Annotated in this window: 49 protein-coding genes and 6 pseudogenes (1 of these 55 running past the window's edge); 18 read left to right on the top strand and 37 right to left on the bottom strand. The window is 59.2% G+C overall.

Translation table 11 applies throughout. From position 1 onward, the window contains the following. The 12 genes and pseudogenes from HB376_RS30885 to HB376_RS30835 form a co-directional block, all read right to left on the bottom strand. Positions 1-815, bottom strand: the 5' portion of a protein-coding gene (locus tag HB376_RS30885) for an MFS transporter (protein WP_213767466.1). Its footprint begins 418 nt before the window's first position; the window shows 815 of its 1,233 coding nt (coding positions 1-815); it begins with the start codon at positions 813-815; its stop codon lies off the left edge, out of view. 518 nt (positions 816-1,333) lie between these two features. Beyond that, positions 1,334-1,879, bottom strand: a complete 546-nt coding sequence (gene citX / locus HB376_RS30880) for a citrate lyase holo-[acyl-carrier protein] synthase (RefSeq protein ID WP_213767465.1) — start codon at positions 1,877-1,879, stop codon at positions 1,334-1,336. Beyond that, positions 1,879-3,399: a citrate lyase subunit alpha gene (gene citF / locus HB376_RS30875; protein WP_213767464.1), complete on the bottom strand. Its 1,521-nt coding sequence runs from the start codon at positions 3,397-3,399 to the stop codon at positions 1,879-1,881. Before citF ends, citX begins: the two co-directional genes overlap by 1 nt. A 26-nt stretch (positions 3,400-3,425) precedes the next feature. Further along, positions 3,426-4,292, bottom strand: a complete 867-nt coding sequence (locus HB376_RS30870) for an aldolase/citrate lyase family protein (protein ID WP_213767463.1) — start codon at positions 4,290-4,292, stop codon at positions 3,426-3,428. After that, positions 4,289-4,579, bottom strand: coding sequence for a citrate lyase acyl carrier protein (gene citD, locus HB376_RS30865; protein ID WP_213767462.1), 291 nt, complete (start codon positions 4,577-4,579; stop codon positions 4,289-4,291). Before citD ends, HB376_RS30870 begins: the two co-directional genes overlap by 4 nt. Positions 4,580-4,581: 2 nt before the next feature. Then, positions 4,582-5,634: a [citrate (pro-3S)-lyase] ligase gene (gene citC / locus HB376_RS30860; protein WP_213767461.1), complete on the bottom strand. Its 1,053-nt coding sequence runs from the start codon at positions 5,632-5,634 to the stop codon at positions 4,582-4,584. 359 nt (positions 5,635-5,993) lie between these two features. Then, entirely contained in the window at positions 5,994-7,646 is a 1,653-nt protein-coding gene (locus tag HB376_RS30855; protein ID WP_213767460.1) for an NAD-dependent malic enzyme, read from the bottom strand. Positions 7,647-7,851: 205 nt separating this feature from the next. Beyond that, a complete protein-coding gene (locus HB376_RS30850; RefSeq protein ID WP_213767459.1) occupies positions 7,852-8,748 on the bottom strand; it encodes an oxaloacetate decarboxylase in 897 nt (298 codons plus the stop codon). Between the two features lie 114 nt (positions 8,749-8,862). Next, positions 8,863-10,278, bottom strand: coding sequence for an MFS transporter (locus HB376_RS30845; protein ID WP_213767458.1), 1,416 nt, complete (start codon positions 10,276-10,278; stop codon positions 8,863-8,865). A gap of 84 nt (positions 10,279-10,362) precedes the next feature. Continuing rightward, positions 10,363-10,662, bottom strand: a complete 300-nt coding sequence (locus HB376_RS30840) for a hypothetical protein (protein ID WP_213767457.1) — start codon at positions 10,660-10,662, stop codon at positions 10,363-10,365. A gap of 2 nt (positions 10,663-10,664) precedes the next feature. Beyond that, positions 10,665-10,859 (bottom strand): annotated as a pseudogene (locus HB376_RS41330) (IS30 family transposase); the annotation flags it as partial. A gap of 259 nt (positions 10,860-11,118) precedes the next feature. Continuing rightward, positions 11,119-11,610 carry a DUF302 domain-containing protein gene (locus tag HB376_RS30835; protein WP_213767456.1) on the bottom strand — a complete coding sequence of 164 codons (492 nt, stop codon included), beginning with the start codon at positions 11,608-11,610 and terminating at the stop codon, positions 11,119-11,121. 861 nt (positions 11,611-12,471) lie between these two features. Here HB376_RS30835 and HB376_RS30830 point away from each other — a divergent pair. The 3 genes from HB376_RS30830 (at position 12,472) to HB376_RS41325 (ending at position 13,788) form a co-directional block, all read left to right on the top strand. Beyond that, positions 12,472-12,864, top strand: a complete 393-nt coding sequence (locus HB376_RS30830; RefSeq protein WP_213767455.1) for an alcohol dehydrogenase catalytic domain-containing protein — start codon at positions 12,472-12,474, stop codon at positions 12,862-12,864. Then, positions 12,861-13,490: a zinc-binding dehydrogenase gene (locus tag HB376_RS30825; RefSeq protein WP_213767454.1), complete on the top strand. Its 630-nt coding sequence runs from the start codon at positions 12,861-12,863 to the stop codon at positions 13,488-13,490. Before HB376_RS30830 ends, HB376_RS30825 begins: the two co-directional genes overlap by 4 nt. 169 nt (positions 13,491-13,659) lie before the next feature. Next, a complete protein-coding gene (locus HB376_RS41325) occupies positions 13,660-13,788 on the top strand; it encodes a hypothetical protein (protein ID WP_255631647.1) in 129 nt (42 codons plus the stop codon). Between the two features lie 329 nt (positions 13,789-14,117). Here the strand turns inward: HB376_RS41325 and HB376_RS30820 are convergent, their stop codons facing one another. The 9 genes and pseudogenes from HB376_RS30820 to HB376_RS41310 all read right to left on the bottom strand — a co-directional run bounded on the left by HB376_RS30820 (position 14,118) and on the right by HB376_RS41310 (position 25,502). Next, a complete protein-coding gene (locus HB376_RS30820) occupies positions 14,118-15,863 on the bottom strand; it encodes a Na+/H+ antiporter (protein WP_213767453.1) in 1,746 nt (581 codons plus the stop codon). A gap of 610 nt (positions 15,864-16,473) precedes the next feature. Next, positions 16,474-19,149, bottom strand: a complete 2,676-nt coding sequence (gene mgtA / locus HB376_RS30815; RefSeq protein ID WP_213767452.1) for a magnesium-translocating P-type ATPase — start codon at positions 19,147-19,149, stop codon at positions 16,474-16,476. A gap of 846 nt (positions 19,150-19,995) precedes the next feature. Beyond that, positions 19,996-20,804, bottom strand: a pseudogene (locus HB376_RS30810) (IS630 family transposase). 453 nt (positions 20,805-21,257) lie between these two features. After that, entirely contained in the window at positions 21,258-22,319 is a 1,062-nt protein-coding gene (locus tag HB376_RS30805; protein WP_213767451.1) for a carbon-nitrogen hydrolase family protein, read from the bottom strand. Positions 22,320-22,379: 60 nt separating this feature from the next. Then, the gene (locus HB376_RS30800; RefSeq protein WP_218627433.1) at positions 22,380-23,945 is read right to left on the bottom strand and encodes a cation acetate symporter; all 1,566 of its coding nucleotides are present in this window, start codon (positions 23,943-23,945) and stop codon (positions 22,380-22,382) included. Next, a complete protein-coding gene (locus HB376_RS30795) occupies positions 23,942-24,241 on the bottom strand; it encodes a DUF485 domain-containing protein (protein ID WP_213767450.1) in 300 nt (99 codons plus the stop codon). Before HB376_RS30795 ends, HB376_RS30800 begins: the two co-directional genes overlap by 4 nt. Before the next feature lie 146 nt (positions 24,242-24,387). Then, the gene (locus HB376_RS41320; RefSeq protein ID WP_255631646.1) at positions 24,388-24,669 is read right to left on the bottom strand and encodes an enolase C-terminal domain-like protein; all 282 of its coding nucleotides are present in this window, start codon (positions 24,667-24,669) and stop codon (positions 24,388-24,390) included. A 79-nt stretch (positions 24,670-24,748) separates the two neighbouring features. Continuing rightward, a pseudogene (locus HB376_RS41315) lies at positions 24,749-25,048 on the bottom strand (enolase C-terminal domain-like protein); the annotation flags it as partial. Further along, complete coding sequence (locus HB376_RS41310; RefSeq protein WP_255631645.1) at positions 25,035-25,502, bottom strand: hypothetical protein; 468 nt, start codon at positions 25,500-25,502, stop codon at positions 25,035-25,037. The pseudogene HB376_RS41315 and the gene HB376_RS41310, both read right to left, overlap by 14 nt. A gap of 197 nt (positions 25,503-25,699) precedes the next feature. On the opposite strand from HB376_RS41310, the gene HB376_RS30785 reads away from it, so the two are divergent. Continuing rightward, positions 25,700-26,611 (top strand): LysR substrate-binding domain-containing protein, encoded by a 912-nt coding sequence (locus tag HB376_RS30785; protein ID WP_213767449.1) that lies wholly within the window; start codon positions 25,700-25,702, stop codon positions 26,609-26,611. A gap of 573 nt (positions 26,612-27,184) precedes the next feature. On the opposite strand, the gene HB376_RS30780 is transcribed toward HB376_RS30785, so the two are convergent. The 7 genes from HB376_RS30780 to HB376_RS30750 form a co-directional block, all read right to left on the bottom strand. Then, entirely contained in the window at positions 27,185-28,402 is a 1,218-nt protein-coding gene (locus HB376_RS30780; protein ID WP_213767448.1) for a glycoside hydrolase family 88 protein, read from the bottom strand. Between the two features lie 71 nt (positions 28,403-28,473). Then, complete coding sequence (locus tag HB376_RS30775; protein WP_213767447.1) at positions 28,474-29,364, bottom strand: helix-turn-helix domain-containing protein; 891 nt, start codon at positions 29,362-29,364, stop codon at positions 28,474-28,476. 148 nt (positions 29,365-29,512) lie between these two features. Next, a complete protein-coding gene (locus tag HB376_RS30770) occupies positions 29,513-29,956 on the bottom strand; it encodes a MaoC family dehydratase (RefSeq protein WP_213767446.1) in 444 nt (147 codons plus the stop codon). Further along, the gene (locus HB376_RS30765) at positions 29,953-31,146 is read right to left on the bottom strand and encodes a CoA transferase (protein ID WP_213767445.1); all 1,194 of its coding nucleotides are present in this window, start codon (positions 31,144-31,146) and stop codon (positions 29,953-29,955) included. The genes HB376_RS30770 and HB376_RS30765 overlap by 4 nt, the downstream gene beginning before the upstream one ends. A gap of 31 nt (positions 31,147-31,177) precedes the next feature. Continuing rightward, a complete protein-coding gene (locus tag HB376_RS30760) occupies positions 31,178-32,323 on the bottom strand; it encodes an acyl-CoA dehydrogenase family protein (RefSeq protein WP_213767444.1) in 1,146 nt (381 codons plus the stop codon). A 2-nt stretch (positions 32,324-32,325) separates the two neighbouring features. Beyond that, on the bottom strand, positions 32,326-33,090 hold the full coding sequence (locus HB376_RS30755) for an enoyl-CoA hydratase/isomerase family protein (protein WP_213767443.1): 765 nt from the start codon (positions 33,088-33,090) through the stop codon (positions 32,326-32,328). Positions 33,091-33,145: 55 nt separating this feature from the next. Further along, positions 33,146-33,571: a MaoC family dehydratase gene (locus tag HB376_RS30750; protein WP_213767442.1), complete on the bottom strand. Its 426-nt coding sequence runs from the start codon at positions 33,569-33,571 to the stop codon at positions 33,146-33,148. 398 nt (positions 33,572-33,969) lie between these two features. On the opposite strand from HB376_RS30750, the gene HB376_RS30745 reads away from it, so the two are divergent. Genes HB376_RS30745 through HB376_RS30735 form a run of 3 tightly spaced genes read left to right on the top strand, consistent with a single transcriptional unit; the run spans position 33,970 to position 36,829 of the window. Next, positions 33,970-34,998 carry a TRAP transporter substrate-binding protein gene (locus HB376_RS30745; RefSeq protein ID WP_213767441.1) on the top strand — a complete coding sequence of 343 codons (1,029 nt, stop codon included), beginning with the start codon at positions 33,970-33,972 and terminating at the stop codon, positions 34,996-34,998. Between the two features lie 14 nt (positions 34,999-35,012). Continuing rightward, positions 35,013-35,546, top strand: a complete 534-nt coding sequence (locus HB376_RS30740; RefSeq protein ID WP_213767440.1) for a TRAP transporter small permease — start codon at positions 35,013-35,015, stop codon at positions 35,544-35,546. An 11-nt stretch (positions 35,547-35,557) separates the two neighbouring features. Then, the gene (locus tag HB376_RS30735) at positions 35,558-36,829 is read left to right on the top strand and encodes a TRAP transporter large permease (protein ID WP_213767439.1); all 1,272 of its coding nucleotides are present in this window, start codon (positions 35,558-35,560) and stop codon (positions 36,827-36,829) included. Between the two features lie 15 nt (positions 36,830-36,844). On the opposite strand, the gene HB376_RS30730 is transcribed toward HB376_RS30735, so the two are convergent. Continuing rightward, complete coding sequence (locus tag HB376_RS30730; RefSeq protein ID WP_213767438.1) at positions 36,845-37,291, bottom strand: MaoC/PaaZ C-terminal domain-containing protein; 447 nt, start codon at positions 37,289-37,291, stop codon at positions 36,845-36,847. A gap of 247 nt (positions 37,292-37,538) precedes the next feature. Between HB376_RS30730 and HB376_RS30725 the strand changes: the two genes are divergently transcribed. After that, positions 37,539-39,068, top strand: coding sequence for a CoA-transferase (locus HB376_RS30725; protein WP_213767437.1), 1,530 nt, complete (start codon positions 37,539-37,541; stop codon positions 39,066-39,068). A gap of 14 nt (positions 39,069-39,082) precedes the next feature. Beyond that, complete coding sequence (locus tag HB376_RS30720) at positions 39,083-40,813, top strand: FAD-binding protein (protein WP_213767436.1); 1,731 nt, start codon at positions 39,083-39,085, stop codon at positions 40,811-40,813. Here HB376_RS30720 and HB376_RS30715 read toward each other — a convergent pair. Next, the gene (locus HB376_RS30715; RefSeq protein ID WP_213767435.1) at positions 40,810-41,859 is read right to left on the bottom strand and encodes a LacI family DNA-binding transcriptional regulator; all 1,050 of its coding nucleotides are present in this window, start codon (positions 41,857-41,859) and stop codon (positions 40,810-40,812) included. The genes HB376_RS30720 and HB376_RS30715 overlap by 4 nt on opposite strands. 96 nt (positions 41,860-41,955) lie before the next feature. On the opposite strand from HB376_RS30715, the gene HB376_RS30710 reads away from it, so the two are divergent. From HB376_RS30710 to HB376_RS30670, 9 genes are all read left to right on the top strand, one after another. Then, entirely contained in the window at positions 41,956-43,260 is a 1,305-nt protein-coding gene (locus HB376_RS30710) for an MFS transporter (RefSeq protein WP_213767434.1), read from the top strand. A gap of 193 nt (positions 43,261-43,453) precedes the next feature. Continuing rightward, positions 43,454-44,512 (top strand): ABC transporter ATP-binding protein, encoded by a 1,059-nt coding sequence (locus tag HB376_RS30705; RefSeq protein WP_213767433.1) that lies wholly within the window; start codon positions 43,454-43,456, stop codon positions 44,510-44,512. Positions 44,513-44,530: 18 nt separating this feature from the next. Further along, a complete protein-coding gene (locus HB376_RS30700; RefSeq protein ID WP_213767432.1) occupies positions 44,531-45,568 on the top strand; it encodes a LacI family DNA-binding transcriptional regulator in 1,038 nt (345 codons plus the stop codon). Positions 45,569-45,666: 98 nt separating this feature from the next. After that, positions 45,667-46,740 (top strand): extracellular solute-binding protein, encoded by a 1,074-nt coding sequence (locus HB376_RS30695; protein ID WP_213767493.1) that lies wholly within the window; start codon positions 45,667-45,669, stop codon positions 46,738-46,740. A 54-nt stretch (positions 46,741-46,794) separates the two neighbouring features. Beyond that, positions 46,795-47,865 carry an extracellular solute-binding protein gene (locus HB376_RS30690; protein WP_213767431.1) on the top strand — a complete coding sequence of 357 codons (1,071 nt, stop codon included), beginning with the start codon at positions 46,795-46,797 and terminating at the stop codon, positions 47,863-47,865. A 44-nt stretch (positions 47,866-47,909) separates the two neighbouring features. Further along, positions 47,910-49,652 (top strand): iron ABC transporter permease, encoded by a 1,743-nt coding sequence (locus tag HB376_RS30685; RefSeq protein ID WP_213767430.1) that lies wholly within the window; start codon positions 47,910-47,912, stop codon positions 49,650-49,652. 9 nt (positions 49,653-49,661) lie between these two features. After that, the gene (locus tag HB376_RS30680) at positions 49,662-50,801 is read left to right on the top strand and encodes a CoA transferase (RefSeq protein ID WP_213767429.1); all 1,140 of its coding nucleotides are present in this window, start codon (positions 49,662-49,664) and stop codon (positions 50,799-50,801) included. Then, complete coding sequence (locus tag HB376_RS30675) at positions 50,785-51,597, top strand: enoyl-CoA hydratase-related protein (protein WP_213767428.1); 813 nt, start codon at positions 50,785-50,787, stop codon at positions 51,595-51,597. Before HB376_RS30680 ends, HB376_RS30675 begins: the two co-directional genes overlap by 17 nt. A 2-nt stretch (positions 51,598-51,599) precedes the next feature. Further along, positions 51,600-52,010: a hotdog domain-containing protein gene (locus tag HB376_RS30670; protein ID WP_213767427.1), complete on the top strand. Its 411-nt coding sequence runs from the start codon at positions 51,600-51,602 to the stop codon at positions 52,008-52,010. 8 nt (positions 52,011-52,018) lie between these two features. On the opposite strand, the gene HB376_RS30665 is transcribed toward HB376_RS30670, so the two are convergent. From HB376_RS30665 to HB376_RS30630, 7 genes and pseudogenes are all read right to left on the bottom strand, one after another. Then, on the bottom strand, positions 52,019-52,789 hold the full coding sequence (locus tag HB376_RS30665; protein ID WP_255631644.1) for an enoyl-CoA hydratase-related protein: 771 nt from the start codon (positions 52,787-52,789) through the stop codon (positions 52,019-52,021). A gap of 148 nt (positions 52,790-52,937) precedes the next feature. Further along, positions 52,938-53,174 (bottom strand): hypothetical protein, encoded by a 237-nt coding sequence (locus HB376_RS30660; RefSeq protein ID WP_213767425.1) that lies wholly within the window; start codon positions 53,172-53,174, stop codon positions 52,938-52,940. A 79-nt stretch (positions 53,175-53,253) separates the two neighbouring features. Next, a pseudogene (locus HB376_RS30655) lies at positions 53,254-53,475 on the bottom strand (DDE-type integrase/transposase/recombinase); the annotation flags it as partial. Positions 53,476-53,550: 75 nt separating this feature from the next. Further along, a complete protein-coding gene (locus HB376_RS30650) occupies positions 53,551-54,450 on the bottom strand; it encodes a group II intron maturase-specific domain-containing protein (RefSeq protein WP_213767424.1) in 900 nt (299 codons plus the stop codon). Beyond that, positions 54,447-54,785 carry a group II intron maturase-specific domain-containing protein gene (locus HB376_RS41810; protein ID WP_213767423.1) on the bottom strand — a complete coding sequence of 113 codons (339 nt, stop codon included), beginning with the start codon at positions 54,783-54,785 and terminating at the stop codon, positions 54,447-54,449. The genes HB376_RS30650 and HB376_RS41810 overlap by 4 nt, the downstream gene beginning before the upstream one ends. A gap of 39 nt (positions 54,786-54,824) precedes the next feature. Further along, positions 54,825-55,532: pseudogene (ltrA, locus tag HB376_RS41305) on the bottom strand (group II intron reverse transcriptase/maturase). 728 nt (positions 55,533-56,260) lie between these two features. After that, a pseudogene (locus HB376_RS30630) lies at positions 56,261-57,079 on the bottom strand (reverse transcriptase N-terminal domain-containing protein); the annotation flags it as partial. Between the last annotated feature and the right edge of the window lie 592 nt (positions 57,080-57,671).

Raw genomic sequence — 57,671 nt, 5'->3', positions numbered from 1 at the left:
GACGAATAGATGCCCATGTCGTGCAAATTGAAATGGCGCGAGCGTTCCAGATAGGTCGGCAGCCAGCTGTTCAAGCCCCAGAGATACATCAGCAGACCGCATCCATATAGGGTGACGAGCCAGAAGCGATAGTTCCCCAGGAACAGGCTCAAGTCCACTTTCTGCTTGGGCGCGGCCACCGTTTCGATCGGCATGGCCTCCTTGCGGTCCCTGGTAACCGCGAAGATCAGCGGAGACATGAAGAAGAAGCTGAGCGCGCCGAACACGAAGAAGAGCGCGCGCCAGCCATAGCTGTGCACGAGCCACAGGGAGAGGGGAAATCCAATGGCCGAGCCTATCGGGCTCCCCACCATCCACACCGAATTGGCGCGGCCGCGTTCGCCTTCCGGAAACCAGCGGTGGACGACCTTCGAGATCAACGAGAACTGCGGACCTTCCGTGATGCCCAGTGCAATGCGCAGGAACATCATGGCGGCATAAGAACTCGATGCGCCCATCGCCGCCATGAACACGCCCCACAGCGCGGCGATGGCAGCGAGGGTGCGGCTCTGGCCGAAGATGTCGCCGACCACGCTGAGCGCGAGGGACGAGAAACCGTAGGCAAGCAGAAAGCCGGACATCAGAAAACCGAGCTTCGCGGGATTGAAGCCCGTGCCGATGCTCGTATAGAAATCGGCGTTGGTAAACAGGACGGCCACGCTGATGCGATCGAAAAACCCCACCACGACCGCACCGAAGAGCACGATCACGACGGCCCACCGCCAGCGCACGGTAACTCTGGCCCGAGTGGCCAGGGTCTCAACGATATTCGACATTTACCACTTCCTTTTTGGGCGACGGGACCGGGCGTGCCCGGTCGTGTGGGCGGATTCATTTCATGAATATATGATCGTCACACAATCTGAACAAGTAAACAAAAAAATTCCACGCCTTATGCCCTGAAAAAGCGGACTGCCTGAACGATCTGGCTTAAATTCATTTCAAAAAGAAATGAAAACGACCACCGAAATAGTTTTCCGGTGATCGCGCGGGCATCTCGCCCCGACGCTGATCTTCTCGGCTCTCATTGTGGTTACTGTGGCGCTCCGCGGTTGAAGCTTCCGGTTCTGTCGCGACAGAACCTTGGCAGACGGAGCACTGGCGTTTCTTCTCTAACGAGTGTCTTCGGATCGGACGTGTATTGGATGAGTCGATGCCTATCGTGTGCGAGACGTTCGACATACTTCATGTTGGTATGTAATACGGTTCGCATACCAAATCGTAATAAATTTGTGAAATGGTGCGATATTTTCGCAGACCTTTCTTATCAAGTGAACAGTATTGGGACCAAGCGCTATGAGCGCGAGTCATACTTGGTCACCATAGCCTCTATTAAAGCCAATAACTCATACGTCGGATGCCGCTGTGATCGTCCGCAATCGCGTGCCGGTCGATCGCACACCAGGCACCGTCGCGGCGAATATCCAAAGGCTTTGCGTGATAGACCGCCTTCCAGGACTCCGATCACGTCCAAATCCCACAGTCTGCCTATCGAGTGATGGTCCTCCAGTTCAATCAGTACTGACTTCAGGGTTTTCGGATCCGCATCAACGACATACAGTGCTTCCGGACCCGTGCCGGCCCACAAGGTTTCGCGCGATTGGACAAGCCACCTCCTGGCATCAAACAAAGCGTCTAACGTCTCGAGCGCAACCTCCATTGCACGTCGCGCCAACCGGCCTCCCTTTACGGGGCCGGGCATGACGATGGTAACGGACACAACAGACATCCCGAATTTAGCAAGGGCGGCGGCCTGCCTGGCGACGCGATGTTCTCGTGCAGCCAGGATTTTCTCGAGGCTGACCATGCTCTCTATCGCGTCGCATTTAATCGGGTCCATCAGCTCTTAACTTTGCGAACAACATCGATCACGCTGCCGTCGCGATACCGGATTACGCCGACGATACGGTCCTCAAACTCAAGAGGCTCCGGTTCGCCAGTCAGGGCTATTGCCCTTTTTTGCAGTTCCTGAATGGTTACAACGGGCAAGCCAGCATCGCGCAGACGTTTTTCCACTTCTGGACGCTTTGGGTTGACGGCGATACCGTGATCAGTCACCAGCACACCGACGGACTCGCCGGGGGTGACTAGCGTCGTGACGTTTCGGACAACTGAAGGAATACGTCCGCGCACCAATGGAACTACGATGATTGTCAAATTGGCTCCTGCCGCGACGTCGCAATGTCCGCCAGATGCGCCACGCATAAGACCGTCTGAGCCGGTAATGACATTGACGTTGAAATCGATGTCAATCTCAAGCGCGGCAAGTATCACGACGTCTACCCGATCGACGTATGCGGCTTTCGAAGCCGAATTTGCATATTCGTTCGCCGTAATTTCGATATGGTTTGTATCCGTACGCAGTGATTCCGCAGCGTCGCTGTCGAAGGACTGTACATCGACGATCGTTGCTATCAGATTTTTCTTGTGGAGGTCCACCATCCCACTCGTGATCCCACCCAATGCGAAACTGGCGGTGATTCCCTTGCGCGACATGCGGTCTTCCAGGAAGCGCGTTGCTGCAATCGACGCTCCGCCCGTGCCCGTTTGCAGCGAGAAGTCCTGGTTGAAGTAGCCCGAATGCTCGATCACGTCGACCGCAAGGCCGGCGATCAAGAGGTCCCTGGGATCCTTCGTGTCGCGTGTCGCGCCCGAGCTGATAAGGGAGGGGTCCCCGACCTGAGCCAACGTTACAACGAAGTCGACCCGGTCTTGCGAGATACTTGCCGGATGGCTTGGGAACGCCTGGATTTCCTCGGTCAGCAGGACCACTTTTCGGGCGTACTGTGCGTCGATCATCGCATAACCAAGCGACCCGCAAATAAGTTTTCCATGGGAACCGCTTGCGTTGCCGAACTCATCGCAACAAGACACTCCAAGGAAAGCGACATCGATGGCGAGCTCGCCCGTTTGAAGCAGATTCACCCGTCCACCGTGCGAATGTATCTGCACCGGATGCGGCAGCAATCCATTCGAGATTGCTTCGCCCAGCTTGCCACGCAAGCCGGATGTGTAGATCCGGGTGATTACCCCGGTCTTGATGTGTTCGATAAGTGGGTCGTGGCAACTTAGCAGCGAGCTGGCCGCAAGGGTCATGTCTTTGAACCCGAGCTTTGCCAGGGCGTCGACGACAGTATTGATCACCTTATCGCCTTCGCGAAACGCATGATGGAACGATATTGTCATTCCATTTTTGAGTTCCGACTTACTGATCGCCTCCTCTAGGGATGCGCAAATCTTTCGATGAAGTTTTAGCTCGGCCGTCGCCAGAAAATGAGTTTGTGCGTTAGCACCGGCGAACACCCGGAGTCGACCCAGATCGGGCTCCTGTTTCTTTAGGACTTCAAGAGCATCAGTCATAGTCTAACCTTCCGGGTCAAATGGGTCTAAGCCGCTTCGGCACGCTTTATTATCATTTCCGCATTCAGGATCACGGGCCGATCAACCATTTTTCCGTCCAGCGAGATCACCCCCAACCCAGCTCGCTTGGCATCTTCCGACGCCGCCACGATACGTTTCGCGTAATCCAGCTCTTTTGCCGATGGCGCGTAGGCTTTGTGTAAAAGCGAGACTTGTCTCGGATGTATCAATGACTTGCCGTTGAAGCCAAGGTTCTTCGCAATCGACACCTCACGCAAAAATCCCTGGTCGTCCTCCACGTCGCCGTATGCTACGTCGAAGGCGTCGATGTGGGCCGCTCGCGCCGCGTTGAGCACGGCTGCCCGCGCATAGAACAGCTCGGGCTCCAATCCATCGCTGCGTTGCGTTCCCATATCGACGAGATAGTCAAAACCAGCGATGGCGATCCCTATCATGCGCGGCGAAGCCACCGCAATGGCGACAGCATTGACAACGCCCGAGGCCGATTCGATGGCAGCCATGAGTTTGGTTTCACCGAGTGGGCGGCCGCACTCTTTTTCGATACGTGCCACCTCCGATTCGAGTTTATGGATGTCGTCAGCGGTTTCCGTTTTGGGCAGACGCACCACATCTGCGCCGCCCCGAACTGCAACTTCCAGATCCTTTAGGCCATATTCCGTGTTGAGCTCGTTGATCCGGACGACGGTCTCAATGTCCTGCCAAGATGGATGGCGTAGGGCCTGAAACACCATGAGCCGAGCTGAATCCTTTTCACGTGGTGAGACCGCATCTTCCAGGTCGAACATGACTGAGTCAGGTTTATACACAAACGCGGTGCTCACCCCGCCGGCGTTGTCACCAGGAACAAAGAGCATGCTTCGACGCAATTTCATAATAGTTTTTCCCAATTCAACTCGTCACAGGCGGCACCACGCAACACGGCAGCTTGAACGCGCGCCTTGATCACACAATCCAGGGCACCTTTGTCTTCAATCACAATTGAACCTTCGCCAACCGAGAGTTGACTCAGCGTCTCAATGACAACCCGTCTGATCTGCTTGCCAAACTGCTTGATGACCGTGCTTCGAATGACGATATCGAGCGTGTCATTTGGCGCGACTTTTACCAGCAGATCGCTGGACTCTAATGTTCCGGCTAATGCTTCTTTAATAACTTTCATTCTCACGGACCTCCTACTGGGCGGCCGTCGCGGTTTCCGGTCATACCAGACGCGAGGAAGGTAAGCGTTGAAGGAGGAACGAGCTGGGCTAACGTTGCAAAATCGTGTTGCAACAGCAGCTTTCTCACCGCAGATGCAGAGACTGGTCTGCCATCAACACACTTGCGTGGGACGACCACTGTCTCGACCGGTCCTGCCTGGGAATCTGCCCGTCGGAGCCAGAATTCCATGGCTGTGTTGTACTTGCTTGTTGCCGCATCCAGCGGCTCGGTGCCGACGTAACGACGAGTGACCCCAAGAGCTGGAGCAATATAATTGCGGAACACCAGAAGATCTATCCCAGCCCAACTACTATCGATGACCGCCTTCTCCTTAAGAAAATAGCCGGGGAATGTCGCGCGGGAGATAATATAGTCGGAACCTTGGTGTATCGTAAGTTTTCCCAGTTCTTTGAGACCCTGCCGCACTAGGGCGAGCCTATCCAAGTACGAGAATTGCGAGGCGTTTTCTTTCACCACGAAAACATGGAGCCAATCGCATTGGGCATTCGCAACCTCAACCAAATAAGCATGGCCTAGTGTGAACGGGTTGGCATTCAACACTATGCAGCCAATATTAGTACCAGGTTTTCTTTCGGCACCAAGTAGGTCGCAGTACTTCCTGATAGCAACTGGACTGTTTTCCATCAGGACGATCTGGTCAGGCACTTCAGCGAGCGGGTAAAACCCCCAGCCGCGAAACAAGTTGACCTTGGCCGGCTGGCAGCACAAAAAGAGATGCGTATGACCATTGTCCGCGGCCAGTCTGGTAAGCGCGGTAGCCAATGTGAGACTCAACGAAATACCTTGGTAATCCGAGGCAACGGCGACGTCTTTAATCAAATTTTTATCGAGGCCGCCACATGCAATGATGTCGCCACCCCGGCGGCATACCACGAAGCTGCTCACTTGACGATCAAGCTCAAGATTATTGGCGTTTAATAGAGCCTTGATTCCTTCCATCTCCGTGGAAGAACCGCTCGCGTCAACCGTAAACAACTCGATTTCGTTGCGCATGGTACGGCCCTCTCTTCTAAGTAAGCCTTAGTGAAGGTGCCGGCGACTGGTTGTGTTTAGAGTTAGGGCGAACGGGTGAGCCACCATCGTGAGACGTTGGCTCATGAAGAGTCTCATTCCTTTGCGCTAGACTTTCAACCGCTGCAGGCATCCGGCAGAACGCTCTGCAACGCACCATTGCCAACGAATTCGATGGGAACGTTAGCGTCCGTCTCCAAGTCATCTGGCGGCACGTCGTGGTCGACGAAGAATCGGACCGTCGCGGCACTGTGGTTCCTCTACAGCGTGACACTCTGCCGCCCTGATCTGCTTGAGCGGATCCCGGCTGCATGACGAGCGATCCTCGTCGCCGATCGACATCAGCCAAGCGATGGGTAATTCGGCACATAAGCCTTCTCCGCGATGAACGACTCGACGTCGCTGGGTCGTTCCACGCCTGCCAATCCGCGGTCAAAGACGTGGCTGGCGATAGCAGTTGCAACTTTGAGCGAGACCTTCAGAATATCGCCCTGCGGCGGGTAGATCAGTCCGACGTCCAGATTGGCTTGCGTCACCTGTTCCGCAAGCGCTTTCGCCGCGACGATGAACATCTCGTCAGTAACGCGCATGGCCTGTGTCGCGTAGATGGCCATGCCCATGGCCGGAAAGATATAGACGTTGTTCCCTTGTCCCGGGACGAAGGTTTTATCACCGACGTGGACGGGGCCGAACGCGCTGCCACTAGCGAACACCGCCCGCCCTTCCGACCATTTGTACGCCTCCTCCGCAGTGCACTCCGAACGCGAGGTTGGGTTCGAATACGGGAAGATAATCGGTCGCCCGTTGATTCTTGCCATCCCTTCTATTACGGTTTGGTTGAAAGCCTTTGCTACGGTCGAGACGCCAATGATCACTGTTGGCTTGAGCGTCTCAATCGCTACAGTAAACTCGTCGATTGCATCGTGCTCGTGAGCGAACGGTTGCTGAAAGTCGGCAAGGTCCTGCCGTTTCGACTGGATTAGGCCCTTGATATCGAACAGCCAGCAGCACTGGCCCGCGGCCTCCTTCTCCACCCCGTCCATCACCATTGCCTGAACGAGCAGCCCGGCGATCCCCGTAGCGGCGGTGCCGGCGCCCAGGAACAGAAAGCGCTGCTCGGAGAGCGATCCACCGACGATCTTCAGCGCTGCAATCAACCCTCCGAGTGCTACGGACGCTGTCCCCTGGATATCATCGTTGAAGCAGCAGATCCGTTCGCGGTAACGGGCAAGGATGGGGGACGCGTGGGCGAAGCCAAAGTCCTCGAACTGAATGCACGCGCGCGGGTAAACTGTCGCGACTGCGTTCACGAAGGCCTCGATGAATTCGTCATAGGCCTGGCCCGTGATGCGTGGCGCGCGCAGGCCGAGATAGAGCGGATCGGCTATCAGGCCCTCGTTATTGGTGCCAACGTCGAGTGTTATCGGCAGGGTGAGGTTTGGCGGCACACCGGCACAGGCGGTGTAGAGTGAGAGCTTGCCGATTGGGATCCCCATCCCGCCGACGCCGAGGTCGCCTAAGCCGAGGATGCGCTCGCCGTCGGTCACGACGATGAAGCGCACGTCTTTCTCTGGCCAGTTGCGCAGGATCTCGACGAGGTGGTCCTTCCGGTTGATAGCGAGATACAGGCCGCGCGGCTGACGGAGGATACGGTCGAATTTCTGGCAGGCTTCGCCGACGGTTGGCGTATAGACGAGTGGCATGAACCGTGCGGGGTCCGACATCAGGGTCCGATAGTAAAGCGTCTCGTTGCTATCGTGTAGTGACGACAGGAATATGTAGCGCTCCAGATCATTCGGTTTGATGTCTATCTGCTCGAGCACCCGCTGCAGTTGCAACTCCTCGGTCTCGACCTGCTCCGGCAGAAAGCCAAGCAAGCCGTAGCGTTCGCGTTCGGCCTGAGAGAACGCCGTCGATCGATTCAGTCGCGGATCGTGGAACAGTGCTATCCCGCCTATGGCATCTTCAGACGTGGGCTCGGATCGGTTTGGCATGATGGTTTACTCAGCTTCGTATCTGGATACAGATGCAATCGAAAACCGTGTCGCCTGTGTCACGGCGGCGGATGGATTACCCTCCAGTTGCACGGGCAGGAGCGGGTAATTGCTACAAGTCGGTCGCCCGTGTAAGGTCGAAACCGGCCACGAGAATGAAACCACGTGCAAGAATTCCGCTCGTGCACGACGATCGGTGCGCAACTCAGTCAGTGTCCGCAGTCCGGTCGCCTTCAACCCCGGCGTAGTACTTCACTTCATTGCCGCGAATCGCAGGCAAACCGACCAATGCATTGAACTCTTCAAACTCGATCATGCGGTTTGCGAATCCAGCGGTGGTGCCTGTCCGAAGCAGTTCGCTGAGGATGTCTGTTGCGGTGCGCGCATAAGCATATGTCACCGCGTTCGGGTAGATAGCGATTGCAAATCCCATCTCCTGAAGCTCGCTGGCTGCGATGATTGGCGTGGCCCCGCCTGGGATCATGTTCGCCAGCATCGGAGCCTTAATCTCCTTCGTGAGTCGGCGCATCTGCTCGATTGTCCGCGGCGCTTCGACGAAAGCGTAGTCGGCGCCGGCCTCGATGTATCGATGCATGCGTTCTATTGCATCTTCTATGCCGTGCACGCCGAGCGCATCAGTCCGCGCCATGATCATGAGATCTTCGTCCACCCTCGTGTCAACCGCAGCCTTGATCTTCGCGACGAACTCGTTGGTTGGAATCACGTTCTTGCCCGACATATGACCGCATCGCTTGGGGGAGACCTGATCCTCAAAAAAGATCGACGCTATCCCGGCTTTCTCGAACTGCTTCATCGATCGGATCACGTTGGTAATGTTGCCGTGACCTGTATCGCCGTCGCACAGAACGGGAAGGTCGGTTGCATCCGCAATACGCCAAGCGCAGTCCACCATCTCCGTCAAGGTCAGGAGTTCGACATCCGGGGCCGCGATCAATGCTGCGGAATTCGCATAACCCATGGCACCGATTGCCTTGAACCCGACCCGTTGTGCGATCTTTGCAGACAGCGGATCATGCGCCACGGGGCAAAGCAGGATCTCTGGAGCCAGCAGGTACTGCTTGAATTCGGTCGTTCGCTTCATGGTTAGATATCCTTCTCATTAGGCGTCGTGCACACCACAAAAAGAAATGCTGCTCCGAGCCGCGGCGGATCGCATTGATCCATATCAATCGCTGAGAGACCAGGGCTCCGGCCCTCAGTGTGAGATCTGCTCCAGCGTGAGGCCCCGCGTCAAGGGACCGAACACGCCGATCGAAATCATGACCATCACCATACTGAAGGCAATAAACAGAAAGACTGCAGTGACACCAAAGCTCTGCAGAAAGAAACCGATCATTAGCCCAGATAACGCCCCTGATAGTCTGCTCCATGAGTAGACGAACCCCACTGCCCGCGATCTAATCTGGGTTGGGAACAGTTCCGACTGGTAACCGTGGTAGGCGAATGACATCCAATTGTTAGACAGGGTCACTAATACCCCGAATGCAATCAGCAAGATGGCGGTACTCTGCTGAGAGAACAACAGCCCAAAGATGCCGACAAGACTGGCGGCTGTGACAATCTCCCACTTCCTCTCCATCCGATCGGCGATGAGCGTGCCCACCAGTGGGCTCAAGGGGTTCGCCACCGCGATGATAAAAGAGTACTCAAGGCTCGTGGTGATGTGAATGCCCTTGGCGATCAGCAAAGTTGGCACCCAGGAAGCAAAACCGTAGAAACCGATCGTTTGAAAGAAGTTGAACACCGACAGCATGATGGTTCGGCGCCGATAGGGCGTCCGCCAGATTGCGCCTATGTCATCGCTCGTGGCGGCCGCTTCGACAGCAACGGGACCGGGAGCAGGTAGATCGCGTCCCAACTCAGCCGCGACCGCTGCTTCTATTTTGGCGGTTATCAATTCAGCCTCTGCCTCTCGTCCTCTGCGTGCCAGCCAGCGAGGAGATTCGGGCAATCGCCGTTGGATCAACCACACGATTACGGCCCCTGTCGAACCCACTAGAACAACCCATCGCCAGCCATCAAATCCAAATGGTCTGCGAGGGACGAGTTGCCACGCCAGCAGTGCTACGATGGGCACGGCACAAAATTGGACGAACTGATTGACTGCGATCGCACGTCCGCGTTCGGCGGCTGGTATGAGTTCGGAGATATAGGTGTCGATCGTCACGGACTCCACGCCGAGAGCCACCCCAACGAAAAAGCTCAACAGGTCGGCGCCGAAGCCGGTCGCCTGAAAAGCCAGGATGAATGCCGCAATCGAATACGTGACCATCGACCACACGAACACGGATCGTCTACCGAATCGATCTGCAGCCGAACCAAATACAATAGTGCCTACGAAGAGGCCAAAGAAGGTGGCGAAGACGAATGTACCGGCACCGGAGATACCCAGATGCGAGAGAACGCCAAATATGCCGAGGGATTGGGGAGTGAACAGCCCCGAAGCCGCCATCCCAGGGACTGCATAGGCTGCAAGGAATTGGTTATAGAATTCGAACATACCGCCAAACGACAGCAGCAGAACCAATTTCCAGACATATCGCGATGGCGGCAATCGGTCTAGCCGCGCTGAAATCTCCGCCGTCTTGGCCGGCGACCACATAGGTTTCATTTCAATTCCCAGCAGGTTGCAATCATCCGGTTGATCGGCTGAAGCACGGGCGGAACTGCAAATCCACGCGTATAGCGGTTACGATCATGCTGTCGCGGAAATCTTCACATCATGACTCAGATCAATGTTCGGTGAGCTTTCGGTAGTGGCGCCTTCTTGTGCGAGCTTTTGCTGGCTCTTTTTAAAACGGAATGGGTAACGGGGCTTAGCGGGCGCGTTCATTGAAGCGTGAGAAGTCGAGTTTTCCAGCGATGAGAAACAGGACAGGGCGGTTTCAAGGGTGAAGTGCGACAGGGGGTAATGTTTAGAGCCTGGAGATTGGCTTGCTGAAGCAAGGGTTGCAGCAAGACCTCGAATGGCGAATGGAACGCGTGAGCGGCGCACGACCGGCTGTCCAAGCTGTCGGCGATAGCGTCGAGTTCGCCTTGACTGTAGACCGATACGTCCATGCCTTTAGGCAAATACTGGTACAGGAACCCGTTGGTGTTTGCGCAGGTACCGCGTTGCCGGGGACTGTGCGGGTCACAGAAGTACACCTTCACGCCGGTCGCGGCGGCAAGCTCTTGATGGCTCGACATTTGTTCGTCGGATGATCTTCCAGCATCCCAAATGGTTATCCAAGTCACCGATCCGTTGGAGGGCATGCAGGACAAGCGGTGCGGTCAAGATTCGGACGCCGACGTACGATAGCGTCGCTGGACAATCGATCAATCTAAGCACTTGCTGTGATGTGATTGTCCGCGGCTCAACCGCTCGAAGCGCGGTTTGTGTCCATCTTTATGCAGTGGGACTTTTTTCAGATCGCAAGCGTACAAACCAGCCCGAATCTTGACGGTACTCCTAGCTGGCGGCACCGAGCAGGGCAGCCCTTAGCTCATCGTCGAGATCGCGCCCGATTTCCGTGATCTGCTCGTCCCCGAACTGGCCAAAGAACGATGATGGCCTGTCGTATTCAAAGACTCCGCGTCCCTGTTCGTCCTCGTAGAGGGCGACGCGCAACGGTGCGTAGAGTGCCGCAGCGAGTTGGTGACGGGTCATTTTGGAAGCAGTCAGAGGATTGCCGATCTCGTATTGAAGCGCCTTGCGGGCCGCGCCGGCAATCTGCAACAGCGCGCCGTGATCGCGCACGAGGAAGATCGAGAGCTTCGGACCGCGGTCTCCATAGTCTTGGGCGCGCGCCTGATCGCCTTCGTTCAACGCCGCCATGATGGCTCGGTCGAGTTGCGGAACGGTCTCCTCAAGTTTTCGGCGGACCTCATCGAACGGCCGCGCTGAGCGGATTTGTATGTGGTCAATCGAGATCATATGCGACGAAATAATCGGTTCGGACATGGTGGCCTCCAGAGGCGTTGTTGCATGAGTTACCGGCTGCATCTGCTGGGAAGTCTGTCAAAGATGATCTGCTATAACTCGATCAAGGGAGCGTTGCTCTTTTTGACGCGCATCCGTATCAATTCCCTATCCTAACTATTCAGCACGAAGCGCCCCCGCATGGCCGCCAAAATCCTGCCGCTGACGGCTCCCTGTTCCCGCGCCTTGGCTATGCAATTCTCTCAGAAATGGCTCCAGGTGGTGCGCGACGATTGGGAGGTACTTGACTAAGCGCCCCATACGGGCGGGGCTATGGCCAGCCACCTCCGCGCTGAAATTTCCGAGCGGGCATCCCTTTGCGTATCGCGGCACGGTACCCAAACATCAACCCGAATTCACGCGGTAGAAAACACTCCAAGTAAGGTCGCAAGCCAGAGCGAATAGTGTACTTTTTCGACCCCGCAGGGAATCATCGCTAGAAGTGATCGTACTCGGAAATCATTAGTCTGCCGGAATACAGTTGTGAAACCGGGTGTCGCAAGATGCCTTTGTAGAGGCTTGAGCCGGGTGGATCGAAAGACCCATGCACTGTTCTGAGGGGCTGAACGCGGGTGATCGCGCCCAGCTATCCAATAGAACCTGACGGGGTCACGACCTTCGCTCGGGTAGCCCGAATCGTTTGCAAGAAAACGTCAGGGTTGTAGTCCTTGTCTGCAGCGCGAAGAACAGGATGTAAACACATTTCAGCAAATGCAAACAGCCCCTGGGGCTCATGTGATAAATGCGTATATGCCCGTATCTGGATATCATGGCCATTCGATACAAGCGCTTGGACAGGAAAATTGTTCTGGCACAGATAGCAACCTCAGTCGGGAGCACTACGTGAAAGCATTCGTATTTACGAAAACGGGCGAACCCAAAGAAGTACTTACACTTGAAGACACGCCGCAAAGGACACCTGGCCCGGACGAGGTTGTCGTTCGTATGCGGCTGTCGCCGGTTCATCCAAGCGATTTGCATGTTCTTCGGGGAAGATTTGGCCGACAACCCACGTTGCCTGCGACGCCTGGATTAGAGGGTATGGGTATCGTCGAAGCGGTTGGGTCAAACATCAAAGGGCTGTCTATCGGAATTCGGGGCGTTCTTCTGGATGTATTTGGCACATGGCGTACTCATGTATTAGTCCCCGCCGAACGCGTGGTGCGGGTTCCAGACGAGGTAACAGATGAAGATGCAGCACAAGCGCTGGTTACCCCGTCACTGCGGTTGCAATGACATTGAGTGTGCATAAGCTGGCGGCGGGAGACGCACTTTTGCAGACAGCTGCAGGATCAACGATTGGACGTTTGGTTTTGCAAATTGCCAAACTCAAAGGCTTCCGTACTATCAATCTTGTACGCCGTCCGGAGCAGGTTTCAGAGATCCAAAAGCTGGGGGGAGACGTCGTCATTTGCACGGCGGACGAAGACTGGCAGCAGCAGGTTACAGCCGCGGCGGGTGAGAAGGGTATTTTGCACGCCATCGACTGCGTTGGGGGTACGGTTGGAGCAGGAGTGGTTCGATGTCTAGCCCCTGGCGGTCGTGTTCTCGTCTACGGCGCGCTGTCGTCGCATCGACAAACAGACGTCAGCGGGTTTCAGATGCCTGTATTTGTGCCACAGCTAATTTACAAATCATCCATAATTCAAGGTTGGTTTTTATTTCATTGGATGGCAGGGCTGCCTCTCGACGAGTCTCGCGAGGCGGTTGAGACCGTGCTCAGTTACCTTGCTAGCGGAGCACTTCGTTTGCCGTTGGCGAAGCGTTATCCAATATCGATGATTGGCGACGCTTTGGCAAGCGCGGAGTCTAGTGGTCGCGACGGAAAGCCACTTCTGGATTTTACCGAAGAGAACGCGTGAACAAACGATGAATATCGGAATTGAGTAGGAATGCAAATAAGATGTAAAGGGCTGGTCTTGTCTAGCGAGGTTTGAGCCTGAAGGCGTGCACGTGATTCCTATGAGGAACGTGTCTGGATGACCGGAAACTGGCCAGTGTTGGGGGCGTTCATCATCACGGGATGGTGACATGAACGAAGCACAATTGAGCGTCTTCGAGACCACAGCGTGGCCATTTTTCGATATTGATCTGGAACATGAAGAGGCACCGGACGTGACCACGGTGCTGTTGGACAAAGAATCACGGCAAGGCGCGTGACCCTGACTGGCGCTTTGGACACCTACTGGGCCAATCCCCAGCCGTACCCACGCCGTCGCACCCGTTTATGTCCTGAAGCGCGTTCCACGCGAACCGCTGATCTTCAGCGTGCGCGTCGCAGATCAGTGGCTGCTACTCATAGGTCAAAGGGCACGTGGCCGCGAGCCTGAATGTTGACGATGACCTCGCGCGTCTGACCGGATGCGCTATCCAAACTACTTCCGGTCCAAGGCGAGCGTCGCCAAGCGAGGACCAACCGAGCATCGTTTAGCGAACATGGCCACGCAGGTTCGCAAACACATCTGCGACAGGACGGAATAACGCGTTGATCACACGCCTGGGTCCAGGGGATCACGCGCTGCCGACACGCTTGCGGTCAAACCGGCCGCTTGGCGGGCCACGTCGAGTCGCTTGCGCAACGAGGCTTCTGCCAGATCGAGCTCCGCGACCAGACTGCGCAGCGACTCGTCGTTGATATGATGTACATGCCTTTCGGCGTAGAGGGCGTCGCGCTCCACGTGGAGGGACTTCAACCGCAATTCGAGTTCCACCACGTAGCGGTGGCGGCGCTGGCGAATCGCGTCCGGGGCTTTCGCGCGCGCCTCGGGCGTCGCAGGCGGCGCCGGGTCCTCGAGTAGGTCGATGCGCTTGCGATACTCCTGCGTCAGGCGTCCAGCGGATTCCTGGTACTGCGAGAGCCATTGCGGATCGGCTGATTCTGCCTGTTCCTTGCCCAACACCATGTTGGCGATCGCGGCTTTGCAGGCGGCTACCCGAGCGCGGCGTTCCTCTCGCGCCGACGTGGGCTCGCCGCTCGGCGGCATGCGCTTGAGAACCAGCGGCAGGCCGATGCTTCCGATCACCAACGTGAACAGAATGGTGCCGGTCGCCAGGAAGATCAGGAGGTCACGGCCCGGGAAGGAGGTCGCGTTGTTGAGCAGTAGCGGCACCGAGAGGGCACCGGCCAGCGTCACGGCACCGCGGATGCCAGCCAGCGTAGTTGCAATGGTCAGCAGGTACGAGGGCTTCTCAATCATCTTGCCTTCCGTGTGTGCGCGCCAGAGGCTACCCTGCACACCGATCGTCAGCCAGAACCAGCGCAGCAGCAACAGTGCCGATGAAATCGCGGCCGCGTAGCCCGCGAGAATCCACCAGCGATGGCCGGCTTCGCCTAGTGTAACGCCAATGATGGACGGTAATTGCAGGCCTAGCAGCAGGAAGATCGCACCATTGAAGGCTGATTCAACCATGGTCCAGGCGCCTTCCGTCTGCATGCGTTCTGCCACGAATTCGCCGCGGTTGAGATCTGCGAAATTGGTCATGACGCCCGCGGCCACCGCGGCCAGGATCCCAGAGACGCCAATACGGTCGCCGACGATGTAGGCCGCAAAAGGCAGCAGTACCAACAGCAGCACCATTTGTGTGGCTGCCACGTCGCCCAGGCGCCGCGTCACGGCCTCGCGTGCCACGGCGAAGCCCCAGCCGATGAGTGCGCCGGCGCCGAGCCCGCCGAGGGCGATCCAGATAAAGTCCCTGGCGACGGCGGACCACGAAAAGAGACCAGTGAGCGTAGCTGCGACAGCGAACTTCAGAGCTACCAGGCCAGATGCATCATTCAACAGCGATTCACCTTCGAGCACGCGCATCGTCTGGGATGGCATGCCCAGGTTGCGAGTGACGGCCGAAACGGCCACCGCGTCAGTGGGGGACACCACTGCAGCGAGCGCGAAAGCGACGGTCAGCGGCATTTCCGGGATCATCCAGTGAATGAGATAGCCCAGCCCGATGACGGTGAACAGCACCAGGCCAAGCGCCAGCTTCAGGATCGGCTTGTAGAGCGCGAAGAATTCGCGTTTCGGAATGCGCCAGCCGTCGGCGAACAGCAACGGAGGGATGAACAGAAGGAGGAACAGTTCCGGGTCGAACTCGATGTGCAACCCCTGCCGCGGCCAGGACAGCATCGCCCCGAGGAGAATCTGGATCAGCGGCAGCGGAACGACGCGGACATAGCGGGCAGCAATGCCCGTCAGCGCTCCTAGCATCAGTACCAGGAGTACGGTTTCAACGGTATGCATAAACGGATATCAACAAGGGCAGCTCTCCGCGGTTTTCCGAACCCCTTTGGTCCTTCAGAGTCTCGCTCGAACGGAGTCGGTCTAGCGAAGCCTGGTGCCGCGATCATCGCATGCGAACCGTCTGTAAAGCCGCGCTACAGACCAGCCGCAAAGCGAGGACATTGCAAGCAGGCTTCAAACCGATTCGCTGCTGCGTGGCGACTACCCTCAAGCCTACCGCATCCGGTCGTGTTGCGGCACCGAAATCCCGGGCGAACCGTTCCGGGAATCGTGGAGGCCGGTTGATTTAAGTTAGGCCACGGCGGCCCGTACGGCAGGTTGGTGGTAATACGCGTCCTCGGCTGGCGATGAGGCTTGTACCACGTCACCCATTCGAGCGTAGCCAGTTCAGACAACGTCCGCTCTTGCTATGCCAGGCACGGCGCAGCATAGGTACGGTCCGGCGGTTGCGCGATTGGGTGAGGACGGCAGGCCGCTCGGAAATCGGTACATTCCGACTGACCGGGGAACCGTCGGTTGCCTGCACGGCATCGGACTCTGCCGGTTGAGGAAGAATTATTCCGATGAAGTTAATGAGGATTCCTTTATCATTTCGAATTCTGTGGCGCGATCAGCTCAGCCCGAATCGACGGATGAACCATGTCTTCACGAGATGGGTCAGCACGGCGTAGCTCATAAGGATCAACACCACCCCGATCCAGTACGCGGGCGGGAGCGCAACGAAGCCGAGGAACGTGCCTACCGGCGTGAAGGGGATCATAATGCCCAACCCGGCGACGATCAGGCTGCTTGTGACCAACGCTACACTGGCTCGACTTTCGAAGAAAGGAACTTTGGCCGTGCGAATAATGTGAATGATCAAGGTCTGGGTAAGCAGTGACTCGACAAACCAGCCGGTCTGGAACAGGGCTGGTTTGTCCCAGGCGTGAAAGAAGTGAAGCATCATGAAGTAGGTGGCATAGTCGAATATCGAGCTGATCGGGCCAATCAGCAGAACAAACTTCATGATATTGCCAATGTCCCAACACCGGGGCACCGCTAAATATTCGGCGTCGACATTGTCGGTCGGAATTGTGGTTTGGGAGAAATCGTAGAGCAGGTTGTTGGTGAGTACCTGGATAGGCGCCATCGGGAGAAAAGGCAGGAAGACGCTTGCGCCCAGCACGCTGAACATGTTCCCGAAATTCGAACTCGCGCCCATCTTGATGTACTTGGTGATATTCCCAAAGACCTTCCTGCCTTCGAGTACACCCTCTCCGAGTATGGCGAGACTCTTTTCGAGCAATATGATGTCGGCCGACTCCTTGGCGATATCGACCGCACTATCGACAGAGATACCGACATCCGCCGCCTTGAGTGCCGGACCGTCATTGATACCGTCGCCTAGAAAACCGACAACGTGTCCTTTGCGATGCAGGGCATCAATGATTGCGGCCTTCTGGGCGGGGGATACCTTGGCAAAGACGGTGGCGCTTTCTGCAAGATCGTCCAACTGAGTTTGGGACAGCGATTCCAGCTCTTTTCCGAGCACGATGCGATCCGCCGTGATGCCCACTTCGTGGCAGATCTTTCGCGTGACGATGTCGTTATCGCCGGTCAGAATTTTCACGCGTACACCACTCGCGTTCAATGCGGCGATTGCATCTGCGGCAGTTTCCTTGGGCGGATCGAGAAAGGCGATATAGCCGAGCAGCGTCAGATCTGCCTCATCTCGAACGGAGTAGGCGCTCTGTTCCAATGCCATCTCCTTATATGCCACGGCGACGACACGAAAGCCGTCTTCGTTCAGCGCGTTGGTCGTCTCCTTTGCCGCCGCAAAATGACTTTCATCGAGCGCACCTTTCTGGTCATTGGTGACATAGCGTGTGCAGACCGAGAAAACTTCCTCTACAGCTCCTTTGCAAATGAGTACGTGGGTGCCATCCCCGCGCGAAAGCACGACCGACATCCGGCGCCGCTCGAAATCGAACGGCATTTCATCGATCTTGCTGAACTGCCCGTGGACTGTGACCTGTGTCTGGAGCTCGACATGCTTGAGCACTGCGACATCGAGAAGGTTCTTGAGGCCGGACTGGTAGAGGCTATTCAGATAGGCGTATTCGAGAACCTGATCTGACTCATTGCCCAGGGCGTCGAGATGGCGTTTGAGGATGATGCGATCCTGCGTGAGGGTGCCCGTCTTGTCGGTGCACAAGACATCCATTGCACCGAAATTCTGTATCGCATTGAGCCGCTTTACGATGACCTGCTTGCGCGACATTGCCAGAGCCCCTTTGGCGAGGTTGACCGTGACGATCATCGGCAGCATCTCAGGTGTGAGTCCCACGGCGACGGCGACCGCGAAGAGCAGGGCTTCAAACCAGTTGCCTTTTGTCAGACCATTGATCAGGAAGACGAGTGGCACCATCACACCGATGAAGCCCATCATCAGCCACGTGAACCGGGTAATCCCTTTGTCGAAGCTCGTCAGCACACGCTGTGCGGCAATCATGCCGGCGACATGGCCGAAGGCAGTGCGAGGCCCTGTCAGCACCACTACGCCGCACCCTATCCCGCTCAGCACGGCGCTACCCATGAAGCAGATATTCTGCAAATCGAAATGCATGTCAGTCGTGCTGGTTTCAACGTGAGCATGTTTCTCGATCGGCATGGCCTCGCCGGTCAGCGTCGACTGATTGATGAATAGGTCTTTCGCGGAGATAAGCCGCAGGTCCGCAGGGATCATGTCGCCCGCCGACAAGAGAACGACGTCGCCTGGCACGATCTGTTCGATCGACACTTCGACATGGTCCTGCAGGGTCCCCTCTACGCGCCGGCGCACGGTGGTGGTGGTCAGCACCATTCGGCGCAGCGCGTCTGCTGCCTTGTTCGAGCGGTGCTCTTGCAGAAACCCAAGCACGACACTCAGAAGTACCATGACAGCGATCACAATCGCTGCGCGAAGGTCGCCGAGAAAATACGACGCGACCGCGAGCGATAGCAGGAGCAGGTTAAGCGGGTTCAGCGAACGACTGACGAGTTCGCTCACGATGGTGTGGCGCGCTGTATGAGCGACCTGGTTGGGACCGATCTTGCGTAGCCGTTGTGCCGATTCGTCGCTGGTCAGGCCCTCCGGTCTGGTCTGCAGGCGCTCCAATGAAGCTTCTGGCGAGAGACGGGAAAACGTGCCAAGGGTGTCACTGGTTGCGCCGGAGTCCGCCACGTCTTTGGAAGACGCGGAGCCTCGAAGTCGGGTAAAGACGGAAGCGAAGGTATGCCAGCCGTACCTTACGTTCGCGGAGTTCATGGCGTGTTTTTAAGGCTAGGCACAGTAGCAACCCCTGCTAAATCGTTGGGCGAGGATCGGGACGTCGATCGTGAGTGCCTGGCTCGTTAATTAATTCGGGAATCCGTTTAGCATGATCGAAGCCCAACTGCGGGGCGTATCATGAAGATTGTGTGACGCGCGGATCTGAACAGTCTTGATATCGGTATCTGAGAAGCATCCCCGGCCTGTCCGGCTCAGAGTTGATGTAAGTCAAATATGACGAAAATTTAGAAATGGATCTCCAGGCTGGTCACTCGTACCGCCACTCATGAATATCCGAACCAAGTCTAAGAAGTATTCCTAATAAAATGGATTTTTTGAAAAATTTTAAAATTTTTGAGTTAAATCAAGGAAATGACAGCTATCGTGGGTCCGTCAGGAGATTGTCACAAATACGGTTGAGACTGAATTTCAGACTAAACAAAGAGGTGTCGAGTGCAAAAGACCGAAGCAGTTTCCTATATTTAGTAGGAAATCTTAATATTTCACGATCGGATAAAACCGCGCTGTTAGCGAACGATCGCGTGAGGCTCTACCTGAGCGTGCTTTAGGCCGCTGCGGTGTACGCTGACCATGCCGATGTCGAGTCGCTGGATCTTAGGCGGGAAACGACTACGGTCGGCGAGCACTCGGCACGACTGCGAAATCTTGCCGCGGTCGCCTCGCATGTAGATCGCGTGTTGCAGGTACCGGATCTACAGTAACGGGTGAAGCGTCTGTCCGGTGATATCGGCCTGATGGAACGACTGCTTCGTTATCCATACCATTGTTAAATTGCCGTACCAAAGGTGAGGTTGAACGGGACATACAATGTATCGGATTTACTCATAGGTCAGAAATATAGCGGACAGATGGATGCCTGAAGAACGAGCGCACGAGCTTCGGGTTTCGTCCAATCTGTGCGAGCTGTTCGTGAATTCGTGGCCCCAGCTTTTCGCCCTTTTGCAGAGGGCGTCGTGCGACGCCGGTGCGCTTGACGTGGCTCCGCACCAGAATGCACCCTTGGAGTTGACGGCAGACGCCGCGCTCATATTTTGCCGCTCGCCTGGACGCTCGACAACGGGTGTCTCACCGCACGGCGCTCAGGTCCTGCCATGCACCGAGTCGGCCCGGACGCCCGATTCGTCCCAGAAGAAAATGTCGGCGTTTTCCTTGCGGGCCTGTCTGGCAATGGCTGGATACGTGTCGTCCTGCCAGCGCTCGATTGCTTCCGGGTTGCGCTGCAACGGTTTTTGCGGCGTCAGGTTCAACCGCGCCAGCATTGCGCCGATCGACGCTAGGCTCAGCGTGACACCAAATTCCCGCTGCACCAGTTCCCGAACCAGGTTGCGCGTCCACAGCCCGAAGTCAAACCCATACTGCATCGGATTCTTGCCATTGATCCAACGCAGTACCTGCTGCTCCTGGACACGCGCGAGCTTGCGCGGGCGCCCCGCGCCTTTGCTCGAACGCAGCGCCCGAACGCCACGCCCGCGACCGCGCGCCTGAGCCCGGATCTTGTATGCCCACGTGCGATGCATGCCGAACGATGCCGCAACATCATCCGGATGCTCGCCCCCGGCCATGCGTTGAACCGCAAGGATGCGCATTTCTTCAAGCGTGTTGTGAGCCAGGCTCCGACCGTCCCGTTTCATGAGCGCCTCGTTCAATCACATGCGCTCAAGCATAGATCACTTGTCCGCAAAATTCCTGACTTATGAGTAAGTCTGTCACAATTGTACGTCCGGGCATGCTTGGCTGTGGTAGGGAAGAGTTCCTGATCGCGGAACGCATTGTGCTGCCAATCGCAACTCGTCTTCACCCATTTCTGCCGCGAGGGTTTCGTGTCAACCCAGCCGCCAATATTGCTGAGGCCCTTGTCGATGTGGTCACAACCCGGAAACCCGGCCCGTGCATGGTTACCTCAAGGAATCTTGCATGAAGGGCGCTCCTTGGAATCCTATCTAGGCCAAATATCGGGTCCGGACGGATTGCGTATGGCCGCACGGGCTCGCTAGCGCTCCAATATTTCTCGAGAGTCATGCGGCATTTCATCGATCCAGTCTGACCCACGTCATATCTGCGGAAACCCTAGGTGATCCTCTGCATCAATTCGGCAGAGACCGGTCGAAGCCATTGCCCTCGTTTGCTGACCCTTGGTCGAATGCTTCCGCGAAGGGAATCGGCTTGTTTTCATCAGCCGAAAACTGCGCCGGCGTCAGCGCCCGTCTGTTGACCTTCAACTCGAATACGTCGAACCGGTTGTAGTAGCCGGCCACATCCTGAAACTGTTTGGGAACCACGCATTTTGCGAGGTCGATATCGGCGTACACGATGCCTTCTTCGTCGCGGATCGTATCGCTGATCGGCGCGCCGTCCGGCCCCAGGATCATGGATACGCTCTTTGGCGACTGTTCTAGCAGATCGCGCACGCCTTTGTTGCCACGCGAGACCATATCGATTGCTGCAGGCGGCAGGAAGCCCGACGCTACGACGTTGAAAAGCTTCCCTTCGAACGAATGCGCGCCTGCACGAAGGCGGATGGCCGCTTCGAGGTCGTAACCGCCTTCGCCGAGCGGATGCGTCGGCCAGCGCGGCGAAAACGAAGAGATGTGAACGTTCTCTCCCTGTGCGATCAGAGAGAAACGTGCAAGCGCGTTCGTATTCTCGCCGCATACCAGTGCGCCGATTTGCCCGATCCGCGTATCCGACACGCGCAGTCCGCTGCCGTCGCCAGGCGCCCAGGTAAGTTTCTCGTAGTGTGTCGGAACCAGCTTGCGATGAACGTTCAGGATCGCGCCGTCGTCTCCGATCAGCACGTTGGTGTCCCACACGCAGCCCACGCTGATCGGCGTGCTCTCGTTGATACCCATCGACACGAATACGCCGTGACGTCGCGCCGTCTCTCTTATCCGATGCATTTCCGGGCCGTCGATTCGCACCGCGCTCGACACCAGCTTGAAGAAGAACTCATGCGTTTCAACCGGCGCCCATACGCCGGACCAAACGGGGAACGACGAGAGATACGCTTCGGGAAATGCAATCAGCTCAGCGCCTTTTCCGGCGGCTTCGCGGATCCATGCGCAGGCCTTGTCGACGCTCGCGTCAGCATCGAAGTAGACGGGTGCAGCATGGCAGGCAGCGGCTTTAAATGTCGGGTATTGCTTCATTTGGATTCCTTGATTGACGACTTGGTTAAATGTTTAGTTGAAGTGTCATGCTGGGCGGCTTCATAGATCGAGAACACGCTGCATCCGTTCAAAACCCTGTTGTTCGACGGTCTGTGGCCGCATGACCGACACTGCCCAGGAGATGAAGAAGGCGAACGGGACCGAAACGATAGATGGGTTGCGCAGTGAGACGAACCACCACTGGTTTTCGACATCAGCCAGCGCCTTGTGCAGCACTTCAACCTGGATGGTGGGGGAGAGAACGATCATCACGACTGCGGCGGTTGCTCCGCTCAGCATCCCGGCCACCGCGCCGCTGGTCGTCAGTCGCTTCCAAAATAACGCGAGCATCAAAACCGGAAAGTTCGCCGAGGCCGCAATCGAATAACTCAAGCCGACCATGAAGGCGACGTTCTGGCCTTCGAAGCGCAATGCCAGCAGGACGGAGGCAATGGCTATTGCCACCGCCGCCGTGCGCGCCACGCGCGGTTGCTGCGCATGCGGATCGCGGTCGGCATCCGTCGAGGTGGCGCTTGGACTCTTGATGACACCCGCCCAGATGTCGTGTGCGAAAGTTGTCGCTGCGGACAAGGTGAGTCCCGCCACGACCGCCAGCATGGTCGCGAACGAGACCGCGCAAATGAAGCCAAAAAACGCATCGCCGCCGAGGAGGCGTGCCATCAACGGCACGGCCATGTTGCCGGCACCGCCTGTCTTCAATATGTCGTCGTGTCCGATGAGTGCAAGCGCGCCGAAGCCGAGCAGCAGTACGAACACATGAAAAACGCCGACCAGACCCGTCGCATAGAACGCGGAACGCCGGGCGTCGCGTGCATTGGCGACCGTCAGGAAGCGCGTCAGGATTTGCGGCATACCCAACGCACCGAACACGAGTGCTATTGCCAGCGATATCGTGTCCCAGCGCGCGAGCGTCGGCAATAAGGTTGGGCCGGTGATCGCCGGACCTGCCCGGGAGACGGCTTGTGTGAAGAGCGCGGCGGGACTGAAGCCGAAGTGCGCAAGCAGAAGAAGGACCAGCAACGCACTTCCGCTGAACAACAAAGCCGCCTTGATGATCTGTACCCAGGTCGTCGCCAGCATGCCGCCGAAAAAGACATAGCAAAGCATGATCACACCGACTAAAGACACCGCCGGAAAATAGGACAGCCCGAACATCAGCTTGACAAGCCCACCTGCCGCTACGAGCTGCGTGATCAGATAAAAAAGCACGATCGGCAGGCTGGCGAGCGCGACGGCGATCCGGATAGGCTTCCGGTCGAGCCGCCATGCAATGACGTCGGCGAGCGTGAACTTGCCAAGGCGCTTCATTGGTTCCGAGACGAGGAACAGAATCAGAGGCCATCCCGCGAACACACCAATGCTGTACACGATACCGTCGAAGCCCTTCAGCGAAATGGCCCCGGTCATGCCGAGCAACGCTGCGGCGCTGAGGTATTCGCCGGACATCGCGAGACCATTTTGCAGCGGGCCGACACGGCCACCCGCATTGAAGAATTCGCTGGCCGAGCGGCTTTTGCGCGCTGCAAACCAGGTAATGCCGGCCGTCACGAGAAGGAATGCCAGGAAGAAGGCGAGCGAAAGCGGACTGAGCAGTTGCCCGTTCATGATTGCGTCTCCGTATCGACGGCTACGCTCTCGAGGTCATAGCCGTCCGCACGCCGGACGTACGTGATGCCGAGCACGATCGCGAGCAGAATCAGCCCCGGTTCAAGGATGATGCCGAGCGACATGTGTCCCGTGACTTGCATTGACATCAGTTCGGGGGAAAAGCAAAAGACGGCGAAAAACGCGGCAACGGCAAGTAGGATCATCGCGGTGAAGATCGTCGACAAACGTTGTCGGCGACCCGTGGTGGCGACGGGCGACGTGAATACATGGTCGAGTGCGGCATGATTTTCCATAGGACTCTCCAGAAGGATTCGGGTTGCCTGAGCCGATACAACCCATCGGCTGGCTGTGAAATCCATTATCTGGAAGCCAATTTCTCGCCATTAATTCAAGGGCTTGAAAGTTTTTAGACAGGGTGCTTAAAAAAATTTCAAGTGCATTAATTCAAGGCGAAGCGTGCCACTGCGTCCTCGTCCCATTCGATTCCGCTGCCCGGCGCATCCATCGCGCTGACGAAGCCGTCTGTTGCGACGCACGGGTTGCGCAAGACTGCGTCGGCGATGCCGAAGTACTCGAGGTAATGCGCCGCCGGTGTTGCGGCGAGTAGATGCGCGCTCATTTCCTGGTAGAAGTGATTCGATACGGGCACCGCATGCGCGTCGCATACCGCGACCGCTGCCAGCCAGCCGGTCACGCCGCCGATCTTCATGAGATCGGGCATGGCAAGATCGCTTGCACGGGTGCCTTAGAAGGGCGAGCATGCCGCGTGGCCCCCAGGCGTTCTCGCCGAGCTGCAATGGGGTTTGCAGCGCCGCCGCGATTGCCCCGTGGCCTACGAGGTCGTCGCATGCGGTCGGCTCTTCGATCCATTCGAGCTTCTCCTGATCCAGCGCCAGACCCCGGCGAATGGCCTCGGGCACGCTCAATGCCTGGTTGTAGTCCACCATGAGGGCCGTACGTTCCCCGATCACGCGGCGCACGCCCCTGACCACGGCAAGATCTTCGGCCAGCGTCTCGTAGCCGATCTTGATCTTGATTGCGCCAAAGCCTTTCGCGCAGGCAGCGTCGGCCGCAAGTAGCGCTCCCTCAAGACCATCCATGCCGAAGCTGGGATACGCCCTGACCGGTCGTGGACTTGCGCCGAGCAAACGCACCAGCGGCAGCTTCAGCCACCGCGCGTGAGCGTCCCACAGCGCCATGTCGTCCAGCCAGCGCTATATCGAGCAGACCGGGTGTGCCCAGCAGAACGAAGCGCTTGCGCAGGGCTTCAGTGAGCGATGCCGGGGCAAGCGGCTTGCCAGTGAGCGTGCGCCCCACGTCGTCGAGCAAGCGGGCGATAGCTGGCAGTACGATCGGCGTGTACGTGAAAATATAGGCGCTACCCGTCACACCTGCCGCCGTCTCGACATCAATCAGGATGAGCGGCGCGCTCTCCATGACCCCGCTGGCGGTACGTAACGGCGTATTCAGCGGCGCCACGACCGGTCGTACGCGAATACCGACGATCTCCGGAGGATTCGTCGATTCGGTAATGGAAGAAGATAGGGAAGTCATCGTCGATGTATGGGGTTCGCACGAAAGAGTGGTAAAACGGGCATTTTTATTTTCGCTTTTATTCGCGGCGGCAGGTGTTTTGGGCGACTTGATTTTTTTTCAACTGCCGCGTGAAATTCGCCTTTTTGGCGCGTCTTTTTGTAGGGTTATCGTTACGTGTCGTGCCACAGACCGCACGCTCTCTCCCCACCGCAAAGATGAAACAGTTCTATCGCTTGCCACCCGTGCAGAACCTCATTGCGTTTGAGGCGGTGGCGCGCCTGCGCAGCGGCGCACTGGCGGCGGCAGAGTTGTCGGTCACGCCGAGCGCCATCAGTCACCGGATCAAGCAACTCGAGGAGTCGCTTGGCGAAACGTTGCTGAACAGGAATCAGAGTGAGCTGACACTCACGTCGCGCGGCTCGGAATATCTCGATGTGGTCCGTGAATGCCTCGAATCACTCAACCGTTATCCGGTACGGGGCAACGTCGTCGGGCAGCGGCCGCAGCTTCGCATCGCAGCGCCGCCGACCTTCGCGCGCCAGATCCTCGTGCCGCGCATGCCGGCATTCCAAACGTTGTATCCCGACCTTGATATTGTGATGCAGTTGTCCGTGCCGCTGGTTGGGCTCAAAGCGGATGAAGCGGATGTCGAAGTGCGTTTCGGTAGCGGGTACTACAACGGACTGAATGTCGAAACCATCCTTGAAGAGCCGATATTCCCGGTATGCAGCCCCGTTTATCTCAAGGAGAAGGGACCGTTCCATATCCCGTCAGATCTTTCTCGTGCAGATTTACTCCGGTGTCCTCTCGAACCGTGGCGCCCTTGGCTAGCGGTTGCGGGACTTGATTGGCCCGAGCCATCGAGAGGCATTCAGTTCATCGATCTGGGATTGATGGTGGAAGCAGCAATCAGCGACCAGGGCGTGGCGCTTGCGCGGCAAATGATGTCCGAGGCGTGGCTGCGAGCAGGGGCACTCGTGCCTTTGTTCGATCTGCCGGCGAAAGGGCAATACAACTATTACTGCACATGGGCGGCGAATTCCGTCCAGTCGTCGGCGATCGAGTCATTTGTTACGTGGATAAAAACCGCGCTCGCCGCACCACCTGCACAGGCAATAGCCTTATAAGATTTGACTCGCGAACAAGAGGCTTTAGACAGACGTTCCCGTTGACATTCGTATGTGGTGAAACGCATAGCTTTCCGAAGTGTGTATCCGACGGGGCGCCCGGTTAAGCATTCAGTGCGGATTGCTCTCGCCGGGTGTCAAGTCCGCGCGTAGCGACCGCCGTTGGCCTCGATATACCGAGAACGCCGCGAAGAGGGCTCCCACGGCCATCCAAGCGCCCGGGGCTGCGTTGTTGCCGGTTTCGCGGATAAGTAGCCTCGATTTTGCGAACCATTTCATCCAGGGGCGAGAGCTCGTGGCGGGTGACGAGCACGTGAGTCCCAATTGATCTATTCCAATCGCAGCTTCCCGGCGCTATCGCCTGAGTTCCCTTCGATGCAATAACTCTGATTAGTTATCACCGACACTCCGTCGGAGCGCTCAGTCGCCGAACAATTCCCCGCTATCCCAATGTAAGTAATCCTCTTGACCTTGTCCGGCCACGTCCGCGCGTCCTTATCGGTACCTGTTCACTGAGTCCGCAGCGGTATGGCGAAGGCCGGTTTTCCGATACCGCTAGCCGGGGAAAGCCCATTATTTTTCTGGCCGGGCACCTTCGGGACGAAGCTTGCCCGGCAACATCACGCGGCACAGCGCCTCCGCGAAATAAAAGTCGCCGAACATGGTCGCGCCGGTGACGCCCTCGTTATGCGGCTTCGAATAGCACGAATGTTTCAGCAGTCCGCGATGCGTCGACTCGTACGCGAATTCGTCGCGGCAGAGCGCCTCGAGCATGTCGAGCCCGCGCTTGCACCAGCGCCCCCCCCTCGCGGCATCGGAATGAAGACGTCCCAGTTCGAGCAACGCCGATGCAACGATGGCGGCCGCAGCCGTGTCCTTGACCTCGGCATCGGCTCCGCGTGCGTCGAAATCCCACGGCGGCACTTGCCGGCCGTCGAGCCTGCGAAGGTAATACTCGGCAAGCCGTTCGGCGAGAGCAAGATACGCGCTTTTGCCGGTCTCACGCGCCGAGTTCACATAACCGTAGATGGCCCATGCCTGGCCGCGGCTCCACGCTGATTCGTCGAATGCTCCCTGGTACGTGTAGCCGCGCTTGCGAGCGCCGCTCTCCATGTCGTATTCAACAGCGTGATAGGTGGAGTCGTCGGGGCGGATGAATGCGTTCGCCGTCATCGCTGCGTGTGCGTCTGCCGCGAGCCGGTAGCTGCCGTCGTCGGAATGGTTCGCTGCCCAGTAGAGCAGTGAGAGATTGGCCATCGTGTCGATGGCGGATGCGCTGCGCCCGCGTGGATCCGAAAGCGGTCCCCAAGATGCCAGGTATGCGCCGCCGCGGGTAGTGACGAGGCGCGCGCGCAACTTGTCAGCGGCTTCCAGCGCGATCTGCGCATACCAGGGGTCCCCAGTGATGTGGAAGCCTGGCACGGCGCTGCTGTCGAAGATGAAGCCGATGTCGTGCGTGTTCGGATCCTGCGCCCGCTGCGCGACGAGCCGCATGCGTTCACGAGCCCAGCCGAGGTACTTCTGGTCGCCCGTGTGCAGGTACGACGTCAGCAACAAGCCGACCCAGAAGCCGCACAGCCAGTTGCCGTGACTCCATGTCTCTCCTTTGTAGCCGGCCGAGAGGGAAGCGGGCAGGCGGATCCATTGGCCATCGGGAGCGGTTACGTGGGGGAATTCAACGCCTAGTGTGGGTTCGTCTTCAGCGACTTTCCTGGCGATATGGTCGAGGACGGTGCCGAAGAGCGCAGACTGCGCTTTGGTCGGCACCTGAAGAGCGTTTGCTTCGTTCACGCATGAACTCCTGTGTGGGTTGGGAAGAATCCTGCGCGTGCGCGTGCCGCAGATGGATCAGCAGCCTGCGTCTAGATACTCAGCTTCAACAGGCTACGACGAAAGTCGATCGGCGAGCGCCCCGTGTGCTTGCGAAAACAGCGGCTGAAATAGGCGGGGTCGTCGAAGGCAAGCTGGCTCGCTATCTCCGCCACGTTCTCCTCCGAATGCAACAGCATCCGCTTCGCCTCGAGCATCACGCGCTCGCGAATCAGTTTTGCGGCGGTGCTGCCCAGCGCCTGGCGTGTCGCATCGTTGAGCGCCCGTTCCGTCACGCTCAGCATGCGCGCGTATTCGGCGGCGTCGTGCAGCGTGCTGAAGTACTTCTCCAGCAGGCTCCGGAACCGGCGCGACAGAAGCACGCTGCGGGACGAATCGATATCGGCGGCGTCGCCGCCCATGCGCGCCGACTTGACCAGGAATATCCGCAAATACGACCAGATCACGTCGTCGTAGCCCGGCGCTTCGGTTGCATACTCTTCCTCGATGCCGTCGAGCACGCGCTGCAGGTCACGCGACTGCCGCTCGGTCATGTAGATGGCGCTGTGGATGCGCTCGAAGTCATAGACAGGCACGTCCGTCTGCGATTGACGGTTCTGCACCTTGAACGCAAAGAATTCCGACGAGAAGCTGATGGCGTAACCCATGGTGTCTTCCGACAGCACAAAATCGTGGATCTGTCCCGGCGCCATGAAGAACAGGGTGTCCGGGCGGACTTCGTAGCGCAGGGAATCGATGATGTGATACCCGCTCCCATGCGTCACCCAGACGATGTGATAGAACTCGTGACGGTGCGGATAAGGCAACGTCGACTTCATGTTCTCGAGCGGCGCGAAATGAAAGTCGATCGACTTGATCCGCGAACCGTATTCATAGTTCGCAATCTTGAAGACCGGCAACTGGCAGCCACACCCACTGTGCATTTCTTGTCCCCTGCGAGGCGGCGTGTGCATTGCGCGCCGCGGACCTTCCTTCGCCCAAGCCTGCTGCGGACTAACAGTGTAGCGAGGAGCGGGGCGCCGCCGCTGCTATCGATAACCCGCGATACGACATGAACCCTGTTTGCCTGCATCAGGTAAAGGACAACTCCTTCAATGCCGACAATCCGCTCAGCACCGCGACGCCGTCCTGGTTGCGTACCATCGTGTCCAGCACGAGGATGCGCTTGCCGGGTTTTCTTTCCACCACCGTCAGCGTGATGGTAAGTGTATCGCCGATAAAAGCTGGCCCTAGAAATCGCAGTTCCTGCCCCACATAGGCAAAACCGGGGCCGGTCAGCTCGGTATGCGCCGTCGACACCAGCGCGGCTGTGAGCAGGCCATGCACTACGCGCCGCCCGAACGGCGAACGAGCAGCGAAGTCCTCGTCCATGTGCAGCGGGTTCAGGTCGCCCGACAGGCGGCCGAATACATCGACTTCGGATTCAAGCATCGCGTGCACGAGCACATGACTGCGCCCGATCGCGATGTCGTCGAAACGCAGCATGCCGTGCGCCAGATCAGGGATGGCATTCATGTAGGCCTCCTTTCCGTCAACGCAATGCCGCCTTCGACCAGCGCGGCGATCTCTTCCTCCGCGTAGCCCAGTTCGGTGAGCACCTCGCGCGTGTGTTCGCCCTGGCGTGGCGGCAGGCGCGTGAGCGGTGGCGGCGCGCCGTCGTAACGCACCGGATGGGCCAGCAGACGTACCGGTCCCGCCTCCGGGTGGTCGACTTCCATGATGATGCCGTTATGCGCCACCTGCGGATCGGCTTCCACCTGCTCGTAGTCGTTCACGGGCGCAAACCAGATATCGTGCTCCTCGAAGGTCGCCATCCAGTCGGCGGTCATGCGGGTGGTCAGTGCTTCATAGACGATGCCGTTGAGTTCGTCGCGCCGGCGCACGTCGTCCTTCGGGTGATTGAAGGCAAGCAGTTCGGGGCGCGACAGGGCGCCTGCGAGCTTGGCCGTCGGTGTGAGCGAGACGGCGATCCAGCCGTCGAGCGTGCGATAGACCCCGTAGGGCGCAGGATGGAAGCGGCTGCCTATAGGCGGGTTCGTGCGAGGCCACAGCGGCCCTTTGTTGAGGTAGTAGGTGAACGGCTCGATCTGCAGGTCGATGGCCGCATTGAGCAGGTTGCTTTCGACAAGCGTGCCTTTGCCCGTGCGTTCCCGCGCCTGCAGGGCGGCAGTCACGCCGAACGCGGCCAGTGCGGCGGCATGCTGGTCGACGATCGCGGCGCCGAACGGTGTTGGCGGCGAATCGGCCTCGCCGGACAGGAGCGTCATGCCGCTCATCGCCTGGAGCAGGAGATCCTGCCCGGGACGCTTGAAATAGGGCCCCGACGAACCGTATCCGGTGCATGAGCAGTAGACTAGCCGCGGATTGACCTCGTGCACCTGAGGAAAGCCGAAGCCCATCTTCTGCAGCACGCCCGGCCGATAGTTTTCGACCAGCACGTCTGCTTCGCGAATCATCCTCCACACGATCTCGCGGGCGCGCTCGTCGCGCAGGTCGAGCGAGATGCTGCGCTGGTTGCGGTTGCCGAGCAGGAAGAAGACGCTTACGCCTTCCACGAAAGCGTCGAAACCCGTCCAGGCGCGCTCGAACGCGCCACCCGGCGGCTCGATCTTGATCACTTCGGCGCCCACATCGGCGAGCATCTGCACAGCGGCCGGTCCCTGAAGGAAGTGGGTAAAGCTCAGAACCTTGATGCCTTCCAACATGTATCGTCTCCAATGATGAGAATAGCCGGCGTCAGGCAAGCAGATGGCGCGCGATGATCATCCGCTGGATCTCGGAGGTTCCCTCGACGATCTCCAGCACTTTCGCGTCCCCGAATGCACGCGACACCGGGTACTCGCTCATCACGCCGTAGCCGCCGTGGATCTGCAGGGCCTGGTGGGCAGCCTGCATCGCGTGCTCGGTGGCAAACAGCTTGGCCATCGACGCCTGCTGGTCGAAGCGCTGACCCGCGTCCTTGAGCGCGGCGGCATCGTAGAGCATGAGGCGCGCGGCGTGCGCGTGATGCGCCATGTCCGCAATCTTGAACTGCAGCGCCTGGAATTCGGCAATCGGCTTGCCGAACGCGCGCCGCTGCTTCATGTAGGCAACCGAACGATCCAGCGACCCCTGCAAAATTCCAAGCGCGAGCGCGCCAATCAGGATTCGGCCGGTACTGATCTGTGCGAGCGTCTGGCGCAGGCCAGCGCCGGGTTCGCCGAGCAGGTGCCCGGCGGGCAGCGCGCAGCCTTCGAAGAACAGTTCATAGGTGCTGGATGCCCGCCAGCCGATCTTGCGAAGCTTGCGTCCGTAGGTGAAGCCGGGGGTGCCATTGGGCACGATGAAGTTCGATATATCCTTGCGCCCGTCGGGCCGGGTGCCGGTCACTGCGGCAATGACGACCGGACCGGTAACCTCGGTGCCCGAGTTGCTGATGAAGGTCTTCGATCCATCGATGATCCAGCGCTCGCCGTCCTGCCTTGCGCGGGTGGCGATGTTGGCGGCGTCGGAGCCGGCGTTGGGTTCCGACAGGCCGATCGCACCCACCTGCCGGCCATCGAGAATCGGCCGCAGATAGCGGTCCTTCTGTGCCTCGGTGCCGTAGTTGGAAAGCAGGCTCGCCACGGTCGAATTTGCCATCAACGAGTTCGCCACCGCGCAATCCACCCGCGCCAGTTCTTCGAGCACGATCACATACGACAGCCATTCGCCACCGCCACCGCCGAACGCTTCCGGGTAGGGCAGTCCGGCGAAGCCGAGTTTGCCCGCGCTGCGCCAGATGTCATAGGGAAAGGCTTCCGCTTCCCATAAGGCCTCGGAAACCGGAGCGATCTCCTTTTCCGCAAACCGGCGGACGGTGTCGCGTATCTGGGTGTGTTGTTCGTTCAGCCAATGCGGCATAGTCAGCTCTGGGCTTGAAGGGTCGATCGCGCAACGCTGGCTTGCCGAGCCGCCCGGCGCTCAATGAACGCATCGAGACCGGCGCGCGCGGCCGCGCCTGCGAAATTTACCGCGTAATGCGCCGCCTCGAAATCGAGACCGGCGCCGAGTGGCAGTTCCGCGGCGCGGTTTAGCGATCGCTTGGCCATTTCCAGCGCGAAGCTGTCGTGCGCGGCGAGTGTCGAGGCGAATTCGAGCACCGTGTCTAGTAGCAAATGTAGCTCGACGATCCGCTCTACGATGCCGAAAGCCAGACATTCGTCGGCGCTGAAATGACGGCCGGTCAGCACCATCTGTTTCGCGCGTGCGATGCCAAGCTTGGCTACGGCGAGCTGGGTTCCTCCCCAGCCGGGCATGGTGTTGAGCGTGATCTCCGGAAAGCCGAACCGGGCGTTCTCGGCGGCGATGATGAAATCGCAGGCGAGCGCCAGTTCGAAGCCGCCGCCGAGTGCATAGCCGTTGACCATTGCGATGGTCGGCTTCGCCAGTTCGTGCAGCTTCATGAACACTTTCTGGCCGGTAGCCATCGCACGGTAAGCGCCGATCGGATCGAGTCCGGCGAGTACTTCGACATCGTTGCCCGCGGCGAACGCCCGGTTGCCGCTGCCGGTGATGACGACGATACGGGTGGCCGTGTCGGCGAGCGCATCATCGAGCGCCACGTCGAAGGCTGCGAGCAGGTGCGGAGAAAACGCGTTGAGCTTGTCGGGACGGTTGAGCGTCAGCAAGCGCACGGGGCCAGACTGTGTGGCGAGGATAGGGGTGCGGTCGTCGTGCATCGCGTTACAGTACCTTGAGCCAGGTGCTGCCCGATGCGACCACGGTGCCGTCGTGGCGCGTGACACTCGCCGTGAACACGCACACGTTGCGCTCTTCATCCTTCTCGCGCAACGTGAGCCGGGCTGTCACCGTATCGCCGATAAACACCGGTGCGTCAAACGTGATGTCGTAGCGATAGGACACCGCACCGGGGCTCGGCGCCTTCGCCGCCATGTGGCCCATGACCGTAGAAAGGAAGCCGACCGAGAGGCAGCCCTGCGCGATACGCTTCTCGAAGCGTGTGGTCTTTGCATATTCCTCATCGATATGAACGCCATAGAAATCGCCGACGATTCCGGCGAACCCATAGATATCGAATTCGGAAACGGTCTTGGCGAAATCGGCGGTGTCGCCGATGGTGTAGCAATCCATATGCGGTCGTTTGGACATGTCGGCGTGCAAGTGAATGGTCAGGAATGACCCGGCATGTCGGTCTCGCGCCACGCCGGATGGCATGGCACAAATGTAAAGAGAACGGCGGGCTGACCGTTAGGACGCTTTGCGCGAATGCTTGGACTTTCTGGATCGACGCGACAGTCGGGTGTGCCGGTTTGTAAATCGCCAGCGCTCCCCATCCGTCAAGGTGACCAAGGGTTTTCGCCATGTCGGGAGAGCGGCGAACATGGCTGACCCCATCTCGAGCTGCGGCATATCCGTTAAAAAGTACAAGGATTTCGCAGCGCGATCCTAACGCCCGCCGGCTCCATTCGCGAATACTTGGGTTACCCGGGCAGAAGACCATTAACAGCGTCGGGAGCACGATCCATTCGAATACGGAAGGAGACAAAATGAAAGCGTTCTACAACGCGCGCCGCTCGTGGCGCGCCATGATCGTTGTTGCGTTGGCGGGTGCCTGCGCCTTTTCGGGCATCGCCCATGCCGACGACAAGATCGTGATGAAGCTGGGCCACACGCTTGCCCCGGACAATCACTACCAGTTGACGGCGCTGCTCTTTGCGAAGGAGGTGGCGCAACGGACCAACGGCCGGGTCGAAGTGCAGGTATTCCCGCAGTCGCAACTGGGCGGTGAAATACAGATGACGCAGGCGCTGCGCACCGGCACGCAGGAGATGATGATCTCCGCGCAGGCGCCGATCGACAACACCATCAAGCAGTGGCAGATCTTCGACATGCCTTACCTGTTCAACAGTGTTGACCAGGCGAACGCGGTGCTGCAGGGGCCGGTCGGGCGCAAGTATCTTGACATGATGAAACCGGTCAATATGATCGGGCTCGCGTGGATCTCGGTCGGCGAGCGCAACCTGTTTACGGCGAAGAAGCCGGTGACATCGCTGGCCGACATGAAGGATCTGAAGATCCGCGTCATGCAGAGCCCGGGGTATATCGCGGGGTACAAGGCGCTTGGCGCCAACCCCACGCCGCTGCCCTATAACCAGCTGTTCCTCGCGCTGTCGCAAGGCCTGGTCGACGGTGCGGATACCTCGCCCGAGCAGTTCGTCCAGGACAAGTTCTCCGATGTCGCGAAGCACTTCTACGTGACACATGTGAACTACCTGCCGGTCGTGCTCGCGATCAGCAAGACCGCATGGGACCGCCTGACGCCCGATGAGCAGAAGGCCGTGCAGACCTCCGCCAACATCGCCGCGCAATGGGACATCAAGGAGTACCGCAAGGAATACGATGCGGCGCTCGAACAGATGAAGAAGAACGGCACGCAGGTGACCATCGTCGATACTGCGCCGTGGTTTGCCGCTACCCAGTCAGCGCGCGAGGAACTCCTGACCAAGATCCCCGACGGCCATGCGCTATACGACGAGATCAACGCCGCCGAGAAATCCTCGGTCGCCTCGAAATGAAGCGAGGGTCCATCATGGACAAGCTTGCCCGCGGCCTGCTCCGCATCGACGACCTCGTGCTCAAGCTCACGTTGTTCCTGTGCGGCGGCCTCCTCCTGGCGATGGTGGTCGTGGCCGGGCTCGGCGTGATCTTCCGCTTCGTGCTGCACAACTCGCTTTCCTGGTCGGATGAACTGGCGGCGTACCTGTTCGTCTGGCTCACCTGCCTCGGCGCCGCAGCGGGCGTCAAGTTGCGCGTGCATCCCGAAGTGCGCATCCTCGCCGATCGCTGTCCGCCAGCGCTCTCGCACTTGCTTGCAGACCTGATCGACTGCGCGATCCTCGCGCTCGGCGCAGTTTTCGTGGCCTATGGTGGCGACATGCTCGACCTGATGGGCACGGAGACGGCGGCTTCGCTACCGATCTCGATGGTGTACCCGTATCTGTCGATCCCCGTGTGCGGCGCATTGCTGGTCTTCCACTCGGCCGTGCGCATCGCGGTTTCGCATCTCGCGCCCGGTGCGCAGGTGCGGCCGTCGATTGCGGCCGGCGTCTCCGAACATATCTGAGGCTTAACATCATGTGGGCACTTGCTTTGGGCGCCGGACTTCTCTGCCTGGGCGTACCGGTCGCCATCTGCATCGGGATCGCGGCGACAGTCGCGCTGTCGGTCAACGGCACGCCGCTGCTCATCATTCCGCAGCAGCTCTTTTCGAATCTCAACAACGTCGGACTGCTCGCCATTCCTTTCTTCATGTTGACCGGCGCGATCATGGACTCGGGCGGGGTGTCGCGGCGCATCATCGATTTCTCGCAGGCGCTGGTCGGTTTCATGCGTGGCGGCATCGGGCAGGTGACCATCGTCGCCAGCATGTTCTTCGCCGACCTGTCCGGCTCCGCCACAGCCGATACCGCAGCCATCGGGTCCGTCATGATCCCGGGCATGGTCAAGAAGGGTTATGCGCGTCCTTTCGCGGTCGCCTTGCAATCGGCGGCGGGCTCGCTCGGGCTGCTCTCGCCCGTGTCGATGAGCATGCTCGTGTATGCCTATACCGCGAATGTGTCGGTGGGGACAATGTTCATTGCGGGCATGCTGCCGATGCTGCTCGTGGTCGCCTCGTTCATGCTCGTCAACTACGTGACTGCCGTACGCCAGAACTACACAGCGGTTGAACCGTTCTCGGCGAAGAAGCTCTGGATCACGTTCAAGGAAGCGTTCTGGGCGCTGCTCACGCCGATCATCATCCTTGGCGGCATCCTGGGCGGGATCTTCACGCCGGTCGAGGCAGGCGTGGTAGCGGCGGTCTATGTGACGCTCGTGAGTACGCTGATATTCAGGACACTGAAGCTCTCGCATTTCAAGGATATCCTCACACGTACCGCCGTCAACACGACACGCGTCTCTTTCCTGCTCGGTCTCGCGTTCGTCCTCGGCCGCTACCTGATCGAAGCGCAGATTCCGCTGCATGTGGCAAACAGCTTTCTGTCCATCACCACGAGCGCGATCATCCTGCTGATCCTGATCAACCTGTTCCTGATTGCGATCCACTCAGTGCTTGAAACCATCTCGAGCATTGCCGTGGTGATCCCGGTGTTCCTGCCGCTGGTTATCCAGATGCACATCGATCCGGTCGTGTTCGGGGTGATCGTGCTCGTGAATTCGGCGATCGGCATCAACCTGCCGCCGATCGGGTTCTGCCTCTTCACGGCGGCGTCCATTGGGGGCGTGTCCGTTGAGAAAGCGACCCGCGCGATCCTGCCGTTCATCTTCGCGCTGGCGGTGGACCTGATGCTGATCATCGTGTTCCCGCAGATCCCGCGCTTCCTGCCGAACCTGCTGGGTATTAAGTAGCCAGCGGGGGTGCGCTCAGTCGGCATTCACGTTCACGACCCACTTCGTGATGTGCTTGCCGACCGCGACGAGCTCTTTGTGCTGGTTCAGGACTTCCATGTCGGCGACGGTCCTGAGGCGCTCGTGATCGAGCACGGCGACGCGGTAGACAACCGTCACGGTATCGCCGAAGAACACCGGCTTCAGGAATCGGATGCCGTCGTAGCCGAGGGAAACGGGGGTGGTACAGATGCCTTTCGAAAGGCTCTGTTCCTGCATCCGGGTGGACGCGGTCGACATGAAGCCGATCAACAATGCACCATGGACGATGCGCCGCCCGTAGATCGACTGCTTCATGAATTCTTCGTTCACATGGTTGTTCGAGAAGTCGCCCGAGATGCCCGCGAAGAGGTAGGTATCCGATTCGGTGACGGTCTTGGAGAAGGTTACGGTGTCGCCGACCTGCGCGTGCATGCGTTCCATGACTGAGTCCTTTGGGGTGGATATCGTTGATATTTTCGATAGATTATGAAAGCGTTTGCAGGATTTTACTGCCGACATAAAAGATGCTACGCGGCTCTGTTGCTCCATGCAATCAGGCATATTGTTGGACGTATTGGGGTTTTCCTTGATCAATAAATTTCGACATGATGGAATTTCCAGTCTTATACTCGATTAATGTTGAAAACGCTTTCAGACGAAATATTCCATCGCTAGGATGCGAAAAAGCATGAAGAAAGTCGAGATTCTCAGCGCGGAACAGGCGGCCTGCCTAGTGAACGATGGCGATACGCTCGCGATCTGCGGATGTGAAAACATCCTGTCGCCGGAAACCCTCCTCAAGGCGCTCGGAGAGCGCTTCGCGCAGACGGGTGCTCCGCGGGACCTCGTGGAGATCCACCCGATCATCGTCGGCATGGGAGTCGGCAAGGGGCTTGAACATCTCGCGCAGCCCGGTATGGTCAGGCGCGCAATCGGCAGCGGCTTTAGTTACCTCAAGACCTCGCGCTACACGCAATTGCTGAAGGACAACGCGTTCGAAGCGCATGTCGCGCCGATGGGCACGCTGTTCCAGATGTTGCGCGACACCGCCGCAGGCAAGAAGGCGACGTTCACGCAAGTTGGCCTGCACACGTTCGTCGATCCGGAACTCGAAGGCGGCAGGATGAATTCGCGCTGCGAGGGATCTCTTGCGCGTCGTGTCGATATCGAAGGCGAAGCTTATCTGCGCTACGAATTGCCGCGTATCCAGGTGGCTTTCCTGCGCGGAACGACCGCTGACGAACACGGCAACATCAGTCTCGAGCATGAACCGGTCTCGCTCGGCGTGAAGACGCTGGCAATGGCGGCGAAGAACTCGGGCGGCAAGGTGATCGTGCAGGTCGCTCGCATGACGCAGGGCGGCACGCTGCATCCGCGCATGGTTGAGATTCCTGGCATCTACGTCGATGCGGTAGTGGTGGACCCCGAGCAGGAAGTGTCGGGCGGCGCGCGGCTCAATCCGGCGCTGACGGGACAAACCCGCTTGCCGGTGAAGCACATCGGCGTCGTGCCGCCGGGACTCGCACGCATCGTGGTCAATCGCGCGGCTGACGAGGTTGAAGAGCACCAGGTCGTGAACCTGGGCGTCGGCATACCGGTCGAGATTCCGAAGCTGCTGGTAGAGCGCGGCCAGGGTGACCATGCGGTGTTTTTTCCCGAGCACGGCTCGGTAGGCGGCATACCCGGCGAGCGGGCGATCTTCGGCACCAACATCAATCCCGAGACCATCGTCGATTCGACCCAGGTGTTCGAATATTTTCAGGGCGGCGGGCTGGACGTGACGTTCCTCGGCTTCGGTCAGATCGACGCCAGCGGCAATGTCAACGTGAGCAAGTTCAACGGCATCATCCCGGGGTGCGGCGGCTTCATCGACATCACCCACAAGACCGCGAAGGTCGTGTTCTGCGGAACATTCTCGGCCGGTGGCGCAGAGATCGACATAACCGACGCGCAATTGTGCATTCGTGCGGAAGGCAAGTTCTCGAAGTTCGTGCCGCAGGTCGAGCAGGTCACGTTCAACGGGCGCGAAGCATTGCGAAAGGGCCAACGGGTGCTTTACGTGACCGAACGCGCAGTGTTCTCGCTGCAGCGCGATGGGCTGATGCTCGAAGAACTCGCGCCTGGCGTAGACATGCGCACGCAAGTGCTCGACCTGATCCCGTTCGACGTGCGCGTCAGTCCGGCACTCGCCACGATGAAGGCGACGCATTTCATTTGAAGGAACGAAGCGAGATGACCAGCGAAGCAAGGGAAGTCACGACGGACGTGTTGATTGTCGGCAGCGGCGGCGCCGCATTGCGTGCCGCGCTCGAAGCCGATTCGGCCGGAGCCTCGGTGCTTGCGGTGATTAAGGGTGAATTCAGGAAGAGCGGGGCGACCTTCCACAGTGTGGCCGAAATCGGCGCGTTCAATGTGCCGGATGGCGCGGGTGACGCCGAGGACAACCCCGAAGTATTCCTGAACGATATCCTGACGGCGGCGCAGGGCATGGCCGACCCGCGCCTCTCTGCAATCCTGGCAAACGAAGCCACCGACACGCTGCGCTACCTGGAACACTACGGCGTCCATTTCGAGCGCGCCGGCGACAAGTATCTCGTGTTCCGCGCCTGCTTCTCGTCCAAACCGCGCTCCCATGTCATCCAGGACCATTTCAAGCCTATCCTCAAGGCGCTAGGCACGGAAGCGACACGGCGCGGCATCAAGGTGATGGACCGGCTGATGATCGTCAACCTGATCGCCCGCGACGGTGAGTGCCTGGGCGCGCACGCCATCGATGCCGATGGTAAGCCGGTCGTGATTCGCGCAAAGTCGACCATCCTGACAACGGGCGGTGCAAGCCAGCTGTTCGCGAAGAACCTGTACCCGTCGGACATCACCGGCGACGGCTATGCGATGGCTCACCGCGCGGGCGCACGGCTCGTGAACCTTGAGTTCATGCAGGCTGGCGTAAGCGTGCTGACGCCCTTTATCAACCTGTTCGGCAATTATCTGTGGGATGCACGGCCCAATCTCACCGATCGCGACGGCAACCCCTTCCTCGCCGACTACCTCCCGCGCGGAATCGAGCTGGACGACGTCATCAGGCAGAAGGAGCGGCATTTCCCGTTCAGCGCGAGCGACATCTCGCGCTACGTCGAGATCTCGATCCAGCAGGCGATCAACGATGGCCGTGGCACGCCCGAAGGCGGCGTGTATATGGACTTTGTCGGACGCGACTTCGACGCGATCCTGAAGGACAGCAGCCGCAGCATTGCCAAGATGTGGCCGCTGACTTACGAGTGGTACAAGCAGCGCGGTGTCGACCTGTACCGCGACAAGGTCCAGATTACTTGCTCGGCGCATGCAATCAACGGTGGCCTGTATATCGATTCGGATGCCGAATCGAACCTGAGGGGACTTTTCGCGGCCGGCGAAGTGGCAGCAGGCCCGCACGGCGCCGACCGGCTCGGCGGCAACATGGCGATGACGTGCCAGGTGTTCGGCCGGCGTGCGGGGATTGCAGCGGCCCGACGCGCGCGCGGGATGGATCATCGCATGGCGCAGGACATTGATCGTGAGCATCAAGCCTTCATGGCGAGATTCAAAGGCGACGGCAGCGAATCGCTTGCGGATCTGCGCGGCGAATTGCAAGTCGCGGCGAACCGTCACTTGCTGATCATTCGTGACAAGGCAGGATTATCTCGCTTTAAGGACGTTTGCCGCGATATCCGGCAACGGCTGTTGCAACGCGCCCGCATTGATACGCCGGAGGATCTCGTCCATGCGATCGAACTCGATAACCTGGCGGATGTGGGCGAGCTGATGGCGACGTCGGCGCTCGCTCGCCGGGAAAGTCGCGGCGGTCACTACCGTCGCGACTTTCCGGAGTCGGACCCGGCTTACGAATACAACCTGCTGCTTGATCGCAACGAGCCGGACGGCGTACTTAGGGCGCGGCTGGGAGACCTGTCATCAGGTACTTAAATGCGCGGCGGCGCCGATGATGCGCGGATCAATGCTTCCGTTGCAACCAGCGTCAACGGCACGGATTCATTGGCAAGGGCCTGCACGATGCGATCGGCGCACAGCGAACCTATCTCGCGTGCGGCAACACGCACGGTGGTGAGTGGCGGAATGAGATGGCGGGCGAATTCGAGATCGTCGAAGCCGGTCAGCGTGACATGGTCGGGAATGCGGTAGCCGAGGCGGGTCGCTTCGAGCGTCGCGCCAAAAGCGAGGATGTCGGTCATGCACATGATTGCCGTGAGCTTCGGCTCGTTATTGATCAGTCGCGCAAAGGCGCGGCGGCCGTCTTCGATCGAGTAGGGCACCTCGACGAGCCGGCTTTCGGGGAGCGCGAGACCCGCGCCGGAAATCGCGTCACGTACGCCCTGGACGCGTGCCTGGATGCGGTCGTTGTGGACAAACGGGCTGGCGATCACGCCGATCTCGCGATGGCCGATGCGAATGAGGTATTCGGCAAGCTCGCGTGCAGCCGCCCGATGGTCGAACCCGACGCAGGGCAGGCCGCCTGATGAATGATGGGTGAACGCGCAGAGCGCGGGCACGTTGCGCCGGCTCAGTAACGCGTAGGTCTCGGGCAGGTGGTTGTCACCGATCAGGATAATGCCGTCGACACCCCGATTCAGCAGTACGAGAAGGTCCTCGTATTCCTTCGGAGGGTCGTACTCGGAGCTGGATATGAGCAGCGAAAAACCGTGCTCGTCGAGACGCTTTTGCAGGGCGACGACCCAGTCGGAAAATATCGCAGTTCCGAGTATCGGCACGATGATGCCGATCGTGTTCATGCGTTTCGAAGAAAGCGCGCGCGCCGCGGGATCGGGGAAATAGCCGAGTTCGGCAAGGACGCGCTCCACGTTCTCGCGTACTGCCTCGCGAACCATGTGCGGCGAATTCATCACGCGCGACACGGTGGAAATGGACACGCCGGCACGGTCTGCCACGTCCTTGAGTTTGGTCCTGCCAATGGCGATGGCTGGTTCGGGCTGAGTGGTTTTTGTTCGTTTCATGGCGCGGACGAAGCAGCTGCAAGGGCGCCGGTTGCGGCGCAATGCCGCCAAGCGTAGCACGCAGCACGGAATACACCACGGACATCGGGAGACGTCATGCTGAATCAACAGGTCGCAAGTACGACCCTCGTCGACGAAGAAGTGTCGACCTATCGCAAGGTGACGTGGCGCATCTTGCCGTTTCTCACGCTGTGCTACGTGGTCGCCTATCTTGACCGTGTGAACGTGGGGTTCGCCAAGCTGCAGATGGCAACCGACCTGCATTTCAGCGAGACCGTATACGGCCTCGGCGCGGGGATCTTCTTTCTTTTCTATGCGGCCTTCGAGGTTCCGAGCAACCTCATCCTGTACAAGGTCGGCGCCCGCAAGTGGATCGCGCGGATCATGATCACGTGGGGGCTGATCTCGGGAGCCTTCATGTTCGTGCAGTCGCCGATGCAGTTCTATGTGTTGCGCTCGCTGCTGGGCATCGCTGAAGCTGGGTTCTTTCCCGGCGTCATCCTGTACCTCACGTACTGGTATCCGGCGCAGCGTCGTTCGAAGATCATCGCGACCTTCATGGCTGCCATGCCCATCGCCGGTATCCTGGGTGGTCCGATGTCGGGCTGGATCCTCGACAGTTTTCACGGCTCGGCAGGCCTTGCCGGCTGGCGCTGGCTGTTTCTCCTCGAAGGTTTGCCGGCGGTCGTGCTGGGTATCGTCGCCATGTTCTGGCTCGACGACGGCATCCGCGACGCCCGCTGGCTCGACAACACCGAGAAGGCGCTGCTCGATCGCAACATCGCCGCGGAGGAACGAACCAAGGTGGCACATGGATCGATGCGCGGCCTCTTTGCCGACCCGCGCGTATGGTTCATGGCGCTCGTGTACTTCTGCCTCGTGATGGGCCAGTACGGCATCACCCTGTGGCTCCCCACGCTCGTAAAGGGTGCAGGTATTCAGGGTAATCTCAACATTGGTCTAGTGACGGCGATACCCTATGTTGCCGCCGCCATTGCGATGATCGTGTTCGGCTTTCGCAGCGATCGAACGCGGGCGCGGCGCCTGTATCTCATCATCCCGCTCGTGCTCGGTGCGATCGGTTTCGTGGGCGCCGTGCAGTTCGAGTCGAACACGGTGCTTGCGATCGGCGCGCTCGTGGTGGCTTCGGTCGGAGCGGTGTCCGCGGCGCCGCTCTTCTGGCCATTGCCGACGGCGTTCCTTGGTGGAGCGTCAGCGGCGGCCGGCATAGGGCTGATCACCGCGCTTGGTAATCTCGGCGGATTTTTCTCGCCTTACATGATCGGCTGGCTCAGGGATGCGACGCACAGCGGACACTCGGGCATGTATGCGCTTACCGCGTTCCTGCTGCTCGGCGCGCTCATCGCGTGGCTGACGCCGGCCACGCTGGTCGATAAATGAGCGCGATGCGGGTATGCGCGATATTGACGCCTGAAATCGCGCGGTGTTAGGGTGATACCCAATCGATACGTAATCGATTAACCTCCCGTCCAGCCTGCCTGTGTGGATTGCGCCCGAGTAATGTGGCGTTGAACGGGGACAGCGGCGCGGGAGTGCCGCGGACGCGAGCGCGCCGATGGCGCACGGAGGCGTGATGATCACGATTCAGGGTTTGCGCAAGACTTACGGACCGGTCGTCGCGCTCGATTCGATCGACCTCGATATCAAGACGGGAGAGGTCATCGCGTTGCTCGGACCTTCGGGTTGCGGCAAGAGCACGACGCTGCAACTGGTAGCCGGGTTCATCGCTCCTACTGCCGGGGAGATCAGGGTGGGCGAGCGACTCCTGTCCTCATCCCACTCGGTGGTGCCACCCGAGCGACGAGGCATGTCGCTCATTTTCCAGAGTTATGCGATCTGGCCGCATAAGACGGTCGCGGAAAACGTCGCCTTCGGCTTGCAGGTGCGAGGCGTGCCGAAGGCGCAGATCGTTACCCGCGTGAAGCAGCATCTGAGCACCGTGCGGCTCGATCATCTGGCCGAGCGCTACCCGTCCGAGCTTTCCGGTGGCCAGCAGCAACGAATCGCGCTAGCGCGCGCACTGGTCGTCGATCCGGAAATCCTGTTGCTCGACGAACCCCTTTCGAACCTTGATGCAAACCTGCGCGAAGAGATGCGCTTCGAGATCCGCCGCCTGCATGAAACGACCGGAATCACAATGATCTACGTGACCCACGACCAGACTGAAGCCATGGTGTGCGCGGACCGGATTGCGGTGATGAACAAGGGCCGCATCGAACAAATCGGTTCGGCCTTCGAGATCTACGAGCAGCCGCGCACGCAGTTCGTGGCGTCGTTCATCGGGCGTGCGAACACGTTTTCGGGCGAACTTGTCGAGCAGGGGCTCGTCCAGACAGGTGGCTCACGCCTGCAGGCCATTGACGAATCCGGAGCCCGCGCAGGGATCGCGGTGACCGTCTGTGTACGGCCGCATCGGGTTGCGCTGGGCAGCGCGCCGTCAGGCGGACCGGCGAACAAGCTTCATGGGCGTATCGAGCGGGCGGCATACCTTGGGGAATCGTCGGATTACCTTGTTGAGCTGACCGACGGCACGCGCATTCGCGCACTCGTGCCACCGGAGACGCGCTATCAGGTGGGCCAGCAGATCGACGTCTACCTGCCTGTGCGCGATTGCCGCGTCGTGGCCCAGTAACCGGGACGCCACGCACCTATGCTTGCGAACCCGGCCACCATCAAGGACGTCGCCAGTCGAGCCGGCATCTCGGTAGCGACCGTTTCGCATGTCCTCAACGGCACGCGCAAGGTCCGTGTGGAAACGCGGGACCGGGTGTTTGCAGCGATTGAAGAACTGGGCTACTCGGGTCACAGCATCGCGCGCAGCCTGCGACGCGGCCGTACTGCGACCCTCGGGCTGGTCGTCTCCGATATCGAGAATCCGTTCTTTGCCGTGCTCGCAAGCCATGTGCAGCGCGCTGCGTTGAAGAAGGGTTATCAGGTGATCTTCGGCAACAGCGAGGAAAGCGGCGAGCGCGAGCGTGAAATACTCGATGCGCTTGGCGCCCAGCGCGTCGACGGCATCATCCTCGCGCCGGTTGCGCAGGCGAACGTGGAAGCCATGGCGCGGCGGCGCATCCCGCTCACGCTCGTCAATCGCCGCTTCGAGGGCGTTGATGCGCCGCATGTGATCGTCGACGACCACGCAGGGGCAAGTCTCGGCTTCGACCACCTGTGGACCCTCGGACATCGCGAGATTGCGATCGTCCATGGCGGCATGCAGCACAGCACGACGCTTGCTCGCGTCGCGGGTGTGCGCGACGCGTACCGGCAGCGCGGCATCGTTTTCGACGAAACGCGTCTATCGATTGACGCGGGCCGCTCGGGCGACGCCGGTGAAGCAGGCCTCGTCGCGCTGATGGCTTCCCGGCAGCGTCCAAGCGCCATTCTCGCGCTCGGCAACTGGCCGATGGTCGCGGCAATACGCGGCCTGCACCGAGGTTTGATTCGGTGTCCGGACGATGTATCGCTTGTCGGCTACGGCGTGACGAGTCCCTACTGGATGCCGGCCTCGTCCATATCCATGGTCGAGCAGCCGGTCATCCAGATGGCCGATGCATCGGTCCGGTTGCTATTCGATCAGATCGAGAAGGTGGTGCCGGTGGAGTCGGTGATGCTGCAGCCGTTGTTCTCGGCCGGCGAGTCCTCGGCACCGCTGAAGAGGCCGCTTCGACGGGCCTCGGGTAAACCGTAGAGCATCTTTGTTTGACGCATCCTAAATGCTTTCCTATGCTGACGTAATCGATTACGTATTTTAAGAAATTCCGCATTTAGCGGACAGGAGACAGGACCATGAACGACGGATCCGAACGTATGATGCGCTGCTCGCGCCGCGACTTCATCAGCGGTGCGGCAGCGACTGCGGTGGTCGCGGGCGTAGGTCTCTCGCCGTTTTCGACGCTGCGTGCGCAGCCCGTCGATACCGCGGCGCTTTATGCGGAAGCGAAAAAGGAAGGGCAGCTTGTCTGGTGGTGCGGCCATCTGGATCGTCCCGCGATGCAATCGGTGAAGGAAGCCTTCATGGCGACCTATCCCGGCATCGACTTGAGCGCGACCTGGCAAACCGGCGAGATCGTCTTTACACGCGTGCAGCAAGACCTCAAGGCCAACGTACGGGAAGTCGATGTCTTCGGCACCTCCAACGCCGGGCACTGGCCGTTGCTGAAAAAGCAGAACGTACTGGTGGAGTTCCAGACCTCGGGCGCCGACTCGCTCGGCAAGCTCTTCAAGACGGTCGATCCCGACCACGCTTTCCGGGCAGCAGGCGTGGAAGTGGTGATCATCAACTACCGCAGCGACAAGGTCCAGAAGCCACCGACGAAATGGACCGACGTGCTGAACCCCGAGTGGAACGACAAACTCACCTTCGGCAGCCCGGCATTCTCCGGCGACGTGGTGAACTGGACCATCGCCATGCTCGACAAATACGGCGACAAGTATCTGATCGAGCTGGCGAAACGCAACCCGAAGATCGGCCGTTCGATTCTCGGTACGGGCACCGATATCCTCTCGGGCGAACGCATGGTAGGTCACGGCGTGGATGCCAACACGTTCCTGCTCAAGCGCGCTGGCAATCCTATCGACGTGCGCTTTCCCGACGACGACGCCATCCTCGCGCTCGGATATACGGGAATCCTGAAGAATGCGCCCCATCCGAACGCGGCGCGGCTCTTCATGGAGTTCAACGATTCGCGCGAGTACTCGCAGGCGATGACTAAGGCGTGCCGCTTCCCGATCCGCTCAGACGTGCCCTCGTTCAGCGGTTTGAATCTCGACAATATGAAGACCTACAAGAGCTCGATCGAGCGTCTCTCGACCGGAACTGCCGATGCGATAGCGAAGTGGCGCTCGGCAATGGGCATCTAGCTCGATCAAGATTTTCGACGCATACGTAATCGATTACGTTGGGAGAAACTCATCATGAGCAATCGACAGGAAACGGCGCCTGATCTGGCGCGCCGCCGCTTCATCGCGACGTCGGCTGCGATGGCGGTATCGGGCGGCAGCCTGTTGTCGAACGCTGGCCGCGCTCAGGCGCAGGCGGGAACCGAGGCGCTCTACGCGGCTGCAAAAAAAGAGGGGCGGCTCGTGTGGTGGTGCGGCTTCCTGGACCGCCCGACCATGCAAATGGTCGTCGAGGCCTTCGTGCAGACGTACCCCGGTGTCGAGGTGGATGCGCTCTGGCAAACCGGCGAAGTCGTCTATGCGCGCATCCAGCAGGACATCAAGGCGCAGGTCGAGGAAGTGGATGTGTTCGTGACGTCCAATGCCGGGCACTGGCCGGCACTCAAGAAGCAGAACGCGCTGGCGGAATTCCGTACGTCGAACGCGGCGTCACTTGACGCGGTGTTTCGCAACGTCGATGCGGACCAGGCGTTTCGCGCGGCCGGCGTGGAAGTGGTGATCATCAACTACCGCAGCGACAAGGTGAAACAGCCGCCCGCGAAGTGGACCGATTTCCTGAGCCCCGAATGGAACGACAAGCTCACCTTCGGCAGCCCGGCATTCTCCGGCGACGTGGTGAACTGGACCATCGCCATGCTCGACAAATACGGCGACTCCTACTTCACGCAGCTTGCGAAGACGAACCCGAAGGCGGGGCGCTCGATTCTCGGAACGGGAATCGATATTGTCTCGGGCGAGCGCCTGAGCGGGCACGGCCAGGACGCCAACACATTCTCGCTGGAGGCCGCAGGCAACCCGATCGACGTCAGGTTCCCCGACGACGGCGCGGTGCTTGCACTCGGCTACACCGGGATCATGAGAACGTCGAAGCATCCGAATGCGGCGCGACTTTTCATGGAATTCACAGAGTCGAAAGTTTATTCGCAGGTGATGGCGCACGCCTACCGGTTTCCGCTTCGGACCGACGTGCCATCGTTCAACGGCGTTGCGCTGAAGAGCATCAAGACCTACCAGAGTTCGATCGAACGACTGTCGGCCGGCACGGCCGAGGCCGTATTGAAATGGCGTGGGGCGATGGGAATATGAAGCGCTTGCCACCTTCCTCCAATCCAGCCCACGGCGAGATTTCCATGTCGACCACACTGCTCTCGAAGGCTGAAAGCATGCCGCCTCGCGCTCAGCGCTACCACTTCAGCGTGCTGTTGTTGCCCGTGTCAGCCCTCCTCCTGGTGGCGATGGTGCTGCTGCCGCTCGGCTGGCTCGTCGTGATCAGCTTTCAGTCGGATGCGACCAGCGCGCTCACCGTGCAGAACTACGTCGATGCGTTCAGCGATGGATCCAGCCGCCTCGCGGTGCTCAACTCGTTGCTGCTTGCCGGCTGCGTAGCCGCGCTTGCGACGATCGTGGGAACGCTCCTCGCGTGGCTCATCTCGCGTACCGACATGCCCTGCAGGAAACTCGTGCGTGCGCTGATCCTGGCTTCATTCGTCACGCCTTCGTTCCTGGGCGCGCTCGCATGGATTCTTCTTGGCAGCCCAAACGCGGGCTGGATCAACCGGATCTGGGTAGCCATGACGGGAGCGGACACGCCGCTTGTCAACATCTTCTCCTTGGGTGGCGCGATCTTCGTGATGGCGATCTACGCTATCTCGTACCCGTTCAGCCTCGTTTCGAACGCGCTCGAACAAGCGCCGAGCGAGTATGAAAACGCAGCCCGCACCCTGAGTGCCGGGCTCTTTCGCATCACGCGCTCGATCACGCTGCCCCTCGCCATGCCCGCGATACTGTCGGGTTTCATCCTTTCGTTCCTGGAGGCGATCGCAGCTTTCGGGGTACCGGCCTTCATCCTCATTCCAGCAAGAAAGCCCGTGATGACCATCCAGCTTTTCTCGCTGTTCTCCGAGTTTCCGCCGCGTCTTGGCGAGGCGGCCGCGTACGGCATGCCGCTCCTGATCGTGACGGCCTTGCTGCTGGTCGCTCAAAAACGCATCCTGCGCCGGCGCAGTTATACGCTTATCACAGGCAAGGGCGGAAGCTTCCGGCGCGTGCCGCTCGGCGCCTGGCGCTGGCCTGCACTCGTCATTGCAATGCTGCCGCCGCTGCTGTCGGTGATCCTCCCTTATGGCGCCATGTTGCTCGTCTCACTCTCCCGGGCATGGGGACGTGGACCGTTCGCGCCGCACAATCTCTCGCTGCACTGGTACTACGCGACCTTCGTCGAGAGCACGTCGACCCGCGCCACGCTCGAACACAGCCTCATGTACTGTTCCGCGGCCGCGACCATCGCCGTGGTGGTGGCGACTCTCGTCGCCTACGTGCGCGCCCGGCGCGTGCTGCCCGGCAGCGGCGTGCTCGGCTTCATCGCGATGGCGCCTTTCGTCGTGCCGGGCATCGTGCTCGCGATCGGTTTCTATGCGGCCTATTCGCATCCGCCAATCCAGCTCATCGGCACGGCCTGGATCCTGATCATCGCGTTCGCGACGCAGTTCCTGCCGATCGCGTATGCCAACGGTCTCTCGATGATCGGCGCGCTATCGGCCGACCTGGAAAACGCTGGGCGCATCCTGGGCGCGAGCCGCTTCCGGGTGCTTTGCTTCATTACCGCGCCGCTCCTGCGCGGCGCGCTGCTTTCCAGCTGGCTGCTGATCTTCATCTCGGCTTTCCGGGAGCTGTCGACGGCGATCTTTCTCTTCGTCGGTAGCACGGCGGTCATCACGACCACCATTTTCGATTACTCGTCCTCGGGCAATTACGAGGCCTTGTGCGCACTCGGCATCGTGATGATGCTGATCATTTTTACCGTCGTCATTGTTATCTACCGGTTGTTCGGGGTGCGCGTGAATCGCCTCCAGACCGCCGAAATCACTCACTGAGGAGCAGCCATGCCCGGCCCACTTTCCAACATCAAGGTCCTCGATTTCACGCATGCGCGAGCGGGCCCGCAAAGCACGATGATGATGGGCGACCTCGGCGCCAACGTCATCAAGATCGAGCGGCCGGGTGGCGAGATCGGCCGCGCCTGGGGGCCGACCTACGAGGGCGAGCGCATCGATTTCATGTCGGTGAACCGCAACAAGCGCAGCATCGAGCTGGACCTGACGCTGCCCGCGGACGTGGAGCTCGCCCACGCGCTTGCGGCCGACGCCGACGTGCTCGTGCAGAACTTGCGCCCGGGCGTGATGTCGTCGTTCGGTCTTGGCGCCAGCGAGTTGTTGGCGAAGAATCCGTCGCTAATCTATTGCTCGATCAACGGCTACGGTCCTGACGGTCCGCTCGCGCTCGAGCCTTCCTACGACAACGTCATCCAGGCTTATTCCGGGCTCATGAGCATCACCGGAACAGATGCTTCGGGCCCGATTCGCTCGGGCCTACCGCTCGCTGACCTGCTTACCGGCGTGTTCGCGGCGTTCGGCATCCTGGCTGCCCTGCACGAACGCAACCAGTCGGGCCTCGGCCAGCACGTGCAGGTGTCGCTGCTGCAAAGCCTCATCAACCTGATGAGCTTTCACGGCCTCACTTACCTGCTAACAGGCAAGACGCCGGGCCTTGTCGGCAATCATCACCCGATCATGGCGCCCACGGGCCTCTATCCGGTAAGCGACGGCCATATCGTGATCCAGGTGTCGAACGACCGCGAGTGGCAGCGGCTTTGCAAGGCGCTCGCACTCGATGAACTCGCGAACGACGAACGGTTCGTCATCAATGACGCGAGGGTCGCGAACCGCGAACTCATGAACCGCTTGATCAACGAGAAGCTGGCACAACGCACCCGTGCCGAGTGGATTGCGTTATTGCGGGCGGTTCGTGTGCCTGCGGGCGCAGTGAACAGTGTCGCCGAGGCGCTCGACGATCCCCAGGTCAGGGCGAACGACATGGTGATAAACATGGATCATCCGGTACTCGGGTCCATCCCGGCGCTGGGGTATCCCGCCAGGTTCGGCCGTACGCCGTGCGAGATCCGGCTGCATCCACCGGAACTAGGCGAGCATACGGAGGAGGTGCGCAATGCCCGACACTTCTGAATCCATGCGTCTCGCCCCGAACGTTGCCGTACAGGCGCGCATGGACGGTTCGATCGCGACGGTGACGATCGACCGCCGCGACGCGCTCAATGCGCTCTCCGATGATGTGCTCGACAGTATCGAGAGTACCTTCGGCTCGCTTGCCGCGGATCCGGACGTACGCGTCGCCGTACTGCGAGGCGCGGGCCACCGCGCGTTCGCTTCGGGCGCGGACCTGAACACCTTGCGAACGTTCGACCCGGGATCGGCCCAGCAACATTTTGACCGGCTGAACCGGGCATTGCGCGCAATCGAGCAGGCGCCGTTTCCGGTCATCGCAATGATCCACGGCTATGCGGTAGGCGGAGGCTGCGAGTTGGCGGCAGCCTGCGACTTGCGCATCGCTGGTTCGAGCGCGCGCATCGGGGTGCCGATCGGGCGACTAGGACATTGCGCGGACCGTGAGAACTTGCGACGCCTGCTGCGGCTCATACCGCCCGCGTACGTCAAGGCAATGGTGATGACCGATACCCTGTTCGATGCAGGTGAGGCGTTGCGCATCGGCTTCTTGAACTGGGTCGTGCCCGATGCCATGCTGGATGCATTCACTCAGGAGATGGCCACGGCGGTCAGCCAGAAGTCGCCGTTGGGACTGAGGGCATTCAAACGGGCCTTCGATGAAGTGATGAGCGGGTCTGTCGAACATGCGAGCGTGCCCGAGGAGGACATGATTACATCGCTGTGGGCGACGAAGGATTTCCAGGAAGGCGTGAGCGCATTCTTCGAGCACCGGACGCCGCGCTTCAACGGGAGCTGACATTGAACGAGACCGCTATCCGGCATCCTATCGACGGGCGCTTTGAGATAGGCCTGTCATTGACGAAGACATGGCCCGTCGACGAGTCGATCACCGTGGGTGCGCATGGCACGGTGCCATTGCCGGTGCTTGCCACGCCGCATCTCATCTTCATGCTGGAAGACACGTGTGTGCTATTGGCACGGCCCGGGCTGAGCAGCGAAGAAGAGACGGTTGGCACGGCCGTCCATATAGATCATCTCGCGGGGGCGAGGGCCGGGGACACGGTCGACGTCTTCGCGCAGCTCGTGACCGTGCGCGGACGGCGTCTCGTGTTTCGCGTCGAGGCGCGCAACGGCAAGACGGTGATCGCGCGGGGACTGCATGAGCGCGCGGTGGTCGAGCTCCGGCAATTCGACGCGTCTCCCGGTTGAGTTGAAGGTCAACGCCCTACAAAACGCGGAGCTCGTTTTTCTACGAAAGCCCGGTGCCCTTCGGCGCGGTCTTCGGTTTCGAAGACCGCGCGATTGGCTTCTCGCTCGCGCTCCTTCCCCTCGCTCAATGTGGTGTTGAAGGCATCGAGCACAGCGCGCTTGGCGAGCTGAACCGAGAGCGGGGCACGCGCCGCAATCAGCACCGCCAGCTCGACAGCGCGCGCTATTGTGCGTGAAGGATCGACCACTTCGGCAACGAGTCCGTGGCGCTCGGCGTCGATGGCCGAGAGTGCTTCGCCCGTCAGCACCATCTTCATGGCAAGGCTCTTGCCGAGTACGCGCGGCAGGCGTTGTGTGCCGCCGTCGCCCGGCAATCCGCCGATAGTGATCTCGCGCTGCGAGAACGTCGCGGTGCTTCCCGCGACAACGATGTCGGCGAGCATCGCGAGTTCGTTGCCGCCGCCGAGCGCATAGCCGTTGACCGCGGCAATGAGGGGCTTGGGAAAGGTCTCGATTGTTCGCCATCGCTCGAGTCGCAGCGGGTCCGCATACCCCTCATAGCCGCGTGCCGACATGTCGGCGATATCCGCGCCAGCGCTGAAATAGTTGTCATGCCCGGTAAGCACGACGACGCGTACATCTGCGCTGCCCATCGCCGCGAGCAGGACCTGTTCGATTTCGCCGAGCAGTGCAACGCTCAGCGCATTGCGTTTCTCGTGGTGATCGAGCGTGACCAGCCAGACGAAATCCGCGGGCTGCGCGAGTTTGATGAACTGCAAGCAGGGGAGTCCGGAAGTGGATGGGATGTTCATTGCTCTGGTGTGCCCATGGTTGGAAGGCTTCGATCCGAAGAAAATCCAGAGTAGACGATTAGCGATCTGTCGGCAATCGGTTAGCGGCCTCGTGCTGAATCCGGGATCCAACGGACTACGCCCTCACATCCGTGCCGGCGCTCTGACCGGGGGCTTCGGTCCGAACTGGCCGGATGGCAAGAATGACTAGTCCACCGACAACGCCCAACACTCCCAGCAATGCGAACACGAGGGAGAAGTTCCTGGTCATTTCTTTCAGCCTGCCGACCAGGATCGGCCCGACAAAACCATCCAGGAGATTGCCAAGACCGCCGGTGAACGCGATCGATGGAATCGCCCATCGGCGTGGCAAGAAGTCGGTCGACAGGGCCGAGATGGTTCTGTCGCAGTAAGGAAATTAGGTGGAGGTGAGACAGAACGGATAGGAATGCTTATTTCGTGAGATCGTAGAATTGCTCGGCGACTGAACGACGCCGTCCATCGTCACTCTTCATCTGCCCTTTCGCTATCATGTGCATGAGTTCGATACCGCCTAAAATGATGCGGGCGCAACGGAAGCTCTTGAATCCTAGCATTGGTCGTACGATTCGTTTGATCGATCGATGGTCTTGGTCGGGTAGCAGCAGCGCATTGCTGTGCTGCTGCCCCCTAAGAACCGTACGTGCGCCTTTAGGAGCATACGGCTCAAGCCTCTACAAAGGCATCTATCGACACCCGGTAGCACAACTTCATTTCCCGGCATACTGCGGATTTCTACGGCAATTGAGATGGTGCACTCGGAGGTTGCTGGCTGCATCCGTCCCGCCATCAGCTTGCGTCACAATATGCGTAACATCCCAGCGGGTGTTCATTGTGATGGGCTGCTGACAGTTAGAACACAGGCCATCTTGCCTTAGCCATACACGGTACAGCTTACGGCGACCTCGTACCGAGTTCAGCATCTTCTTACCCCATCGGGATTCGAAGTACGGCGCCCATTGCAGATCGTGCGGATTGGCGCCCGCTTTGATCTCGACATGCCGTTGTATTGGCGTGTCCGACTTGTGCAGCAGGGTGAGCTCCCGCTTCGTTCCATCCTCTTGTTTTTCTGTGACGGTCAATACCCAGTTCCGGGTGCCTCGGGTCTTGAAGTACTTCTCTTTGACCCATCTGGCTCCTTTGTTGGGGTTCCTTCTTACCGCCCATCGCCATAGCATTGACCAGACCTCGTGATCAACCCGGTCGAAGGCTTTCTTGGCGACTACATGGCTGTGGTAATTCGCCCATCCTCGAAGAACAGGATTGAGCAGCCTTATCAGGCTCGCCTGTTTAGCCGTCTTGTTGGCCTTGATGATTTCACGAATTTTGTCAAGATGCGCCTTGACGTTCGCTTTCGACGGCTTCATCAGTAGCTTGCCGTTGTACTTGCGAATGTTCCATCCGAGGAAATCAAACCCATCCTTGATGTGCGTTATTCTGGTCTTTTCTGGCGATAAGACCAACCCGCGTTCCGCCAGAAATTCGACCACTGCGGGCCTGACCTCATGCTCCAACCACTCTTTCGAGTGGCCGGTAATAATGAGTCGAGTCGCCCCGGGGAACTTCCCCCCGAGGCGCTCACGGAACCGGACGTGAACGTCTCCGCTCATCCGGCTCTTCCCATTGAAGCCTGTCCCCATAACAGCGACCAATGCGCGAACAGATGCGTTTCCTTCCGTGCAACGCGTGCGAGCCAGTGACTGGCTCGTCGGCGATGCCCGCGAAGACGCTTATGCTTGCGAGTCAGCCACAACACGAGTTTGCGATCGATCTGCCTGAGCGTGGGGTACAGTTCGGACTTGTAGAACGCACCGTAATAATTTACCCACCCTCTGATTTTAGCGTTGAACATATGCGCCAAGTCGAACAGGGACTTGTCACTGCGATTTTGCAGATTCCAATTCCTGACCTCTTGACGAATTGCTTTCCCCGCCTTGGCACTCATCGCCGGACTGAAGTTGACGAAGGTTTTACCCCATCGGTTCTAGGACAGTCGAGGCCTAAATGTATAGCCCAGAAAGTCAAAGCTCGTTTCGGCGTAGTTCCCGCGCCGATCAGCATCCTTGCAGTAGACCACTCGGGTCTTCAGCGGATGCAACTCCAATCCACATTGCGCGAACCGCCGGCCCAAAGCACCAATTAGTGATTCGGCCTGCGATTGACTGCGACAGTGGCACACAACATCATCGGCATACCGTTCAAAGGGTACTTGATCAAACTGACGCTGCATCCACATATCAAAGGCGTAGTGCAGGAACAGATTGGCCAACAGCGGGCTAATGACACCACCCTGCGGCGTCCCTCGCGTTCGCTCCAACATTGTTCCATCCAGCATTTGCACCGGCGCCTTCAGCTAGCGTTCGATGTACATCACGACCCAGCGGTCCTGAGTGTGATGTCGCACTGCCTTCAGCAGCAAGGCGTGGTCGATGTTATCAAAGAAGCCTTTGATGTCAATTTCCACAGCCCATGCAAACTTCCAACAACGCTTCCTCGCCTGCGCAATAGCATGGTGTGCGGATTTTCCCGGTCGATAGCCGTACGAGTCTTCATGGAACAGGGGTTCCAGAACAGGCTCAAGAACTTGCTTGACGACCATCTGAGCGATTCTGTCCGACACGGTGGGTATACCGAGCGGGCGCACTCCGCCATCAGATTTTGGAATTTCCACACGCCGAACCGCCGGCGGCATATAGCTTCCAGAGGCAAGCCTGTTCCACAGCTTGTAGAGATTGTCCACGACGTTCTCGTCAAACTCGGTCAGGGTCTGCCCATCAACTCCTGCCGCACCACGATTTGCTTTAACCCGTTTATAGGTTTCCCATACCTGGCGTTTGCATATGGGAAGCGGCTTTGCCGACGCCGCAGCAGTCCTCCCGCTGGCGTCGCCGCCCGCGGTTGCTGCCTCGTCATCAGCACAATGGGGCAAGCTCTTCGCTCCAGATCCATTACGATCCTTCAACGCTACTACGGCTTGCTCCGCCCCTGTACTCCGCATTGGTACTCTCGCGCTCATGGGGCCTCCACTTGCGCTTCTCCCTTGACATCGGAGTGACAGGTTCCCACGTTCCCCACAAGAGCCTGGATCGACTTCACGCCGCTTTCATGCCGGATGCCGCGCAGGCAGTAAGCAGGTCGCCCCCCGCGCTTATCCCATGGGAACGACTCCACCATGGTTTCGACATCGTGTATACGCTTTCGACACATCATCAACGGTTCACTTTCGTTCGTCTCTTCGATCCGTACCTGATCGGGTCTAGCCCGACCTTTTCCCATCTCGCTCACCACCACGTCTCTTTAACGCAGCAGCAGTGGGTGGTTTGGTGCCTGCGCCTGTACGCCGACACCGAGGGGCCGTCCCTCATCTCTCATGCAGCACGGCGCGCCGAAAGTTCCCCTTCGTTACGCCTTCGTGGCACACTCGTCCGCATAACGCACCATGTTCATTTTCAGTCCCCTCAGTTTCGCTCGCGGGAATTTTTCCGCTAGCATCGCTTCGAGGCCATCGAGTGTCATGTTGGCTGCCACCGGTGAAATAATTCCCCCTTGCGGGGTGCCGGCGTCAGTGGGGAAGAGTTCGTTTTGATACACGTATCCCGCTTTGAGCCACTTCTTTAGAATCACCTTGTCCGTGGGGATATTGGCGATCATCCAGTCGTGGGAAATTTTGTCGAAGCAGCCTTGGATGTCGGCCTCCAGCACCCATTCCGCACTCGCCTTTTTTGCCAGAGAAATGAAGCATTGTCCTCCAGCGTCAGCCGTCGAGCGTTCCGGCCTGAACCCGTAAGAATTCAGATCGGCGGTGGTTTCCGCGACGGGTTCGAGCGCTAGCAAATGTAAAGCTTGCATTGCCCTGCACCGCATCACGGGTATGCCGAGGGGCCTCGTCTTGCCGTTTTTCTTCAGAATAAAAACCCTCCGAAGCGGAAGGGGCGAATAACCCCGCCTCTTCAACGATGCAATCGCGTTGGCCTTTGCCGCCGGTGTTTTCCACGTTACCTTGTCCACACCGGGGGTGTTCCTGCCTTTGTTTTCAGTCACCCGCTTCACGGCTAATGCACGGCCGCTGAACGAGTGGGTCAGCGGCCATTGCAGGGCTTTCACCCTGTTATGGCGGCCGGCCTGTACCGCCTTCACCATACGCGTCTGTAGCCCTCTTACCTGGCGTTGAACATTGGCCCAATTGATGCCGTCCCACGTCATGCCGGAAGACGCACGCGCCCGTGTTGCTGCACTCATTTGCTTTCCTCCCGTATAGATGGTTCTGCAAACTCTCTGGTGAGGAGAGACCATGAGGAAGTCTGCCCGCTTTCGCGTCGGGTGATGTTGCAACCCGTATCCCGTCCATTACAGCCGGGCATTCGCTTTTTCCCCGTTCCTGTGCCCGCACCGCCATGGGCAGACCTCGCAGCCTGCTGTCCCGAAGGGAGCGATACGGGGTTTCCACGTTCCGCTTATGGAAGTACGTCGGGTTAGGTGCCTGCTCTGGGCCGGGAGGTACATGGGTCACGAAAGCGTAATAGAGAAACGCTGTTCCCACCTCCGGTACCGTTTTGGTTCGAGCGCAATAGCCATTTCCGCTCGTTCAACGTAACGACCCTACTGCAGATTCAAATGTTTTCACCATACCGACTATCTGGCACTCATCCGGCGTATGGCTGCCAGAAGGGTACGCCTCTCGCGATTGATACCCCGCGCCTTGCGGCGCTTCGTTACGTTGTCAGAGCCGCTCTTGATTCAGGCTCCTAGATTCACCGGGTGACACCGGTGGTTCACTCCTTCTATACCGCGAGAAGTGAGAACAACTTCTGTAAGCGACTTCGTGTCGCAC

The sequence above is a fragment of the Caballeronia sp. dw_19 genome (assembly GCF_018449515.1).
Classification (GTDB): domain Bacteria; phylum Pseudomonadota; class Gammaproteobacteria; order Burkholderiales; family Burkholderiaceae; genus Caballeronia.
The sequence above is the reverse complement of the archived record's forward strand: the minus strand, read 5'-3'. Positions and strand labels throughout refer to the sequence as shown.

Excerpts from the sequence above, each read along its gene's own strand:
- citX (WP_213767465.1), bottom strand. The coding sequence starts at position 1,879 with ATGGACCCGATTAAATGCGACGCGATAGAGAGCATGGTCAGCCTCGAG.
- citF (WP_213767464.1), bottom strand. The coding sequence starts at position 3,399 with ATGACTGATGCTCTTGAAGTCCTAAAGAAACAGGAGCCCGATCTGGGT.
- HB376_RS30870 (WP_213767463.1), bottom strand. The coding sequence starts at position 4,292 with ATGAAATTGCGTCGAAGCATGCTCTTTGTTCCTGGTGACAACGCCGGC.
- citD (WP_213767462.1), bottom strand. The coding sequence starts at position 4,579 with ATGAAAGTTATTAAAGAAGCATTAGCCGGAACATTAGAGTCCAGCGAT.
- citC (WP_213767461.1), bottom strand. The coding sequence starts at position 5,634 with ATGCGCAACGAAATCGAGTTGTTTACGGTTGACGCGAGCGGTTCTTCC.
- HB376_RS30855 (WP_213767460.1), bottom strand. The coding sequence starts at position 7,646 with ATGCCAAACCGATCCGAGCCCACGTCTGAAGATGCCATAGGCGGGATA.
- HB376_RS30850 (WP_213767459.1), bottom strand. The coding sequence starts at position 8,748 with ATGAAGCGAACGACCGAATTCAAGCAGTACCTGCTGGCTCCAGAGATC.
- HB376_RS30845 (WP_213767458.1), bottom strand. The coding sequence starts at position 10,278 with ATGAAACCTATGTGGTCGCCGGCCAAGACGGCGGAGATTTCAGCGCGG.
- HB376_RS30835 (WP_213767456.1), bottom strand. The coding sequence starts at position 11,610 with ATGTCCGAACCGATTATTTCGTCGCATATGATCTCGATTGACCACATA.
- HB376_RS30825 (WP_213767454.1), top strand. The coding sequence starts at position 12,861 with ATGACATTGAGTGTGCATAAGCTGGCGGCGGGAGACGCACTTTTGCAG.
- HB376_RS41325 (WP_255631647.1), top strand. The coding sequence starts at position 13,660 with ATGAACGAAGCACAATTGAGCGTCTTCGAGACCACAGCGTGGCCATTT.
- HB376_RS30820 (WP_213767453.1), bottom strand. The coding sequence starts at position 15,863 with ATGCATACCGTTGAAACCGTACTCCTGGTACTGATGCTAGGAGCGCTG.
- mgtA (WP_213767452.1), bottom strand. The coding sequence starts at position 19,149 with ATGAACTCCGCGAACGTAAGGTACGGCTGGCATACCTTCGCTTCCGTC.
- HB376_RS30805 (WP_213767451.1), bottom strand. The coding sequence starts at position 22,319 with ATGAAGCAATACCCGACATTTAAAGCCGCTGCCTGCCATGCTGCACCC.
- HB376_RS30800 (WP_218627433.1), bottom strand. The coding sequence starts at position 23,945 with ATGAACGGGCAACTGCTCAGTCCGCTTTCGCTCGCCTTCTTCCTGGCA.
- HB376_RS30795 (WP_213767450.1), bottom strand. The coding sequence starts at position 24,241 with ATGGAAAATCATGCCGCACTCGACCATGTATTCACGTCGCCCGTCGCC.
- HB376_RS41320 (WP_255631646.1), bottom strand. The coding sequence starts at position 24,669 with ATGCCCGATCTCATGAAGATCGGCGGCGTGACCGGCTGGCTGGCAGCG.
- HB376_RS41310 (WP_255631645.1), bottom strand. The coding sequence starts at position 25,502 with ATGACTTCCCTATCTTCTTCCATTACCGAATCGACGAATCCTCCGGAG.
- HB376_RS30785 (WP_213767449.1), top strand. The coding sequence starts at position 25,700 with ATGAAACAGTTCTATCGCTTGCCACCCGTGCAGAACCTCATTGCGTTT.
- HB376_RS30775 (WP_213767447.1), bottom strand. The coding sequence starts at position 29,364 with ATGCACAGTGGGTGTGGCTGCCAGTTGCCGGTCTTCAAGATTGCGAAC.
- HB376_RS30770 (WP_213767446.1), bottom strand. The coding sequence starts at position 29,956 with ATGAATGCCATCCCTGATCTGGCGCACGGCATGCTGCGTTTCGACGAC.
- HB376_RS30765 (WP_213767445.1), bottom strand. The coding sequence starts at position 31,146 with ATGTTGGAAGGCATCAAGGTTCTGAGCTTTACCCACTTCCTTCAGGGA.
- HB376_RS30760 (WP_213767444.1), bottom strand. The coding sequence starts at position 32,323 with ATGCCGCATTGGCTGAACGAACAACACACCCAGATACGCGACACCGTC.
- HB376_RS30750 (WP_213767442.1), bottom strand. The coding sequence starts at position 33,571 with ATGTCCAAACGACCGCATATGGATTGCTACACCATCGGCGACACCGCC.
- HB376_RS30745 (WP_213767441.1), top strand. The coding sequence starts at position 33,970 with ATGAAAGCGTTCTACAACGCGCGCCGCTCGTGGCGCGCCATGATCGTT.
- HB376_RS30740 (WP_213767440.1), top strand. The coding sequence starts at position 35,013 with ATGGACAAGCTTGCCCGCGGCCTGCTCCGCATCGACGACCTCGTGCTC.
- HB376_RS30735 (WP_213767439.1), top strand. The coding sequence starts at position 35,558 with ATGTGGGCACTTGCTTTGGGCGCCGGACTTCTCTGCCTGGGCGTACCG.
- HB376_RS30730 (WP_213767438.1), bottom strand. The coding sequence starts at position 37,291 with ATGGAACGCATGCACGCGCAGGTCGGCGACACCGTAACCTTCTCCAAG.
- HB376_RS30725 (WP_213767437.1), top strand. The coding sequence starts at position 37,539 with ATGAAGAAAGTCGAGATTCTCAGCGCGGAACAGGCGGCCTGCCTAGTG.
- HB376_RS30720 (WP_213767436.1), top strand. The coding sequence starts at position 39,083 with ATGACCAGCGAAGCAAGGGAAGTCACGACGGACGTGTTGATTGTCGGC.
- HB376_RS30715 (WP_213767435.1), bottom strand. The coding sequence starts at position 41,859 with ATGAAACGAACAAAAACCACTCAGCCCGAACCAGCCATCGCCATTGGC.
- HB376_RS30710 (WP_213767434.1), top strand. The coding sequence starts at position 41,956 with ATGCTGAATCAACAGGTCGCAAGTACGACCCTCGTCGACGAAGAAGTG.
- HB376_RS30705 (WP_213767433.1), top strand. The coding sequence starts at position 43,454 with ATGATCACGATTCAGGGTTTGCGCAAGACTTACGGACCGGTCGTCGCG.
- HB376_RS30700 (WP_213767432.1), top strand. The coding sequence starts at position 44,531 with ATGCTTGCGAACCCGGCCACCATCAAGGACGTCGCCAGTCGAGCCGGC.
- HB376_RS30695 (WP_213767493.1), top strand. The coding sequence starts at position 45,667 with ATGAACGACGGATCCGAACGTATGATGCGCTGCTCGCGCCGCGACTTC.
- HB376_RS30690 (WP_213767431.1), top strand. The coding sequence starts at position 46,795 with ATGAGCAATCGACAGGAAACGGCGCCTGATCTGGCGCGCCGCCGCTTC.
- HB376_RS30685 (WP_213767430.1), top strand. The coding sequence starts at position 47,910 with ATGTCGACCACACTGCTCTCGAAGGCTGAAAGCATGCCGCCTCGCGCT.
- HB376_RS30680 (WP_213767429.1), top strand. The coding sequence starts at position 49,662 with ATGCCCGGCCCACTTTCCAACATCAAGGTCCTCGATTTCACGCATGCG.
- HB376_RS30675 (WP_213767428.1), top strand. The coding sequence starts at position 50,785 with ATGCCCGACACTTCTGAATCCATGCGTCTCGCCCCGAACGTTGCCGTA.
- HB376_RS30650 (WP_213767424.1), bottom strand. The coding sequence starts at position 54,450 with ATGAGCGGAGACGTTCACGTCCGGTTCCGTGAGCGCCTCGGGGGGAAG.
- HB376_RS41810 (WP_213767423.1), bottom strand. The coding sequence starts at position 54,785 with ATGAGTGCCAAGGCGGGGAAAGCAATTCGTCAAGAGGTCAGGAATTGG.